The sequence below is a fragment of the Blastococcus sp. URHD0036 genome, assembly GCF_000701365.1.
GTDB lineage: Bacteria > Actinomycetota > Actinomycetes > Mycobacteriales > Geodermatophilaceae > Trujillonella.
Window position 1 is genome coordinate 1 of the sequence record NZ_KL370778.1, and the last position, 56496, is coordinate 56496.

At 74.2% G+C, this 56496-nt stretch carries 52 protein-coding genes, 1 tRNA gene and 3 pseudogenes (1 of these 56 only partly in view); 24 read left to right on the plus strand and 32 right to left on the minus strand.

Going from position 1 to position 56496, the window contains the following annotated elements; genetic code table 11:
• On the plus strand, window positions 1-608 hold a 608-nt coding region (locus N555_RS0123715; RefSeq protein ID WP_029433975.1), incomplete at its 5' end, for an LGFP repeat-containing protein.
• Between the two features lie 73 nt (window positions 609-681).
• On the opposite strand, the gene N555_RS0123720 is transcribed toward N555_RS0123715, so the two are convergent.
• Both N555_RS0123720 and purB read right to left on the minus strand, forming a co-directional pair.
• Window positions 682-1542, minus strand: a complete 861-nt coding sequence (locus N555_RS0123720) for a phosphoribosylaminoimidazolesuccinocarboxamide synthase (RefSeq protein WP_029433976.1) — start codon at window positions 1540-1542, stop codon at window positions 682-684.
• The gene (gene purB, locus N555_RS0123725; protein WP_029433977.1) at window positions 1542-2849 is read right to left on the minus strand and encodes an adenylosuccinate lyase; all 1308 of its coding nucleotides are present in this window, start codon (window positions 2847-2849) and stop codon (window positions 1542-1544) included. The genes N555_RS0123720 and purB overlap by 1 nt, the downstream gene beginning before the upstream one ends.
• A gap of 104 nt (window positions 2850-2953) precedes the next feature.
• Here purB and N555_RS0123730 point away from each other — a divergent pair, with 104 nt between their 5' ends.
• The gene (locus tag N555_RS0123730) at window positions 2954-4363 is read left to right on the plus strand and encodes an AI-2E family transporter (RefSeq protein WP_029433978.1); all 1410 of its coding nucleotides are present in this window, start codon (window positions 2954-2956) and stop codon (window positions 4361-4363) included.
• Here the strand turns inward: N555_RS0123730 and purD are convergent.
• On the minus strand, window positions 4353-5621 hold the full coding sequence (gene purD, locus N555_RS0123735) for a phosphoribosylamine--glycine ligase (RefSeq protein WP_029433979.1): 1269 nt from the start codon (window positions 5619-5621) through the stop codon (window positions 4353-4355). The two genes, N555_RS0123730 and purD, sit on opposite strands and share 11 nt — an antisense overlap.
• A 78-nt stretch (window positions 5622-5699) precedes the next feature.
• On the opposite strand from purD, the gene N555_RS0123740 reads away from it, so the two are divergent.
• Complete coding sequence (locus tag N555_RS0123740; protein WP_029433980.1) at window positions 5700-6059, plus strand: hypothetical protein; 360 nt, start codon at window positions 5700-5702, stop codon at window positions 6057-6059.
• A gap of 3 nt (window positions 6060-6062) precedes the next feature.
• Here the strand turns inward: N555_RS0123740 and rsgA are convergent, their stop codons facing one another.
• Window positions 6063-7085: a ribosome small subunit-dependent GTPase A gene (rsgA, locus tag N555_RS0123745; protein ID WP_034512354.1), complete on the minus strand. Its 1023-nt coding sequence runs from the start codon at window positions 7083-7085 to the stop codon at window positions 6063-6065.
• A 263-nt stretch (window positions 7086-7348) separates the two neighbouring features.
• Between rsgA and N555_RS0123750 the strand changes: the two genes are divergently transcribed.
• Complete coding sequence (locus tag N555_RS0123750) at window positions 7349-8347, plus strand: glycerophosphodiester phosphodiesterase family protein (protein WP_231503128.1); 999 nt, start codon at window positions 7349-7351, stop codon at window positions 8345-8347.
• Between the two features lie 42 nt (window positions 8348-8389).
• Here N555_RS0123750 and N555_RS0123755 read toward each other — a convergent pair whose 3' ends face one another.
• Window positions 8390-9679 (minus strand): adenylosuccinate synthase, encoded by a 1290-nt coding sequence (locus N555_RS0123755; protein WP_029433983.1) that lies wholly within the window; start codon window positions 9677-9679, stop codon window positions 8390-8392.
• A gap of 66 nt (window positions 9680-9745) precedes the next feature.
• Between N555_RS0123755 and N555_RS0123760 the strand changes: the two genes are divergently transcribed.
• The gene (locus N555_RS0123760; protein WP_029433984.1) at window positions 9746-10363 is read left to right on the plus strand and encodes a hypothetical protein; all 618 of its coding nucleotides are present in this window, start codon (window positions 9746-9748) and stop codon (window positions 10361-10363) included.
• Here N555_RS0123760 and N555_RS0123765 read toward each other — a convergent pair.
• Window positions 10360-12084 carry an N-acyl-D-amino-acid deacylase family protein gene (locus tag N555_RS0123765; protein ID WP_029433985.1) on the minus strand — a complete coding sequence of 575 codons (1725 nt, stop codon included), beginning with the start codon at window positions 12082-12084 and terminating at the stop codon, window positions 10360-10362. The genes N555_RS0123760 and N555_RS0123765 overlap by 4 nt on opposite strands.
• Window positions 12085-12269: 185 nt before the next feature.
• Here N555_RS0123765 and N555_RS28495 point away from each other — a divergent pair, with 185 nt between their 5' ends.
• Both N555_RS28495 and N555_RS28500 read left to right on the plus strand, forming a co-directional pair.
• Window positions 12270-13331, plus strand: coding sequence for an ABC transporter permease (locus N555_RS28495; protein WP_029433986.1), 1062 nt, complete (start codon window positions 12270-12272; stop codon window positions 13329-13331).
• Complete coding sequence (locus tag N555_RS28500; protein WP_029433987.1) at window positions 13328-14137, plus strand: ATP-binding cassette domain-containing protein; 810 nt, start codon at window positions 13328-13330, stop codon at window positions 14135-14137. The genes N555_RS28495 and N555_RS28500 overlap by 4 nt, the downstream gene beginning before the upstream one ends.
• 26 nt (window positions 14138-14163) lie before the next feature.
• Here the strand turns inward: N555_RS28500 and N555_RS0123780 are convergent, their stop codons facing one another.
• From N555_RS0123780 to pyrE, 5 genes are all read right to left on the minus strand, one after another.
• Complete coding sequence (locus N555_RS0123780; RefSeq protein WP_029433988.1) at window positions 14164-14586, minus strand: DUF3151 domain-containing protein; 423 nt, start codon at window positions 14584-14586, stop codon at window positions 14164-14166.
• On the minus strand, window positions 14583-15617 hold the full coding sequence (gene fbaA / locus N555_RS0123785) for a class II fructose-bisphosphate aldolase (RefSeq protein WP_029433989.1): 1035 nt from the start codon (window positions 15615-15617) through the stop codon (window positions 14583-14585). Before fbaA ends, N555_RS0123780 begins: the two co-directional genes overlap by 4 nt.
• Window positions 15618-15728: 111 nt before the next feature.
• Window positions 15729-17078 (minus strand): FAD-dependent oxidoreductase, encoded by a 1350-nt coding sequence (locus N555_RS0123790; protein ID WP_029433990.1) that lies wholly within the window; start codon window positions 17076-17078, stop codon window positions 15729-15731.
• Between the two features lie 5 nt (window positions 17079-17083).
• On the minus strand, window positions 17084-18481 hold the full coding sequence (locus tag N555_RS0123795) for an FAD-binding oxidoreductase (RefSeq protein ID WP_081866484.1): 1398 nt from the start codon (window positions 18479-18481) through the stop codon (window positions 17084-17086).
• Window positions 18482-18499: 18 nt separating this feature from the next.
• Complete coding sequence (gene pyrE / locus N555_RS0123800) at window positions 18500-19054, minus strand: orotate phosphoribosyltransferase (RefSeq protein ID WP_197029137.1); 555 nt, start codon at window positions 19052-19054, stop codon at window positions 18500-18502.
• A gap of 34 nt (window positions 19055-19088) precedes the next feature.
• Here pyrE and N555_RS0123805 point away from each other — a divergent pair, with 34 nt between their 5' ends.
• Window positions 19089-19553, plus strand: coding sequence for a TspO/MBR family protein (locus N555_RS0123805; RefSeq protein ID WP_029433993.1), 465 nt, complete (start codon window positions 19089-19091; stop codon window positions 19551-19553).
• 54 nt (window positions 19554-19607) lie between these two features.
• Here the strand turns inward: N555_RS0123805 and N555_RS0123810 are convergent, their stop codons facing one another.
• From N555_RS0123810 to clpB, 4 genes are all read right to left on the minus strand, one after another.
• Window positions 19608-20273, minus strand: a complete 666-nt coding sequence (locus N555_RS0123810; RefSeq protein WP_231503130.1) for a fasciclin domain-containing protein — start codon at window positions 20271-20273, stop codon at window positions 19608-19610.
• A gap of 143 nt (window positions 20274-20416) precedes the next feature.
• Window positions 20417-22117 carry a molybdopterin-dependent oxidoreductase gene (locus tag N555_RS0123815; RefSeq protein ID WP_051684422.1) on the minus strand — a complete coding sequence of 567 codons (1701 nt, stop codon included), beginning with the start codon at window positions 22115-22117 and terminating at the stop codon, window positions 20417-20419.
• 78 nt (window positions 22118-22195) lie between these two features.
• Entirely contained in the window at window positions 22196-22819 is a 624-nt protein-coding gene (locus N555_RS28075; RefSeq protein WP_156036514.1) for a hypothetical protein, read from the minus strand.
• A gap of 90 nt (window positions 22820-22909) precedes the next feature.
• Window positions 22910-25498: an ATP-dependent chaperone ClpB gene (gene clpB, locus N555_RS0123825; RefSeq protein WP_029433997.1), complete on the minus strand. Its 2589-nt coding sequence runs from the start codon at window positions 25496-25498 to the stop codon at window positions 22910-22912.
• 211 nt (window positions 25499-25709) lie between these two features.
• On the opposite strand from clpB, the gene N555_RS0123830 reads away from it, so the two are divergent.
• Window positions 25710-26168 carry a MarR family winged helix-turn-helix transcriptional regulator gene (locus tag N555_RS0123830; protein ID WP_029433998.1) on the plus strand — a complete coding sequence of 153 codons (459 nt, stop codon included), beginning with the start codon at window positions 25710-25712 and terminating at the stop codon, window positions 26166-26168.
• Between the two features lie 84 nt (window positions 26169-26252).
• On the plus strand, window positions 26253-26693 hold the full coding sequence (locus N555_RS0123835; protein WP_029433999.1) for an OsmC family peroxiredoxin: 441 nt from the start codon (window positions 26253-26255) through the stop codon (window positions 26691-26693).
• Window positions 26694-26757: 64 nt separating this feature from the next.
• Here N555_RS0123835 and N555_RS0123840 read toward each other — a convergent pair whose 3' ends face one another.
• The 7 genes from N555_RS0123840 to dnaK form a co-directional block, all read right to left on the minus strand.
• A complete protein-coding gene (locus N555_RS0123840; RefSeq protein ID WP_231503131.1) occupies window positions 26758-28353 on the minus strand; it encodes an MFS transporter in 1596 nt (531 codons plus the stop codon).
• A 62-nt stretch (window positions 28354-28415) separates the two neighbouring features.
• Complete coding sequence (locus N555_RS26405) at window positions 28416-28901, minus strand: MarR family winged helix-turn-helix transcriptional regulator (protein ID WP_034512362.1); 486 nt, start codon at window positions 28899-28901, stop codon at window positions 28416-28418.
• 107 nt (window positions 28902-29008) lie between these two features.
• Window positions 29009-29488 carry a MarR family winged helix-turn-helix transcriptional regulator gene (locus tag N555_RS0123850; RefSeq protein WP_034512366.1) on the minus strand — a complete coding sequence of 160 codons (480 nt, stop codon included), beginning with the start codon at window positions 29486-29488 and terminating at the stop codon, window positions 29009-29011.
• On the minus strand, window positions 29485-29949 hold the full coding sequence (locus N555_RS0123855; RefSeq protein ID WP_029434003.1) for a heat shock protein transcriptional repressor HspR: 465 nt from the start codon (window positions 29947-29949) through the stop codon (window positions 29485-29487). The genes N555_RS0123850 and N555_RS0123855 overlap by 4 nt, the downstream gene beginning before the upstream one ends.
• Window positions 29946-31166, minus strand: a complete 1221-nt coding sequence (dnaJ, locus tag N555_RS0123860) for a molecular chaperone DnaJ (RefSeq protein WP_029434004.1) — start codon at window positions 31164-31166, stop codon at window positions 29946-29948. Before dnaJ ends, N555_RS0123855 begins: the two co-directional genes overlap by 4 nt.
• A 19-nt stretch (window positions 31167-31185) precedes the next feature.
• Window positions 31186-31887: a nucleotide exchange factor GrpE gene (gene grpE / locus N555_RS0123865; RefSeq protein WP_029434005.1), complete on the minus strand. Its 702-nt coding sequence runs from the start codon at window positions 31885-31887 to the stop codon at window positions 31186-31188.
• Window positions 31884-33752: a molecular chaperone DnaK gene (gene dnaK / locus N555_RS0123870; protein WP_029434006.1), complete on the minus strand. Its 1869-nt coding sequence runs from the start codon at window positions 33750-33752 to the stop codon at window positions 31884-31886. Before dnaK ends, grpE begins: the two co-directional genes overlap by 4 nt.
• 335 nt (window positions 33753-34087) lie before the next feature.
• On the opposite strand from dnaK, the gene N555_RS0123875 reads away from it, so the two are divergent.
• The 4 genes from N555_RS0123875 (at window position 34088) to N555_RS0123890 (ending at window position 40114) form a co-directional block, all read left to right on the plus strand.
• Window positions 34088-35083, plus strand: coding sequence for a type IV toxin-antitoxin system AbiEi family antitoxin domain-containing protein (locus N555_RS0123875; RefSeq protein WP_029434007.1), 996 nt, complete (start codon window positions 34088-34090; stop codon window positions 35081-35083).
• A 307-nt stretch (window positions 35084-35390) separates the two neighbouring features.
• Window positions 35391-37682, plus strand: a complete 2292-nt coding sequence (locus N555_RS0123880) for a (Fe-S)-binding protein (protein ID WP_029434008.1) — start codon at window positions 35391-35393, stop codon at window positions 37680-37682.
• Between the two features lie 80 nt (window positions 37683-37762).
• Entirely contained in the window at window positions 37763-38737 is a 975-nt protein-coding gene (locus tag N555_RS0123885) for a DUF389 domain-containing protein (protein WP_029434009.1), read from the plus strand.
• 54 nt (window positions 38738-38791) lie between these two features.
• Window positions 38792-40114, plus strand: coding sequence for an MFS transporter (locus N555_RS0123890; RefSeq protein ID WP_051684423.1), 1323 nt, complete (start codon window positions 38792-38794; stop codon window positions 40112-40114).
• Here the strand turns inward: N555_RS0123890 and dcd are convergent.
• Window positions 40080-40670: a dCTP deaminase gene (gene dcd / locus N555_RS0123895; protein WP_029434011.1), complete on the minus strand. Its 591-nt coding sequence runs from the start codon at window positions 40668-40670 to the stop codon at window positions 40080-40082. The genes N555_RS0123890 and dcd overlap by 35 nt on opposite strands.
• A gap of 705 nt (window positions 40671-41375) precedes the next feature.
• Between dcd and N555_RS29305 the strand changes: the two are divergent.
• The 4 genes and pseudogenes from N555_RS29305 to N555_RS0123910 form a co-directional block, all read left to right on the plus strand.
• Window positions 41376-42572, plus strand: a pseudogene (locus N555_RS29305) (sensor histidine kinase); the annotation flags it as partial.
• Window positions 42573-42731: 159 nt separating this feature from the next.
• Window positions 42732-43070, plus strand: a pseudogene (locus N555_RS29310) (response regulator transcription factor); the annotation flags it as partial.
• Between the two features lie 171 nt (window positions 43071-43241).
• Window positions 43242-43580 (plus strand): annotated as a pseudogene (locus N555_RS29315) (ATP-binding protein); the annotation flags it as partial.
• A 108-nt stretch (window positions 43581-43688) separates the two neighbouring features.
• Window positions 43689-43759, plus strand: a tRNA-Gly gene (locus N555_RS0123910).
• Between the two features lie 23 nt (window positions 43760-43782).
• Here the strand turns inward: N555_RS0123910 and N555_RS0123915 are convergent.
• Complete coding sequence (locus N555_RS0123915; protein ID WP_029434013.1) at window positions 43783-44427, minus strand: methyltransferase domain-containing protein; 645 nt, start codon at window positions 44425-44427, stop codon at window positions 43783-43785.
• A 49-nt stretch (window positions 44428-44476) separates the two neighbouring features.
• Between N555_RS0123915 and N555_RS0123920 the strand changes: the two genes are divergently transcribed.
• The 3 genes from N555_RS0123920 (at window position 44477) to N555_RS0123930 (ending at window position 47545) form a co-directional block, all read left to right on the plus strand.
• Window positions 44477-45292: a putative protein N(5)-glutamine methyltransferase gene (locus N555_RS0123920; protein WP_029434014.1), complete on the plus strand. Its 816-nt coding sequence runs from the start codon at window positions 44477-44479 to the stop codon at window positions 45290-45292.
• Between the two features lie 97 nt (window positions 45293-45389).
• On the plus strand, window positions 45390-45806 hold the full coding sequence (locus tag N555_RS0123925; RefSeq protein WP_156036515.1) for a universal stress protein: 417 nt from the start codon (window positions 45390-45392) through the stop codon (window positions 45804-45806).
• A gap of 50 nt (window positions 45807-45856) precedes the next feature.
• Window positions 45857-47545 (plus strand): sensor histidine kinase, encoded by a 1689-nt coding sequence (locus N555_RS0123930; protein ID WP_231503132.1) that lies wholly within the window; start codon window positions 45857-45859, stop codon window positions 47543-47545.
• Here N555_RS0123930 and N555_RS0123935 read toward each other — a convergent pair whose 3' ends face one another.
• The 4 genes from N555_RS0123935 to N555_RS0123950 all read right to left on the minus strand — a co-directional run bounded on the left by N555_RS0123935 (window position 47546) and on the right by N555_RS0123950 (window position 50490).
• Window positions 47546-48175: a response regulator gene (locus tag N555_RS0123935; protein ID WP_197029138.1), complete on the minus strand. Its 630-nt coding sequence runs from the start codon at window positions 48173-48175 to the stop codon at window positions 47546-47548.
• 106 nt (window positions 48176-48281) lie between these two features.
• A complete protein-coding gene (locus N555_RS0123940; RefSeq protein ID WP_231503134.1) occupies window positions 48282-49307 on the minus strand; it encodes a type III polyketide synthase in 1026 nt (341 codons plus the stop codon).
• A gap of 40 nt (window positions 49308-49347) precedes the next feature.
• A complete protein-coding gene (locus N555_RS0123945; protein WP_081866462.1) occupies window positions 49348-50136 on the minus strand; it encodes a methyltransferase domain-containing protein in 789 nt (262 codons plus the stop codon).
• Between the two features lie 12 nt (window positions 50137-50148).
• The gene (locus N555_RS0123950; protein WP_029434020.1) at window positions 50149-50490 is read right to left on the minus strand and encodes a DUF3140 domain-containing protein; all 342 of its coding nucleotides are present in this window, start codon (window positions 50488-50490) and stop codon (window positions 50149-50151) included.
• Window positions 50491-50648: 158 nt separating this feature from the next.
• Between N555_RS0123950 and N555_RS28080 the strand changes: the two genes are divergently transcribed.
• From N555_RS28080 to N555_RS0123965, 3 genes are all read left to right on the plus strand, one after another.
• Complete coding sequence (locus tag N555_RS28080; protein ID WP_156036516.1) at window positions 50649-50810, plus strand: hypothetical protein; 162 nt, start codon at window positions 50649-50651, stop codon at window positions 50808-50810.
• A 313-nt stretch (window positions 50811-51123) separates the two neighbouring features.
• Complete coding sequence (locus N555_RS0123960; protein WP_029434021.1) at window positions 51124-52203, plus strand: TauD/TfdA family dioxygenase; 1080 nt, start codon at window positions 51124-51126, stop codon at window positions 52201-52203.
• Window positions 52204-52299: 96 nt separating this feature from the next.
• Window positions 52300-53232 carry a ribokinase gene (locus N555_RS0123965; protein WP_029434022.1) on the plus strand — a complete coding sequence of 311 codons (933 nt, stop codon included), beginning with the start codon at window positions 52300-52302 and terminating at the stop codon, window positions 53230-53232.
• Between the two features lie 55 nt (window positions 53233-53287).
• Here the strand turns inward: N555_RS0123965 and N555_RS0123970 are convergent, their stop codons facing one another.
• The 4 genes in view from N555_RS0123970 to N555_RS0123985 are tightly spaced (at most 56 nt apart) and all read right to left on the minus strand, a layout consistent with a single transcriptional unit that may run on beyond the window.
• Window positions 53288-54505, minus strand: coding sequence for a zinc-binding metallopeptidase family protein (locus N555_RS0123970; protein ID WP_029434023.1), 1218 nt, complete (start codon window positions 54503-54505; stop codon window positions 53288-53290).
• A 56-nt stretch (window positions 54506-54561) separates the two neighbouring features.
• The gene (locus N555_RS0123975; RefSeq protein WP_029434024.1) at window positions 54562-55767 is read right to left on the minus strand and encodes a Dabb family protein; all 1206 of its coding nucleotides are present in this window, start codon (window positions 55765-55767) and stop codon (window positions 54562-54564) included.
• 10 nt (window positions 55768-55777) lie between these two features.
• On the minus strand, window positions 55778-56293 hold the full coding sequence (locus N555_RS0123980) for an aromatic-ring-hydroxylating dioxygenase subunit beta (protein WP_029434025.1): 516 nt from the start codon (window positions 56291-56293) through the stop codon (window positions 55778-55780).
• Window positions 56290-56496 carry the end of an aromatic ring-hydroxylating oxygenase subunit alpha gene (locus tag N555_RS0123985; protein WP_051684424.1) on the minus strand. 1221 nt of this gene lie beyond the right edge of the window, so 207 of the gene's 1428 nt are visible here — the last part of the coding sequence; the start codon falls outside the window, past its right edge; it ends in the stop codon at window positions 56290-56292. Before N555_RS0123985 ends, N555_RS0123980 begins: the two co-directional genes overlap by 4 nt.

Here is a 56496-nt window from a genome sequence, read left to right on the forward strand (position 1 = left end):
CCGGCTGGGAGAACAGCCGCCTGGGCTACCCCGTCACCGACGAGGTCTGCGGCCTGCGCGACGGCGGCTGCTTCGTCCACTTCCAGGGCGGGTCCGTCTACTCCGGCGCGGGCTACGGACCACATGCGATCAACGGCGCCATCCGCGACGCGTGGGCACGCGCCGGCTGGGAGAACGGCCTCGGCTACCCCACCACAGACGAGGTCTGCGGCCTGCGCGAGGGCGGCTGCTTCCAGCACTTCGAACGGGGCTCGGTCTACTCGTCGCCCGGCACGGGAGCGCGCGCCGTCCTCAGCGACATCCGTGACCCGTGGGCCCGCGCCGGCTGGGAGAACGGCTTCGGCTACCCCACCACCGACCGGGTCTGCGGACTCCGCGAGGGCGGTTGCTTCCAGCACTTCCAGCGTGGGTCGGTCTACGTCAGCCCGGTCTACGGCGCCCACGCAGTGAGCGGCGTCATCCGTGACACCTGGGCTCGAGCGGGCTGGGAGAACGGCCTGGGTTACCCCACCAACGACGAATTCGTCCGGGGCGGCGCGCGCGTGCAGACCTTCCAGCGGGGTCGCGTGACGGTCGACCTGGCCACCGGGCGGGTCCAGGTCCTCTGATCCAGGCGGTGATGTGCGCTCGGGGCGTGTTCCGGCGACGGAACCCGCCCTGCGCGCACATCACCGCGGACGCTCAGGCGAAGGGGCGGCCGGTCAGCTGCTCGTACGCGGTGACGTAGCGCTCGCGGGTCGCGGCGACGACGTCGTCCGGGAGCTCCGGCGGCGGCGAGACGCGGTCCCAGCCCGACGTCGTCAGCCAGTCGCGGACGTACTGCTTGTCGAACGACGGCTGCGCCGCACCCGGCGACCAGGTGATCGCCGGCCAGAACCGCGAGGAGTCCGGCGTCAGCACCTCGTCCCCCAGGGTCAGCTGCCCCTCGGTCGAGGTCCCGAACTCGAACTTGGTGTCCGCCAGCACGATCCCGGCCTCGAGCGCGATCTCCGCTCCGCGCCGGTAGAGCGCCAGCGTGAGCTCGCGCAGCTCCGCGGCCCGCGGCGGACCGACCAGCGTCTCCACCGTCGCGAAGTCGATCGCCTCGTCGTGCTCGCCGACCTCGGCCTTCGTGGACGGCGTGAACACCGGCTCCGGCAGCCGCGAGCCCTCGACCAGCCCCGCCGGCAGCGCGACGTCGCGGATCGCGCCGGTGCGCTGGTACTCGACCGTGCCGGAGCCGGAGAGGTAGCCGCGGGCCACGCACTCGACCGGCAGCATGTCCAGCCGCCGCACGAGCATGGCGCGGCCCGCGACCTCGGCGGGCACGTCGGAGGCGCTGACCAGGTGGTGCGTCGCGCCGAACTCCGTCAGCACCGGCGTCAGCTGCGCGAACCACCACACGCTCAGCGCCGTGAGCACCCGCCCCTTGTCCGGGATCGGCGTCGGCAGCACGTGGTCGTAGGCCGAGATCCGGTCCGAGGCCACGAGCAGCAGCCGGTCGGAGCCGGCGTCGTAGACCTCGCGCACCTTGCCCCGGGCGACGAGCGGCAGGTCCGGCATCAGGTGAGAGCCGCGACGCGCTCGAACAGCGGGTCCAGCGACTCGACGTAGCGCTCCGGCCGGCAGATCTCGTCCAGCCGTGCCTCGTCGAGGGTCACCCCGGCGGCAGCCGCACGGGACCGCAGCGTCTCGCGGAACGGCGTCCCGGTGTTCCAGGTCTCCATCGCCGCACCCTGCACGAGCGCGTAGGAGTCCTCCCGCGACAGGCCGCTCTCCACGACCTCCAGCAGCACCGACGACGTGTAGATCAGCCCGCCGGTCAGGTCGAGGTTGTCGCGCATCCGCTGCACGTCGACGACCAGGTTCTCCACCAGGCCGGTGGTCAGGTGCAGCAGGTAGTCGGTGGTGATCGCCGCGTCCGGCAGGAAGACCCGCTCGGTCGAGGAGTGGGAGATGTCCCGCTCGTGCCACAGCGGGATGCCCTCCATGACCGGGACGACGGCGGCGCGCACCACCCGCGCGAGCCCGGCGATCCGCTCCGAGCGGATGGGGTTCTTCTTGTGCGGCATGGCGCTGGAGCCCTTCTGGCCCGAGCCGAAGGCCTCCGACAGCTCCCGCACCTCGGTGCGCTGGCCGTGCCGCACCTCGAGGGCGACCGTCTCGCAGACGGTCGCGATGATCGCCAGCGCCGCGATCCACTCGCTGATCGAGTCCCGCAGCACGACCTGGGTGGAGGCATCGGCCGCCTTCAGGTCCAGCGCCTGCGCGACCGTCACCTCGACCGACGGGTCGATCAGCGAGTAGGTGCCCACCGCCCCGGAGATGGCGACGACGCCGACCCGCTCCCGGGCGGCCCGCAGCCGGTCGCGGGAGCGCGCGGCGGCGAACGCGATGTCGGCGACACGGTGGCCCCAGACGTCCGGCTCGGCGTGCACGCCGTGGGTGCGGCCGACCTTGATCGTGGCGCGGTGGGCCAGCGCGTGGTCACGGAGGACGGCGACGAAGCGGTCCATGCGGGCCAGCAGCAGGTCGGTCGCCTCGGTGAGCTGCACCGCGAGCGCGGTGTCGAGCAGGTCCGACGACGTCATCCCGTGGTGCACGTAGGCCGCCGCCGAGCGGGGCTCGGTGTTGTCGGCCCACGCCGAGAGGAAGGCGATGACGTCGTGCTGCGTCGTCTCCTCGATCTCGGCGACGCGTGCCGCGGTGGGCGGCGGCGCGTTGCGCACGGGCTCGACGACGTCGGCGGGCACCCGGCCGGCGGCCGCGTGCGCCTCCAGGACCAGGGTCTCCACGCGGCACCAGAGCTCGTACTTGTGCTCGTCGCTCCAGACCCGGCCCATCTCGGGCAGCGTGTAGCGGTCGATCATGCGGGTACCCGCCGCATCCGGTCAGCTCGGAGATCCACGGGGGCATCCTCCCGCAGCGCTAGCGTGATCATCGACGCCCCCCACTCGCCGGCCGGAGATACGCGATGCTGAAACGCGCGAGCCACCTCGCCGGCCGTGCCCGTGAGCGCATCCGCGCCGCCGGTGAAGCCGATCCGCACGGCTGGCACCGCCACCACGCCGACCACCCCGATGCCGCGCCCGAGGCCGGCCTCGATGACGCCGCCGACGAGGCCGACGAGGCCGACGACGACGTCCAGGGCGCCCCGGGTCCCCCGCTCGGCAGCCCCGAGCCCGGTGCTCCCGACCTGGACGGGCCGATCGGGCCCGGCGGCGTCAGCGGCCCGCCCGGCGACCGACCGCCGCGGGACCGGCGTCGCCCGCGCCGTCCGGTGGGCGACGACAGCGTGCCCAGCGGCCTGCGCACCGCCGCGGCCTGGTCGTGGCGGCTCATCGTCGTGCTGGTCGGTGCCTACGTGCTCCTCTACGCCGCGGCGTACGTGGCGGTCGTCGTCGTGCCGGTCATCGTGGCGCTCCTGCTCGCCGCGCTGCTGCAGCCGGGCGCCGCCGCGCTCGTCCGCCGCGGCTGGCCGCACGCCCTCGCGGCGTTCGCGATGCTGCTGGTCGGGCTGGGTGTCGTGGCCGGGATCATCACGCTGGTCGTCAACCGGTTCATCGACGGCTTCGCCGACCTCTCCGAGCAGGTCACCGCCGGTCTCGAGCAGGTGCGCGACTACGTCGTCGACACCTTCCCGGTCACCGAGCGGCAGCTCGACGACGCCATCGAGCAGGCGCAGGGGTTCTTCACCGGCAACTCCGACGAGCTGGCCTCGGGCGCGATCGACACCGCGGCAACGGTCGGCGAGGTGTTCACCGGCATCGTGCTCGCGCTGTTCACGCTCTTCTTCTTCCTCAAGGACGGCCGCTCCATCTGGCTGTGGCTGGTCGGCCTGTTCCCCTCCGACGCCCGTGCCTACGTGGACGAGGCCGCCCGCCGCGCCTGGCGGACGCTGATCTCCTACACCCGGGCCACCGTCATCGTGGCGCTGGTCGACGCGATCGGCATCGGCGTCGGCCTGGCGATCCTGGGGGTGCCGCTGGTCATCCCGCTGTCGGCGCTGGTGTTCCTCGGCGCCTTCATCCCGATCATCGGGTCGTTCCTGGCCGGCTCGGTCGCGGTGCTGGTCGCGCTGGTGTCCGTGGGCCCGGTCAAGGCGCTGATCGCCCTGGCCGTCGTCATCCTCGTCATGCAGGTGGAGGGGCACATCCTCCAGCCGCTGCTGTTGGGCCGGGCGGTCCACGTGCACCCGCTGGCGGTCGTGCTCGCCATCGCCTCCGGCCTGCTGATCGCCGGGATCTTCGGGGCGCTCATCGCCGTCCCGATCGTCGCCTGCGCGAACGTCGCCGGCACCTACCTGGCCCGCCGCAACGACGGCCCGCGGCCGCCCGAACCCCGGCCCGACCGCGGGAAGCCGGCCGTGGGGATCAGAGGGTGATGCGACCCTCGACGGCGGCCAGCGCGATGTCGGTCCGCCAGTGCGCCCCGGCCAGCCGCACCCCGGCCACCCGCTCGTAGGCGGTCTGCCGGGCGGCGGCGAGGTCCGCCCCGGTCGCCGTCACCGCCAGGACCCGGCCGCCGGCCGACCGCACGGTCCCGTCCGCGTCGGCGGCGGTCCCGGCGTGCAGCACACCCTCGCCGTCGGCCCCGGTGACCGGGTCACCCGTGCGCGGCCGCTCGGGATAGCCCGCGGCGGCCACGACGACGGTCACGGCCGCTCCGGAGCGCCAGCGGAGCGGCGGGTGGTCGGCCAGCGCCCCGGTGGCCGCCGCGTGCAGCAGCCCGCCGAGGGGCGTCTCCAGCAGCGGCAGCACGACCTGGGTCTCCGGGTCGCCGAAGCGGGCGTTGAACTCCACCACCCGGATGCCGCGCGAGGTGAGCGCGAGGCCGGCGTACAGCAGCCCGGAGAAGGACTCGCCACGTCGGGCCATCTCGTCGACGGTCGGCTGGAGCACCGTGGCCAGCACCTCGTCGACCAGTCCGGACGGCGCCCAGGGCAGCGGGGCGTAGGCGCCCATCCCGCCGGTGTTGGGGCCGGCGTCGCCGTCGTCGCGGCGCTTGTGGTCCTGGGCGGGCACCAGCGGCAGCACCGTCGTCCCGTCGGTGACGGCGAACAGGGAGACCTCCGGGCCGTCGAGGTACTCCTCGACGAGCACCGCACCGCCGGCCTCGAGCACCCGGTGCCCGTGCGCGACGGCCTCCTCGCGGGACGTGGTGACGACGACGCCCTTGCCCGCGGCCAGCCCGTCGTCCTTCACCACGTAGGGCGCGCCCGGGACCAGCGCCGCTGCCTCGTCCAGCGCCGTCTCCAGCTCCGCGGGCCCGCCGACCGGCCAGGCGCGGGCCGTCGGCACGCCGGCCGCGGTCATCACGTGCTTGGCGAAGGACTTGCTGCCCTCGATCTGCGCGGCCTGCGCCGACGGCCCGAAGCAGGCGATGCCCGCCTCTCGGACGGCGTCCGCCGCCCCCGCGACCAGCGGCACCTCGGGCCCGATCACCACGAGGTCCGCACCCCAGCTCGTGGCCAGTGCGGCGACGGCCACCGGGTCGGCTCCGTCGAGCGGCACCGCCTCGGCGATCGACCGCGTGCCGGCGTTGCCCGGCGCGCAGGCCAGGGCGGTCACCGCAGGGTCGGACTGCAGAGCCACGCACAGGGCGTGCTCCCGGGCACCGGAGCCGATCACGAGCACGCGCACGGACGGCGACCCTACCGACGGCATCGATCCGGTCACGTCCCTGGCCGACCCAGCCGGCGGGGGACCACCATCGCGGCCATGCCCACCTCGACGCACCGGGCCCCGGCCATCTGGTCCGGCGTCGCCCTCCTGCTGGCCCTGGTCGCCGTGGTCCTGACCGTGTCGACCCCGGCCGACGCCGGCGCGAACATCGGCGCCGGGATGGTGGTGCTCCTCGCGATGTCCGCCTCGTTCGTCACCGCCGTGCTGCTGGTGGGCACCGGGCAGCGCGGCGCGCGCCTGGCGGCGGCGGGGGCCGCGCTCGCGTGGGTGGCCTACTTCGCACTGGCGGTGGACGACACCGGCCCGCGCTGGCCGGCCGCCGCGCTGATCGCCGTCGCGGTCCTCGTCCCGGCCGGCTGGTGCCTGCGCGTCCTCACCGGGCGCGACCCGCGCTGAGCGTCAGCGCTTCTGGCTGGGCTGCGCGCGCAGCGACTTGTGCAGGGCCCGCACGCGGGAGTGCTCGGCGGCCCGGGCGCGGGCGTCGGTGCGCAGCGCCTGGCGGTGCACCTCCGCCTGGAGCTTCCGCCAGCCCCGGAGCCGGCCCTCGTCGAGGAGGCCCTCGGCGACGGCCGCCGACACCGCGCAGCCGGGCTCCGCGCCGTGCGAGCAGTCGCGGAACCGGCAGGAGGAGGCGAACTCGGCGACGTCGGCGTACGCGGTGTCGATCCCCTCGTCGCCGGGGAGGCCGAGCTCGCGCATGCCGGGGGTGTCGATCAGCAGGCCGCCGCCGGGCAGCCGGTGCAGCTCGCGGGCGGTCGTGGTGTGCCGCCCCCGGCGGTCGGCCTCGCGCACCTCGCCGGTCGCGGCCACCTCCCCGCCGAGCAGCGCGTTCACCAGGCTGGACTTGCCGACCCCGGAAGGCCCGACGAGCGCCCCGGTGCGGCCGGCACCGAGCCGTTCCGCCAGCGCCCCGACCCCGGCTCCGGTCACCGCGCTGACCGCGAGCACCTCGGCCCCGGGCACGGCACCGGCCAGCTCGGCCAGCGCCGCCGGCACGTCGTCGCAGAGGTCGGCCTTGGTCAGGACGACGACCGGCGTGGCCCCGCTCCCCCACGCCACCGCGAGGTAGCGCTCGATCCGGCGGAGACGGGCCGGACCGTCCAGGGCGTCGACCACGAACACCACGTCGAGGTTCGCCGCGACGACCTGGAGGGCGGACGTCCGCCCGGCCGCGGTCCGCGTGAACGCCGTCCGCCGGGGCAGCAGGGCGACGGCCACGTCGCTCCGCAGCGCGACCCAGTCGCCCACGGCGGGACCCGTGCCTTCGCGCAGCAGGGGGGCCGGGTGCACGCGGCGCTCCCCACCGGGGGCGACCACGGTCAGCAGCCCCCGGTCCACCTTCGCGACGCGGGCCGGCACCGTCCCCGGCGGGACGTCGGCCGCCCGGGCGCCGTCCCAACCGAGGTCCACGAGATCCGTCACGGCGGCGATCGTGGGCCCCGGGCACCTCGGGTGTCCCCTCCTTTTCCGTGAGGCCGGGGTCAAGTTCCCGCGTTCGACGGCCGACACAGGGGTATGGATCGGTCGTCGAAACGCGACTTCCGTCACAGCCGTCCCGCTCGTGAGGCCGTGACCTGCGCGTCTGTCGAATCGTGCGGGAAACGCCGTGCGGCGTTCGCCGCGACGTCACTTCGGTGGGGTGTGCTGGAGACATGCACGCGACCGTGTCGCAGGCAATCAGTCCTGTGACCCGCAGCCCCCGTCCCGTGATCGTCGGCCACCGTGGTGCCCCGGGCTATCGCCCCGAGCACACCGCGGCCAGCTACGAGCTCGCGATCGACCTCGGCGCCGACATGATCGAGCCCGACGTCGTGGTCACCCGTGACGGCGCCCTCGTCGTCCGGCACGAGAACGAGCTGTCCCGGACCACCGACATCTCCGTGCGACCCGAGTTCGCCGACCGCCGCACCACCCGCAGGGTGGGCGACAAGGAGCGCACCGGCTGGTTCGCCGAGGACCTCACCCTCGCCGAGATCCGGACGCTGCGGGCGATGGAGCGCATGCCGGACATGCGCCCGCTCAACACCGCCTACGACCGGCAGTTCGGCATCATGACCCTGGCCGAGGTCGTGGAGCTGGCCCGGCGCCGCTCCACGCCCGCGCGGCCCATCCGGGTCCTGGCCGAGCTGAAGAAGCCCAGCTGGTCGGCCGAGAACGGGCTGCCGATGGCCGAGCTGGTCGCCGCGGAGCTGCGCCGCCTCGACGCCGTCTCCGCCGACGGGACCGTGATCGTGCAGTCCTTCGACGCCCCCGGGCTGCGGGACCTGCGCGCCCTGCTCGGCGACGACGGCCCGACGATGTTCCAGCTCGTCGACGACGTCCCCGAGGACGACGCGCTCACCACGAACGCCGGCCTGCGCGGGATCTCGACCTACGCCCAGGGCATCGCGCCCAGCCGGCACCGGATCCTGCCGCGCGACGCCGAGGGGTACCTGACCGAGGTGACCGACCTCGTCGCCCGGGCGCACCGGGCCGGGCTGTCGGTCGTGCCGTGGACGCTGCGCGCCGAGAACCTGTTCCTCCCGCGGCACCTGCAGCGCGGCGACGACCCGTCGGCCCTCGGCGACGCCGCCGGCGAGGCCAGGCTGCTGCTGGGCCTGGGCGTGGACGGTCTGATCACCGACCACCCCGAGATCGCCGTCGCCGTCCGCGCCGAGCTCAGCTCCGTCCCCGCCCGCGTCTAGTGGCGTGCGGGAGGCGAGCTTTCCTCGCCTCCCGCACTCCACTCAGCCGAGGAGGTCGTGGACGACGACGTTCTCGTCGCGGCCGGGACCCACGCCGATCACGCTGATCCGCGCACCGGAGAGCTCCTCCAGCCGCCGCACGTAGGTCTGCGCGTTCGCCGGCAGCTCGTCGAACGTCCGGCAGTGCCGGATGTCCTCGAACCAGCCCGGCATCTCCTCGTAGACCGGCGTCGCGTGGTGGAAGTCGGTCTGCGTCATCGGCATCTCGTCGTGCCGCACGCCGTCGATGTCGTACGCGACGCAGATCGGCACCGTCTCCAGGCCGGAGAGGACGTCGAGCTTGGTCAGGAAGTAGTCGGTGATGCCGTTGACCCGGCTGGCGTAGCGGGCGATGACGGCGTCGAACCAGCCGCAGCGGCGGTCCCGGCCGGTGGTCACGCCGACCTCGCCGCCCTGCTTGCGCAGGTACTCGCCGTTCGCGTCGTGCAGCTCGGTCGGGAAGGGCCCCGAGCCCACGCGGGTCGTGTACGCCTTGAGGATGCCCACCACCCGCTCGATGCGGGTGGGGCCGATCCCACTGCCCACGGCCGCGCCACCGGCGGTCGGGTTGGACGACGTCACGAACGGATACGTGCCGTGGTCGACGTCGAGCAGCGTGCCCTGCGACCCCTCCAGCAGCACCCACTCGCCGGCGTCGAGGACGTTGCCGAGCAGGAGCCGGGTGTCGGCGATCCGGTGCTTCAGGATCTCCGCGTAGCCGGAGTACTCCTCGACGACCTCGTCCACGTCGATGGCCTTGCGGTTGTAGACCTTGACCAGGATCTGGTTCTTCTCCTGGAGGGTCCCCTCGAGCTTCTGCCGCAGGATCGACAGGTCGAGCAGATCGGCCACGCGGATGCCGGTGCGGGCGACCTTGTCGCCGTAGGCGGGGCCGATGCCGCGGCCGGTGGTGCCGATCTTCCGCTTGCCCAGGAAGCGCTCGGTGACTTTGTCGAGGGCCCGGTGGTGCGGCATGATCAAGTGCGCGTCGGCCGAGATCACCAGCCGCGAGGTGTCGACCCCGCGCTCCTCCAGCCCGGTGAGCTCCCGGATGAGGACCTCCGGGTCGACCACGACGCCGTTGCCGATCACCGGGGTGCAGCCGGGCGTCAGGATCCCGGAGGGGATCAGGTGCAGCGCGTAGCGCTCACCGTCGGGGGTGATCACGGTGTGGCCGGCGTTGTTGCCGCCCTGGTAGCGGACCACGTAGGGGACGCGGCCACCGAGCAGGTCGGTCGCCTTGCCCTTGCCCTCGTCGCCCCACTGGGCACCGATCAGCACGACAGCCGGCATCGCTCGTCAGATCCCCTCGATCATCGGCACCGGCGGAACCGGCTCAGCAGGTGGCAGGGTAATCGCATGCCTGCGCACGACGTGGACCTGCGCGGCCTCGCGCCCGACGAGGCCCCCTCCCGCGACGCCGTCGCCGGCGTGACCGACGTGCCGTCGGTGCTCGTCCGCGGCCCCGTCCCGGCGCTGGCGGGCGTGCTCGCCGCCCTCAACGCCGCCTCCCGGACGGCGGACGTCGTCGTCTCCTGGGAGCCGGCCGACGACAAGCTCTCCCGCGGGCTGGCGCGCGACCTCGGCATCGGGACCGGCGCCGAGCGGGAGATGACGCTGTACCGCGACGACCACGGCGGGGTCCTGCTGCACTCCGGCCGGGTGGAGCCGGCCGACGACGGTCGGCGGAGCCTGCTCTCCCGGCGGCTGGGCGCGCAGGCCCACCACGACAACGCCAAGGTCGCCGACGGCATGATCAGCCGGGTCACCGCCCGCCCGGACTGGCAGGCGGTGGACACGCTGCGCGTGACGGTCGTCGTGCAGCCGCTGCGCCCCCCGCGGCTCTCCCGCGGCCGCGCGCTGCAGATCGCCTGCGACCCCGCGCGCGTGGTCCGCGACGGCGTCCCCTACGCCCGGCCGGTCAGCCGCTGGACCTGGTACGCCGACGACCGGGTGCGCTGGCGCCTGGCGCCCTAGGCGGGCGCCGGCTGCGCGCCGCGGACGAGCCGGCCCGGCAGCTCCCCGGTCGGCTCGCCGTCGCGACGGGTCACCGCTCCGCCGGCGACGGTGACGACGTAGCCGTCGGCCTGCTGCCGCAGGCGTCGTCCGCCGGCCGGCAGGTCGTGCACGACGCTCGGCCGGTGCAGGTGCAGCCGCTCGAGGTCGATCACGTTCAGGTCCGCCCGGTAGCCGGGTGCGAGGCGTCCGCGGTCGGCCAGGCCGACGGCGCGGGCGGGCACGTCGGAGAGCTCGGCGACCGCCCGCGACAGGTCCATCCGCCGCTCGCCGCGGGGCTGCTGCACCCAGTCCTGGAGCAGCGAGGTCGGGTAGCTGGAGTCGCAGACGAGCCCGTAGTGCGCACCGCCGTCCCCCAGGCCGAGGACGGTGGCCGGGTGCTCGGCCATCGTCCGCGCGTCGTCGAGGGTGCCCCGGGCGTAGTTGCCGCTCGGGCAGAACAGCACGGTGCGGCCCTCGTCGGCCAGCAGGAGGTCGTAGACGTACTCCAGCGGGCGGACCCCCAGCCGGGCGGCCCGGCGGCCGATCGTCTGCTCCGGATCGGGCTCGTAGTCCGGCGGGTCGCCCATGACGTGGGCCTCCACGTAGCGCCCGGCCATGTGCAGCAGGAAGGGGTTGGGGTCCGCCGGCTCCTCGGCGAGCAGCCGCGCCCGCACCTCCGGCTGCCGCATCGCCGCGACCTTCTCCGCCAGCGGCAGGTCCAGCAGGGGCCGGAAACCCGGGCTGAGCGCGAACGGGTGGATCGACAGGTCGAGGCCGAACAGGAAGCCGATCGGACGCGGGAAGACCTGTCCGCGGATCGGCAGGCCGTCGGCCGCCGCCTCCTCGAGCAGGTCCAGGTAGGTGCGCCACTTGTCCGGCTCGCCGTTGATCTGGAAGAGGGAGAACGACAGCGGGCGGCCCGACGCCGCGGCCAGCCGCCGCATGAGCGCGACCTCGACCTCGGCCGGGGACTCGACCGACGGCATCAGCTGGAACACACCGGTGCCGGCGTCGCGCAGCCCCGCGGCCAGGGCCAGGAGCTCCCGCTCCTCGGAGCCGATGCTCGGCGCCTGCTCCCCGGCCCGGGTGCGGTGGTGGATGCTCCGCGACGTCGTCACGCCCAGCGCCCCGGCGCGCACCGCCTCCGCGACGAGCCCGCGCATGGCGGCCAGGTCGCCGTCGGTCGGCACCTCCCGTGCGGCCCCCCGCTCGCCCATCACGTAGACCCGGACGGCGGAGTGCGGCACCTGCGCGGCCAGGTCGACGTCGAGCCGGCGCGACGCCAGGACGTCGAGGAACTCGGGGAAGGTCTCCCAGGTCCAGGGGAGCCCCGCCGTCATCACCACCTCGGGGATGTCCTCGACGCCCTCCATCAGCTCGACGAGCAGGTCGTGCTGGTCCGGCCGGCACGGGGCGAAGCCGACGCCGCAGTTGCCGGTGACGACGGTCGTGACGCCGTGCTGCGAGGAGGGGGTCATCCGCTCCTCCCACGTGGCCTGGCCGTCGTAGTGGGTGTGGATGTCGACGAAGCCCGGCGTGACCACCGCGCCGTCGGCGTCGATCTCCTCCGTGCCGCGGCCGGGGACCCGGCCCACCGCGACGATGCGGCCGGCGGCCACGGCCACGTCTCCACGGACGGCGGGCGCTCCGGTCCCGTCGACGATCCGCCCACCCCGCACGACCAGGTCATACTCGGCCATCGCGTCGCCTCCGCGTCCGGGCGCAGCCGGCGGCCGGTCGCCGTCTGCAGGTGCATAGATGACAAGGATGGGCCGATGCCTGTCAAGGCCGGGCCCCGGCGCCGCCCATGATCAGCCGGGTGTGGACACTGGTGGCACCCCGCTCCCGAGGAGGCCCCGCTGCCGTCGTCCCCGTACCGGTTCCCGTGACCGCCGGCCGGCTACCGGGGTCCAGGGCCGCCACCGCCGTTCCCCGCGGTCCCGGTCGTCGCCTGCTCGACCGCACCGTCGCGCGGCCGAGCACCGCCGCGTGGGTCGGGCTGCTCGCCGTGACGGTGTTCTTCGGGGTCCAGGCGCCGGACCTGCTGACCCCGGCCGGCGTGGCCGGAGTGCTCGACACCGCCGCGCTGCTGGGCATCGGCGCGCTGGCCGTCGGCCTGCTGCTGATCGCCGGTCACATCGACCTCTCGACGGGCATGGTCGCCGTCGCGAGCGCGCTGGCCACGGGGCTGCTGGTGACCGAGGCCGGATGGGGCATCTGGCCGGCTCTGGCGGCCTCCCTCGCCGGCTCGCTCCTGGTCGGGCTGCTCAACGGGTGGCTGGTGGTCCGCACCGGACTGCCCAGCTTCCTGGTCACCCTGGCGGCCTTCCTCGTCCTGGAGGGCGCCGCGTTCGCGCTGACCCGGGCGATCGCCGGCACCACCGTCATCCAGGGCCTGGACCAGGCGCCGGGCTGGTCCTCGGCCCGGACCGTCTTCGACTCCAGCGTGGAGTGGGACGACGCGTTCTTCCGCATCTCGGTGCTGTGGTGGCTCGGGCTCGTCGCGCTCGCCTCGTGGGCGCTCTGGCGGACCGCGCTGGGGAACGCGATCTTCGCCGTCGGCGGCGCCCGGCGGGCCGCCCGGGAGCTCGGCGTCCCGGTGCGCCGCACCACCCTGACCCTGTTCTGCGGCACGGCCGCGGCCGGCTGGCTCGTCGGCACGCTCGGCCTGGTCCGCATCACAACCGCCTCGGGCGACGCCTCGCTGATGCCGTCGATCGAGTTCCTCGTCGCCGCGGTCATCGGCGGCTGCCTGCTCACCGGGGGCTACGGCTCGGCGGTCGGGACCGCCGTGGGGGCGCTCATCTACGGCGTCGCTCGGTTCGGGATCACGCTCGCCGGCTGGGACCCGCTGTGGTTCCAGGCCTTCCTCGGGATGCTGCTGCTCGTGGCCCTCCTCGCCAACGGCATCGTGCGGACCCGGCTGCGCGCGGTGCCGCGCTCGTGACCGGCCCGGAGGGCACACCGGCCGCGGCGGTGCTCGAGCTGCGCCGGGTGACCGTGCGCTACGGGACCGTCGCGGCACTGTCCCGGGTGACCGCGGCGTTCGTCCCGGGCACCATCAGCTGCGTCCTCGGCGAGAACGGCTCGGGCAAGTCCACCCTGGTGGAGGTGCTCTCGGGGCTGACCCGCCCGCAGGAGGGCGAGCTGCTGCTCGACGGCCGCCCCGCGCGGTGGCGGTCGCCGCGCGACGCCCGGGCGAACGGCGTCGCGACCGTCTGGAACGACCTCTCCGTCGCGCCGCTGCTGTCGGTGTGGCGGAACTTCTGCCTCGGCGCCGAACCCACCGCCGGCATCGGGCCGCTGCGCCGCCTCGACCGCGCCGCGGCCCGCGAGATCACCGTGCGGGAGCTGGCCACGGTGGGCCTCACCGGGGTCGACCCCGACCAGCCGGCGAGCACGCTGCGCCCGGGCGAGCGGCAGAGCCTGGCCATCGCCCGCGCCCTCCACTTCGGGTCGCGCGCCCTCGTCGTCGACGAGCCGATCGCGCCGCGCAGCGTCGCCGGTGCCACCCAGGCCGGCCAGGCGCTGCTCGCGGCCCGGGCCCGCGGGCTGGCGGTCGTGCTGGTGACCGCCAACCCGCGCTATGCCCACCTGGTCGGGGACCGCTTCCTGCTGCTGGCCGGTGGCCAGGTGGCCGGCGACCTCACCCGCGAGGACGTCGACGCCGACAGCCTGACCCGCCTCATGGCCGGCGACGACGAGCTGTCGGCGCTGAGCGAGACGGTCCGCCGCACGCACCCCGAGAGGTGATCAGCCGGCCCCGGCGACCCGAGGGGTCAGGGGGCCAGCGAGGGGTCGCAGTCCCGCAGAAGCTGGGTGCAGCGCTCCTGCTCGTCGGTCTCGCCGATGGCCTCGGCCGCCCGCGCGAGGACGGTGACGCAGCGCAGGAAGCCGCGGTTGGGCTCGTGCGCCCACGGCACCGGGCCGAAGCCCTTCCAGCCGTTGCGGCGCAGCGCGTCGAGCCCGCGGTGGTAGCCGGTGCGGGCGTAGGCGTAGGCCTCGATCGTGTCGCGGAGCTGCCGCTCCTGCCGGTCGATCGACTCCTCGGCGAGGGCGGCCCAGGCGGCGCTGAACGTGGGGTGGTGCGCCGCCACCTCGGCCGCCGGGACGCCGTCGGCGAGCTCGCGCTCGGCCTCGGGCGACGGCGGGAGCAGCGTCGCCGGCGGCTCGCCCAGCAGGTTCCCGTGCGAGTGCGTCATGCGCTGACCGACTGTCCGGCCGAGAGCAGGTCCTCGCACGCCGTCACGACGCGGGCGGCCATGTTGGTCTCGGCGGCCTTGAGGTAGCTCCGCGGGTCGTAGACCTTCTTGTTGCCGACCTCGCCGTCGATCTTCAGCACGCCGTCGTAGTTGCTCAGCATGTGCCCGGCGATCGGGCGGGTGAAGGCGTACTGGGTGTCGGTGTCGACGTTCATCTTCACGACGCCGTAGGACAGCGCCTCGCGGATCTCCGACTGCAGCGAGCCCGAGCCGCCGTGGAAGACGAAGTTGAACGGCTTGCTGCCCTCGGGCAGGCCCAGCTCGGCCGTGACGACCTCCTGGCCCTGCTTGAGGATCTCCGGCCGCAGCTTCACGTTGCCGGGCTTGTAGACGCCGTGCACGTTGCCGAAGGTCGCGGCCAGCAGGTAGACGCCCTTCTCGCCGAGTCCGAGCGACTTCGCGGTGGCGATGTAGTCACCGGGGGCGGTGTAGAGCTTGTCGTTGATGTCGTGGCTGACGCCGTCCTCCTCGCCGCCGACGACGCCGATCTCGATCTCCAGCACGATCTTCGCCGACGCGCACTTCTCGATGAGCTCCTCGGCGATCTGCAGGTTCTCGTCGAGGTCGACGGCCGAGCCGTCCCACATGTGCGACTGGAACAGCGGCGCCTGACCGGCGTCCACGCGGTCCTGGGACAGCGCGATCAGCGGCCGGACGTAGCTGTCCAGCTTGTCCTTCGGGCAGTGGTCGGTGTGCAACGCGACGTTGACCGGGTAGCGCTCGGCGACGACGTGGGCGAACTCGGCGAGCGCGACCGCCCCGGTCACCATGTCCTTGACCTTGGTGCCCGAGCCGAACTCGGCACCGCCGGTGGAGAACTGGATGATCCCGTCGCTCCCGGCGTCGGCGAACCCGCGCAGCGCCGCGTTGATCGTCTCGGAGGAGGTGCAGTTGATCGCCGGGTAGGCGAAGCCGCCCTCCTTGGCCCGGCTGATCATGTCGGCGTAGACCTCGGGGGTCGCGATGGGCATGCGGGGGGACTCCTCCACTCGGCGGACGGGCTCCGGCCAGTATCGCGCCCCCCGCAGCAGGGGTGACAGTGCGGAGGGCTCCGGTCCCCCGGCAGGCTGACGCGCCCCGGCTCAGCCCTGCTCGATCCGGCTGGAGACCCGGGCCGCCACGAGCACCGGGTCGTAGGTGGGCGAGAACGGCGGCGCGTACGACAGGTCGGACCCCGCCAGCTCCTCCGCGGTGAGCCCGGCCCAGATCGCGGTGGCGAACACGTCGATCCGCTTGCCGCTGCCCGGGCCGCCGACGATCTGCGCACCGAGCAGCAGCCCGGACCCCCGCTCGCTGATCAGCTTGACGGTGATCTCCTCGGCGCCCGGGTAGTAGCCCGCCCGCGTCGTCCCCTCGACGACCTCGGCGCGGGCGTCGTACCCGGCCCGCTCGGCCGCGACCGAGCTCAGTCCGGTCAGCCCGATCTCGGTCTCCCCCACCTTCGTCACCGCGGTGCCGAGCACCCCGGCGAACCGCGCCGGCCGTCCGCCGATCACCGAGCCCGCGACCCGCCCCTGCTTGTTGGCGTGGGTGCCCAGCGCGATGTGCACCGCCTCGCCGGTGATCCGGGAGTACGTCTGCGAGCAGTCGCCGGCGGCGAACACCTCCGGGTGCCCGGTGCAGCGCTGCGACCGGTCGACCTCGACCGCCCCGGTGGGGCCCAGCTGCAGGCCCGACTCCCGCGCGAGGGTCACCTCCGGGCCCATGCCCAGCCCGAGGACGACGAGGTCGGTCTCGTAGGAGCCGTCGTCGGTGCGCACGGCGCGGACGACGCCGTCGGCATCGGTCTCGACCTCCCGGACCGGCTCCCCCGGGTGGACGTCGATGCCCATGGCACCCATGGCCGAGCACACCCGCTCCCCCATGTCGGGGTCGAGCTGCGCCATGGGCAGGGGGTCGGCGAGGACGACGGTCACCGCCAGCCCGCGCGCGTGCAGCACCTCGGCCATCTCCAGGCCGATGTAGCCACCGCCCAGGACGACGGCCCGCTCGGCGCCGGCCGCGATCCCGGCACGGATGTCGGCGCCGTCGCCCAGCCGGTGCACCCCGTGCACGCCGACGGCGTCCAGCCCCGGGATCGGCGGACGGGTCGGCCGGCCGCCGGTGGCCACCACCAGCCGGTCGTAGCCGAGCACGTCGCCGGCCGACGTGCTGACCGTGCCGGCCACCAGGTCGATCGCCTCGGCGCGGGTGTGCATCCGGACGTCGATGTCCTGCGCGGCGAACTCGTGCGGCGTCCGGGCGATCAGCCGGTCCCGGTCGGTCACGACGTCGCCGACCCAGTAGGGGATGCCGCACGCGGAGTACGACACGTCCGGCCCCTGCTCCAGCACGGTGATGTCGAGGTCGTCGGGGCGCAGCCGCCGGGCCTGGGCCGCCGCGGACATCCCCGCGGCGTCACCCCCGATGACGAGCAGGCGGTCTCGGCTCATGCGGCTCAGGGTGTCAGGCGGCGCAGCACCTTGCCGGGGTTGAGCAGGCCGGACGGGTCCAGCGCGTCCTTGATCGACCGGTGCACCTCCAGCGACACCGGGCCGATCTCGCGCTCCAGCCAGTCGACCTTGAGCGAGCCGACGCCGTGCTCGCCGGTGATCGTGCCGCCCAGCGAGAGCCCCAGCTCGAGGATGTCGTCGAAGGCGGCGAAGGCCCGCTCGCGCTGGGCGGCGTCGGCCGGGTCGAACACGATCGTCGGGTGCATGTTGCCGTCGCCGGCGTGCCCGACGACGCCGATCGTGAGTTCGCGGCGGGCGGCGATCGCGTCGCAGCCGTCGAGGAACGTGGCGATCGCGGAGCGGGGCACGGCCACGTCGTCGATGAGCGTGCTGCCCAGCTGTTCCAGCGCGGGGAGCGCCATCCGCCGGGCGGCCAGCAGCAGATCACCCTCGGCCGGGTCGTCGGTGGTGTGCACGAGGTCGGCGCCGGCCTCGCGGCACAGCGCCGCCAGGGCCTCGATCTCGGCGAGCGCGGCGGCTCCACCGGTGTCGGACTGCGCGACCAGCAGCGCGTGCGCGCCGCGGTCGAGGTCGGCGTGCAGCAGGTCGTCCACAGCGCAGATGCAGGTGTTGTCCATGACCTCCAGCAGGCTCGGCACCAGCCCCGTGGTCACCACCCGCTCGACGACCTGGCCGGTCTGCGCGGTGGTGCCGAAGGTGGCCACGAGGGTGACCGGCCGCTGCGGGGCGGGCCGCAGCGCGAGGGTGGCCTCGGTGATGACGCCGAGCGTGCCCTCCGAGCCCACGAAGAGCCGCGCGAGGTCGTAGCCGGCCACGCCCTTGACCGTGCGCCGGCCGGTCCGCAGCACCCGCCCGTCGGCGAGCACGACCTCCAGGCCGAGGACGTAGTCGGTGGTGACGCCGTACTTGACGCAGCACAGCCCGCCGGAGTTCGTGCTGAGGTTCCCGCCGATCGTGCACCAGTCGTAGCTCGACGGGTCGGGCGGATAGAAGAGCCCGTGCGCGGCGACGGCGTCCCGCAGCTGCTTGTTGACGACCCCCGGCTGGACGACGGCGAGCCGGTCGGCCGGGGACACCTCGAGGACGGCGTCCATCCGGGTCATGACCAGCGTGATGGCGCCGTCGACGGCGTTGCTGGCCCCGGCGAGTCCCGAGCCGGCACCGCGCGGCACGACCGGGACGCCGTGCCGGTGCGCCACCCGCATGACCGCGACGACGTCGGCCGTCGAACGAGGGAGGACCACCGCGGCGGGGGTGCCGGCCGCGGCGAGCATCGCCTGGTCACGGGCGTAGGCAGCGGTGACGTCCGGGTCCGTGAGGACACTGCCGGACCCGAGCGCGTCGGTCAGCTCGGCGGCCCACGCCGTCGCGAGAGTGGTCACCGTCACACCGTACGGCGGCTACTCCAGGCCGAGGTCGGCGAGCGTGTAGGCGGCGCGGTACTCCAGGCCGGCCTCCTCGACGGCGGCGCGGCCGCCGCGGTCGACGATCACGGCGACGGCGACCGGCTCGGCGCCGGCCTCGCGGAGCGCCTCGACGGCGGTGAGCGGGCTGCCGCCGGTGGTCGAGACGTCCTCCACGACGAGCACGGCGCGGCCCTCGACGTCCGGACCCTCGATCCGCCGCTGCAGGCCGTGCGCCTTGCCGGCCTTGCGCACCACGCAGGCGTCGAGGAAGCCCTCGCCCTGGGCGGCGGCGTGCAGCATCGCCGTGGCCACCGGATCCGCGCCCAGCGTGAGCCCGCCGACGACGTCGTAGCGCAGGTCGCCGGTCAGCTGCCGCATCACGCGGCCGACCAGCGGGGCGCCCTCGTGGTGCAGCGTCAGGCGGCGCATGTCGATGTACCAGTCGGCCTCGCGCCCGGAGGAGAGCGTCACCTTCCCGTGGACGACGGCGAGCTCGACGATGAGCTCGAGCAGGCGGTCGCGGTCGGGCAGGGATGCGGGTGCCGTCATGGCATCGGACCCTACTGAGGACGACGATGCGGCCATGCGCTCTCCCCGGATCCGCCTGGCCGCAGCCGCCGGCCCCCTCGCCGCCGCGGTGCTGGGAGGGCTCGCGACCGATCCCGGCAGCTCCTGGTTCCGGTCCTTGGACAAGCCGGCCTGGTACCCGCCTCCACAGACCTTCGGCATCGTCTGGACCGGCCTCTACGCCGGCACCGCCTGGGCCGCGGGCGAGGTGCTGGTCCGGTCGCCCGACCGCCGTCCCTTCGCCCGCGCGTACGCACTCAACATGGTGCTCAACGCCGGCTGGACGCCGGTGTTCTTCCGGGCCCACCGGCCCTGGGCGGCCGCCGCCGAGGCGGCCGTGCTGACCGTGTCCACCGCCGACCTGGTCCGCCGCGCCCGTCGGGTGAGCCGCCCGGCGGCCGCCGTCCTCGCGCCGTACGCGGCCTGGACGGCGTTCGCCACCGCCCTGTCGACGGCCATCGCCCGCCGCAACCGGGGCTGAGACGCACGTCGGCCCGGCCCCCCGAGGGGAGCCGGGCCGTCGCACGGAGGTCGATCAGCCGGCGGCGGGCGCCAGGACCTGGTCGATGATGTAGACGGTCGCGTTCGCCGTCTGCACGTTGCCGCAGATGACCGACGCCTGGGTGCCGGTGATCGTGCCGTCGATGGTGAAGTCCTCGCCCGAGCCGGCGATGGTCACCTGGTCGCCGTTCACCGTGGTGTGCGTCCCGGCCAGCTCCTGCGGGGTCAGGCGACCCGGGATGACGTGGTGGGTCAGGATCGCGGTCAGCTGGGCGTTGTCGGCGAGGACGGCGTTGAGCGCGTCGGCCGGGATGGCCTCGAACGCCGGGTTGGCCGGGGCCAGCACCGTGATGTCGTCGGTGGTGTTCAGCGTGTCGCCCAGGTTCGCGGCGGTGACCGCCTGCACCAGCGTCGACAGGGCCGGGTTGTTGCTGGCCGCGGTCGCGACCGGGTCGTCGGTCATGCCGGCGAAGCTGCCCTCGCCGTCGGCCGGGACCGCGGTGCACCCGGCACCGAAGGGCTCCTCGGACATCGAGTCGGCCGAGGGGGAGCTGCTCTCCATGCTGCTGTCGGAGCTGCTGCTCGACGAGCTGCTGTCCGAGGCGGTGTCGTCGCTGTCGTCGGAGCCGCAGGCGGCCATGCTCAGGGTGAGGGCCGACGCGGCCGCCAGCATCACGCCGCGGGTCAGGGTGCTCTTCACGAGGTGCTCCATCTCTTCCGGTGCGGCGCCGGGGTCACGGGCGCCGCGGGTCAGGTGGTGCTCCCCGGCCCGTTGGCTGGGCCGGGAGGTACGTCGCCGGCCAGGTGGCCGGGGACGGGTTCGGGGTCCGGGTGGACGACGCCTCAGGAGGCGGTCACCCGGATGGAGTGCAGTCCGGTGGCGCCGGACGGGAACGGTGTCGCGCGGTCGGCGGTCTGCACGTCGCCGTCGGCCGCCGTGGCGCGGACGGTGAGCTGGTAGCTGCCGGGGCTGAAGTCGTGGGGCAGCACCCACTGCCGCCAGAGGTCGGCGTCGACCTCGGGGGCGAGCTCGGCCTGGACCCAGTCGCCGTCGTCGACCTGGACCTCCACACGGGCGATGCCGCGGGTCTGGGCCCACGCCACGCCGGCGATCGGCCGCCGGCCGGCGGGGAAGCGGCGCAGCGCGGCCGGGGTGTCGATCCGGGAGGCCACCTTGATCGGCCCCTCCTGGGCCCACTCGCGCTCGACCCAGTAGGCGTCGAAGGCGTCGAAGGTCGTCGCCTCGATCCCCACGAGCCACTTGCAGGCGGAGACGTAGCCGTAGAGCCCGGGGATGATCATCCGGACCGGGAAGCCGTGCTCGATGGGCAGCGGCTCGCCGTTCATGCCGATGGCGAGCATCGCGTCCTCCACCTGGAGGGCCGAGCGGGTGGGGGCGCCGATCGTCATGCCGTCGCTGGACCGGCAGACCAGCTGCGTGGAGTCGCCGGAGACGCCGTTCTCGCGCAGGAACGCACCCAGCGGGACGCCGATCCAGCGTGCGGTGCCGGCGAGCCGGCCCCCGACCTCGTTGGAGACGCAGGTGAGCGTGATGTCCCGCTCGATCAGGTCGTCCCGGTCGTAGAGGTCCTGGAGCGAGAAGGTGGCCCGCTGGTCGAAGGACCCGGTCAGCTTCAGCTGGTAGTCCGACGGCCGGATCTGCGGCACGCTGATCGCGGTGTCGACCCGGTAGAAGTCGGAGTTGCGGGTCATGAGGGGCGTGACGCCGTCGACCGTCTCGGCCAGGTCCGCGCCGGCCGGGAGCCGGGGGGCCGGCGAGGCGGGCGTGGGCAGCGTCAGGTCGGCGCGCGCCTCGCTGACGTCGAAGCGGCGCTGCAGCAGGTATCCCCCGCCACCGGTGACGGCCGCGACACCCACGGCCGCGCCGCCGGCGAGGAAGAACCCGCGCCGGTCCAGGCCCTTGCGGTCGCCCGAGTTGCCCAGCGCCTCACGGAGCCGGTTCACGGCGCCCTCGGCGCCGCTGCCGACGGCGTGGCGGGCGCCGGCCTCGGTGGCGTCCGCCGGCGGCGTCGAGAGGGGCAGGACCGGGATCCCGGTCAGCGGGCGCAGCAGGAACAGCAGGGCCACGATCCCGGCGGCCGCGCCGACGACCGACGGCAGCCAGGCCAGGTCCTCCGCGGCCGGGCGGGACGCGGCGGCGAGACCGCCGAGCACACCGAACAACGCCACGCCGAGGACGCCGACCACCCGCCACCGCAGCGAGAGGAGGCCGATCACCAGGGCGTAGACGGCGACGACGGCGAAGACGCCGGCGACGAGCGCGATCTTGTCGTTCTCGCCGAAGGTGCGGATGGCGTAGGACTTCAGCGACTCGGGCACCTTGGTGATGACCGTGTCGCCGACCGCGATGACCGGCGCCGTCGAGGGGCCGGTGGCGGCCGAGACGAGCTGGGCGACACCCAGCGCGACAGCGGCGGCCAGCAGGCCGGCGAGGGCCGCGAACAGACGGCGCAGCCAGCGGCCGTCCCGGCCGCGGGGCCCGGAGTCGGCGGCGGGCGCTGGAGCCTGCTCGGTGGTGGTCACGCCAGGTCTTCGCCCCGGGAGGCCGTTCTGGTTCATCACGTTTCGGTCACGGCGCCTGGACCCGCCCGGCGCCCGGACTCAGCGGGTGACCGAGCGCCGCCAGCGCTCGTGCCGGTACCACTCCGAGGACACCTTCTGGGCCAGCGCGACGACCCCTGCGATGAGCAGCAGGAGCCGGAACACCGACAGCGTGTTCACGAAGCCGTCGTAGGAGACCCCGCCGCCACCGGCCAGACCGGCCAGCCCGCCCACGATGCCGAACCCACCGACGACGAAGAGCACGATGCGCGCCCAGTTCCGCCCGTTCCAGGCGAACCAGATGAAGAGGAAGTAGAGGGCGACGGACAGCAGGCCCGCGACGATGCCCACGACGGCGAAGGCCTCGGCGACCTCTCGTGCGACCCGGGCGTCGTCCCCGGAGACGTTCGCGTCGGCGATCGCCCGGTCGACGACCTCGTCGTAGTCGCCGATGGTCGCGATGCTGGCGATCAGCCCCAGGATCGCGCCGGCCAGGAAGGCGCCGACACCGATCCGCACGGCCTGGGGCCGCTCCATGGGCGCGGGCGGCGGGGCACCCCAGCCGGGGGCCGCCCAGGGGGCCGGCGGGTAGCCGTACGGGGGCTGCTGTCCGTAGGGGGGTTGCTGTCCGTACGGAGGCTGCTGCCACCCCTGCTGCTCGGGACCGTCCTGCCCTGCCGCCATGTCCACTCCCGCGCCGCGCCGATGTCGCGCCCTGATCATGGACGATCCCGGCCGGGACGACGACGCAGCGCCGTCCCGGCCGGGTCCCGCTCAGGCGCGGCGGACGACCAGCCCCTCGACGGACAGGTCCGCCGGGGCGTCGACGAGGACCTCGTCGCCGTCGCGGATCTCGCCGGCCAGCAGCGCCCGGGCGAGCTGGTCGCCGATCGCCGACTGCACCAGCCGGCGCAGCGGGCGGGCGCCGTAGACCGGGTCGAACCCGTTGAGCGCCAGCCACTCGCGGGCGGCGTCGGTGACGGTGAGCGTCAGCCGGCGGCCGGCCAGCCGCCGGGCCAGGACGCCGACCTGGATGTCGACGATCCCGGTCAGCTCCTCGCTGCCCAGTGCGCGGAACACGACGACGTCGTCCAGCCGGTTGAGGAACTCGGGCTTGAAGTGCCCGCGCACGACCTGCATGACCGCCTCGCGGCGCCGGTCCTCGGCCACCGACTGGTCGGCGATCAGCTGCGAGCCGAGGTTCGACGTCAGGATCAGGATCGTGTTCCGGAAGTCGACGGTGCGGCCCTGGCCGTCGGTGAGCCGGCCGTCGTCGAGCACCTGGAGCAGGACGTCGAAGACGTCGGGGTGGGCCTTTTCCACCTCGTCCAGCAGGACGACGGTGTAGGGCCGGCGCCGCACGGCCTCGGTGAGCTGACCACCGGCCTCGTAGCCGACGTAGCCGGGCGGGGCGCCGAACAGCCGGGCCACCGAGTGCTTCTCGGAGTACTCGCTCATGTCGACGCGGACCATCGCCCGCTCGTCGTCGAACAGGAACTCCGCCAGCGCCTTGGCCAGCTCGGTCTTGCCGACGCCGGTCGGGCCGAGGAACAGGAACGAGCCGGTGGGCCGGTCGGGGTCGGCCACGCCGGAGCGCGCGCGGCGCACGGCGTCGGAGACCGCCCGGACCGCGTCGGGCTGGCCGACGACCCGCGTGGCGAGCTCGTCCTCCATCCGCAGCAGCTTCTGGGTCTCGCCCTCGAGCAGCCGCCCGGCCGGGATGCCGGTCCAGGCCTGCACGACCTCGGCGATGTCGTCGGGGCCGACCTCCTCCTTGAGCATCGAGTCGCCGGTCTCGACCGACGCCTCGGCCTCGGTGAGCGCCTTCTGCAGCTGGGGGACGCGCCCGTAGCGGAGCTCGGCGACGTGGGCGAGGTCGCCGTCGCGCTCGGCCCGCTCGGCCTCGCTGCGGACCCGCTCCAGCTCCTCCTTGATCTGCTGGATGCGGACGATCGCGCTCTTGTCCTGCTGCCAGCGCGCGGTCAGCTCGTCGAGCTCCTGCCGCCGGTTGGCCAGGTCCTCGCGCAGCGCCTCGAGGCGGGCGACCGAGGAAGGGTCGTCCTCCTTGGCCAGCGCCATCTCCTCGATCTCCATCCGGCGGACGGCGCGCTCGACCTCGTCGACCTCGACCGGCCGGCTGTCGATCTCCATCCGGAGCCGGCTGGCGGCCTCGTCGACCAGGTCGATGGCCTTGTCCGGCAGGAAGCGGGCCGTGACGTACCGGTCCGACAGGGTGGCGGCGGCGACGATGGCGGTGTCGGTGATGCGCACGCCGTGGTGCACCTCGTAGCGCTCCTTGAGCCCGCGGAGGATGCCGATGGTGTCCTCGACGGAGGGCTCGCCGACCAGCACCTGCTGGAAGCGGCGCTCCAGCGCCGGGTCCTTCTCGATGTGCTCGCGGTACTCGTCGAGGGTCGTGGCGCCGACCATCCGCAGCTCACCGCGGGCGAGCATCGGCTTGATCATGTTGCCCGCGTCCATCGCGGACTCGCCGGTCGCGCCGGCGCCGACGATGGTGTGCAGCTCGTCGATGAAGGTGATCACCTGGCCCTCGGCCTCGGTGATCTCCTGCAGCACGGCCTTGAGCCGCTCCTCGAACTCGCCGCGGTACTTGGCGCCGGCCACCATCGCGGCCAGGTCGAGCGCCATGAGCCGCTTGCCCTTGAGGCTCTCCGGCACGTCGCCGGCGACGATCCGCTGGGCCAGGCCCTCGACGATCGCGGTCTTGCCGACGCCGGGCTCGCCGATGAGCACCGGGTTGTTCTTGGTCCGGCGGCTGAGCACCTGGACCACGCGGCGGATCTCGGTGTCGCGGCCGATGACCGGGTCGATCTTCCCCTCGCGGGCGCGCTCGGTGAGGTCGACGGCGAACTTCTCCAGCGCCTGGAAGGTGCTCTCCGGGTCGGCGGTGGTGACCTTGCGGTTGCCGCGCACCGTCCGGAAGGCGGCCAGCAGGGCCTCGCGCGTCGCGCCGGCACCGGTCAGCACGGCCGCGGCCTCGCCGTCGGAACCGGCGAGCCCGACCAGGAGGTGCTCGGTCGAGATGAACTCGTCGCCCAGCGCGCTCGCCTGCTCCCCCGCCGCGTTCAGCACGCGCAGGAACTCGCGCGACGGCGCGGGGGCGGGCACGGTCGCGCCGCTGACGCTGGGCAGCCGGCGGACGGCGGCCTCGGCCTTGGCCCGCACGTCGGCGGCGTCGGCGCCGGTGGCCTGGAGCAGGGGTCCGGCGATGCCGTCGGACTGCTCGAGGAGGGCGACCAGCAGGTGGAGGGGCTCCAGCGCGGCCTGGCCACGGTCGACGGCCAGCCGCTGGGCGGCCGTCACGGCCTCCTGCGAACGGGTGGTGAGCTTGCTCTGCGCCATCGGGAGCGGGGGTTCCTCTCACTGTCCGGGGCCGGGTCTCCGGCCGGGTCGATCGGTCCAACGTGCGCAATGTTGAGTCTGTTCCACTCAACCTCGCTGCGTCCACCGGCCGCGCCCTCGAGGTGTGAGCTGTGACCCACGTCTCGGTGACCACCTGCATCCGGTCAGTGACCGGAGAAGGAAGTACGCCATTCGGCCGTAGACTGCCTTCATGACACAGCTGCCGGCTCCGAGCGTTCTCCTCGCCGACCAGCTGTGCTTCGCGCTGTACGCCGCGTCCCGCGCCCTGACCGCGCGCTACCGGCCGCAGCTCGACGAGATCGGGCTGACGTATCCGCAGTACCTGGTCATGATGCTGCTCTGGGAAGAGGACAACCAGACCGTCGGGCAGCTCGGCACCCGGCTGAACCTCGACAGCGGCACCCTGTCGCCGCTGCTCAAGCGGCTCACGGCGGCCGGGCTCGTGACCCGGCACCGCCGGGTGGAGGACGAGCGCTCGGTCTCGATCGCGCTCACCGAGGAGGGCCGGTCGCTGCGGGAGCGCGGCCTCGCCATCTCCGCGGACATGATCTGCGCCCTCCAGCTCGAGGCGAACGACTTCGACGCCCTGAAGTCGCAGCTGGAGACCCTCATCGACCGCGTCGGGACGCCGGGCCGCGCCACCTCCTGAGGCCCCGGTTGTGCGCCATCCGCGGGGGTAGGGGCGACACGAGCGCTGTCCAGCCGTGGGCGGCCCCACCGATGGAGGAGATCCATGCCCTCTCGTAGCGCGCGCACCGCCTGGAACGGGACCCTGCAGGAGGGGGCCGGGCAGGTCGAGCTGTCGAGCTCGCACGCCGGCACCTTCGACGTCAGCTTCCCGAAGCGGACCGCCGACGAGGCCGGCGGCACCACCAGCCCCGAGGAGCTCATCGCCGCGGCGCACTCGTCCTGCTTCGCCATGGCCCTGTCCAGCGAGATCGGCAAGGCCGGGGGCACACCCCAGGCCCTGGAGATCGGCGCCGAGGTGACGCTCGGCCAGAAGGACGGCGCCCCGACCATCACGACGATCCACCTCACCGTCCGCGGCGAGGTCGAGGGGCTGGACGCGGCCGGCTTCGAGAAGGCCGCACAGGCAGCCAAGGCCGGCTGCCCCGTGAGCAAGGCCCTCGCCGGCGTCGGGGAGATCACCCTGGACGCCTCGCTCGACAGCTAGCGGCCGCAGACGCGCGAGTGGCCCAGGACCCGTCGGGGTCCTGGGCCACTCGCGCGTCCGGCGCTCAGCGGGCGAGCGCGGGCTCCAGCTCGTCGGCCGGCTCGGCCTCGGACTGCATGCGCTCCTCGCCGCTCTCCGTCTTCAGCGCCACCTCGCGGATGAACAGGATCGCGACGACGGCGACCACGGCCACGATCGCCGAGACCAGGAAGATCCGGCCGGTGGCGTCGCCGTAGGAGACGGTGATGAGGTCCCGGATGGCCGGGGGCGCATCGGCGAGGTCCGCCAGGCCGACGCTGCCCGAGCCCCCGGTCGGCGCGCCCTCCGGCAGGCCGGCGGTGATCAGCGTGCCGACCCGGGCGCTCAGCACCGCGCCGAGGACCGAGACGCCGATCGTGCCGCCGAGGCTGCGGAAGAACGCCACCGCCGAGCTCGCGGAGCCCAGGTCCTGCGCGGCGACGGTGTTCTGCACCGCCAGGACGAGGTTCTGCATCGTCATGCCGATGCCCGTACCGAGGATGAAGAGGAACACGCCGAGCAGCGGCATCGGGGTGGTGTGGTCGATGGTGGACAGCAGCCCGAACCCGACGACGACGGCCAGCGAGCCGGCCACCAGGAAGCGCTTCCACCGCCCGGTGCGGGTGATCAGCTGACCGGACACGGTCGAGGAGACCAGCAGGCCGGCGACCATCGGGACGGTCAGCAGGCCGGCGGCCGTGGGCGAGTAGCCGCGGGAGATCTGCAGGTACTGACCGAGGAAGACCGTCGCCCCGAACATCGCGACACCGATCGCGACGCTGGCGATGATCGCCAGGGTCGTCGTCCGGTCGCGGAAGAGCCGCAGCGGGACGATCGGCTCCTTGGCGCGGGTCTCGGTCACCAGGAAGGCGACCACCGCCAGCACGCCGCCGGTCAGGAACAGGGCGGTCTCGGTCGAGGCCCAGGCGAAGCTGTCGCCGGCGAGGGTGACCCAGATGAGCAGGGCGGAGACACCGGCGGTCAGGAAGGTCGCGCCCAGGTAGTCGATGTGCACCTGGCGCCTGGTCACCGGGAGGTGCAGCGTGCGCTGGAGCAGGACCAGGGCGACGGCCGCGAAGGGCACGCCGACGTAGAAGCACCAGCGCCAGCCCAGCCAGCTGGTGTCGACGAGCAGGCCACCGAGCAGCGGACCGCCGATGGTCGCCACGGCCATGACGCTGCCGAGCAGACCGGAGTACCGGCCGCGCTCCCGCGGGCTGATCATCGCGGCCATCGCGATCTGGACCAGCGCCTGCAGGCCGCCGAGGCCCAGGCCCTGGAGCACGCGCCAGGCGATGAGCGTCTCGACCGACTGCGACAGACCGGCCAGCATCGAGCCGGCGATGAAGATGACGATGGACAGCTGGATCAGCAGCTTCTTGCTGAACAGGTCGGAGAGCTTGCCCCAGATCGGCGTCGAGGCCGTCGAGGCGAGGAGGGTGGCGGTGACCACCCAGGTGTACTGGCCCTGCGTGCCGTGCAGGTCGGTGATGATCGTGGGCAGGGCGTTGGAGACGACGGTCGAGGACAGGAACGCCACGAACATCGCGAGCATCATCCCCGAGAGGGCCTCGAGGATCTGGCGGTGACTCATCCGGCCCTGCTGTTCCACAGGTGCGGATGCGTCGATGGTGCTGGTCACGGCTCTCCCGGTGGGGATCGGTGCGGAGGTGTGCAGAAGGGGTGCGCGCTCGGGGGCGGTGGTCACGAGGCCACCCGGGTCACGGCGGGGTGCCCGGCGGAGCGGGCGGAGAGCTCGAGGTCGTCGATGAGGCGCTCGACGAGCTCGGACAGCCGGACGGCGTCGTCCTCGTCCCAGCCGGCCAGCGCCGAGGCCGCCCAGTCGTCGCGCAGCGCGCGGGTGGTGACCAGGGCCGCGGCGCCGGCGTCGGTCAGCCGCAGCAGCGTGGCCCGGCCGTCCCTCGGGTCCGGACGGCGCTCGACGTAGCCGGCCCGCTCGAGGGCGGCCACCTGGCGGCTGGCGACGGAGACGTCGATGCCGACGGCGGCCGCGAGCGCGCTGCACCGCTGCTCACCGCTGCGCTCCAGCGGGACCAGCATGGCCCAGCCGTAAGAGGGCAGGTCCCCGTACAGGGAGTCGGCGGCGCGCACCGACAGGTGGCGGCCGGCGCGGATCAGCTGCGAGAGCCCGGCGGTGAGCCGGATCCGGGTGTCAGGCGTGGTGGGCATGGCTTCCTCGAACGTCAGGTACTTGCTGACAGCAACCATATATCTGTTGGTTGCTGTCTGCAACGACCGACGCGCGTGATGTGCGCCATGCACCCCGGAGAGGGAGATCAGGGAGCGGCGGTCCCCCGGACCTGCGCCTCACCGAGCCGGTTGAACCGGCCCAGCAGGTCACCGAGTCGGGCGACGTCCTCGACCGGCCAGTGCGACAGGTCCTCCTCCCAGCGCTCGCGCCGGGCCTCGCGGATCCGGGTGAGCCGCGCCGCGCCCTCGGGCGACGGGGTGAGCACCTGCGCCCGGCCGTCGGTGGGATCGGCCTCGCGGCTGACGAGCCCCAGCTCGACCAGCGAGGACACCTGGCGGCTCACCGTGCTCTTGTCCAGCCCGAGCCGGACCACGAGGTCGGTCGCCCGCAGCGGCCCGGCGTCGGCGAGCAGCGCGAGGAGCCCGTAGGCGGCACCGTCGAGCTCCGGGTGCAGCTCCCGGGCCAACCGCGTGGACATCGCCCGCGACCGGCGCAGCAGCAGCCCGATCTCCCGCTCGACGGCGACGTAGGCCTCGTGCGTGTCGATCGGGCGGCCGGCGGTCACCGCGACTCCCGCGGGCGCCACACGACCAGGGCCGAGGTGGACGGCCGCAGCGGCACGAGCGCGCCGCCGTAACCAGGGTCGCCGCCGTACCCGGCGCGGGCCGCGGACTCCGCGGCCACCCGACGGCTCTCCGACACCTCGAGCTCGTCGATGAGCTCGCGGACGCGGTGCTGCAGCGCCTCGACCTGCGACTCCAGCTCGATGATCCGCTTGATCCCGGCGAGGTTGACGCCGTCCTCCTGCGAGAGGCGCTGCACCTCCCGCAGGAGCGCGACGTCACGCGGGCTGTAGCGGCGGCCGCCACCCGCGGTCCGGCCGGGCCGGACGAGGCCGAGCCGGTCGTACTGGCGCAAGGTCTGCGCGTGCATCCCCGCCAGCTCGGCGGCGACGGAGATGACGAAGACCGGCGCGTCCTCGGCGACCGGGCGCGGATCGCGGTCGCCCCGGGTCGGCACACTCACCGGGCACCTCCACCGGAGACGGCGGCGGTGATCCGGGGCCGCGGGTCGCCCAGTTCCGCCTCGAGGGTCTTGATCGCCTGCTCGGCCACGGCCGACACCCGCTTCGGGACGGCGACCTCGACGGTGACCAGCAGGTCACCGGTGCGACCCTTCCCGGGCACGCCGCGGCCCCGCACGCGGAGGGTCTGCCCGCTGGCGGTGCCGGCCGGCACCCGCAGCGAGACGTTCCCGTCGAGCGTGGGCACGGTCAGCGTCGTGCCGAGCGTGGCCTCGCCGAAGGTGATCGGCACCGAGAGGGTCAGGTCGCTGCCGTTGCGCCCGAACAGCTCGTGCTCGGCGACGTGCACGACGACGAACAGGTCGCCCGCCGGGCCACCGCGCCGTCCCGGGGCGCCCTTGCCGGCCAGCCGGATGCGCTGGCCGTCCTTGACGCCTGCCGGGATGCGCACCGTGATGGTGCGCGTCTGGGTGGTCACGCCGCTGCCGGTGCAGGTGGGGCACGGGTCGTCGACGACCTGACCGCTGCCGCGGCAGTTGCGGCACGGCTCGGAGAAGGCGAACGCGCCCTGGCTGCGGCTGGTCACCCCGGCGCCCTGGCACACCGGGCAGGTGTGCGGCGAGGTGCCGGGCTTGGCGCCGCTGCCGGCGCAGGTGGGGCAGGTGCCCGGGCTCTGCATGCGCAGCGGCACGGTCACCCCGAGGACGGCCTCCTCGAAGGAGAGGGTCGCCTCGGTCTCGACGTCCTGGCCGCGGGCCGGCCCGGAGGCCGCCTGGCTGCGGGCCCGGGCGCTGCCGGGAGCCGCGCCGCCGCCGAAGAGGCCGCCGAGCAGGTCGCCCAGGCCGCCTCCGCCGCCCGCGCGGGTCCCGGCGCCTGCGCCGCCCGCGGCGCCGAACAGGTCACCGAGGTCGAACGGCTGACCGGTGCCGGCGTTGTTCGGGAAGCCGCCGGGGAAGCCGGCCCGCGCGCCCGCCCCGCCGGCGCCGAACAACCGCCGCGCCTCGTCGTACTCGGCGCGCCGCTTCGGGTCCGACAGCACGTCGTAGGCCTCGGACACGTCCTTGAAGCGCGCCTCGGCGTCGGCGTTGCCCGGGTTCTTGTCCGGGTGCAGGTCGCGGGCCAGCTGGCGGTAGGCCTTCTTGATCGCGGCCGCGTCGGCGTCCTGGGCGACGCCCAGCGCTGCGTAGTAGTCCTTCTCGATGAAGTCCCGGGTGCTCATCGGGCGCCTCCTCTCCTGCTCAGTCGGACGCCGCGGAGCCGTCGACCGGCTCCTCCGCGGGCACGGCCGGGGCGGGGGCCGGGCTCTCGGGCTCGGTGACCGCGACCATCGCCGTGCGCAGCACGCGGTCCCCGCGGCGGAAGCCCTGGCGCAGGATCGTGGTCGCCGTGGGCACCCCGACCTCCGCGGAGGTGTCGTGCATGACGGCCTCGTGCAGCGCCGGGTCGAACTCGTCGCCGGTGCTGCCGAACGCCTCGACACCGAGGCCGTCGAGGACCCCGAGCACCCGGTCGGCGACGACCTTGAACGCGCCGGTCAGGTCCCCGTGGTCCCGGGCCCGCTCGATGTCGTCGACGATCGGGAACAGCCCGGCGGCGAACCGCTCGGCTGCCTGGTCGGCGACCAGCGAGCGGTCGCGGTCGACCCGTCGCCGGTAGTTCGCGTACTCCGCGGTGACCCGCTGGAGGTCCTCGGTCCGCTCGGCCAGCTGGCCGGCGAGGTCGCCGTCCGCCGAGCTGACGGGGGCGGGCTCCGGCGCTGCCTGGGCGGGCGCCGTCGTCTCGTTCTCGCTCATCTGCTCCCCTGCTGCAGGACTGGTGGACGGGCCCGGCGGGGAGCCGGCCGGCTGTGCGCCGGCCGGCTCCCGCACCGTGCCGCTGGTGGGGTCGATCCGCCGCTTGTCACGGATTACGACCCGCGGCTGCTCGTCCCCCGTTGTCATCGGCGGGTGTCGTCCTCGTCGACGATCTCGGCGTCGACGACGTCGTCGTCACCCGCCGGGGCGCTCTCGGCACCGCCGGCCTCCGGACCGGCCGCACCGGCGGCACCCGCCGCGCCGGCCTCGGCCTGCTGCGCGTAGAGCGCGCCGCCGACCTCCTGCGAGATGCGGGCGACGTTCTCCTGCGCACCCTTGATCGCGGCGATGTCGGAGCCACCCAGGGCGGAGCGCAGGTCGGTCAGCGCCTCCCCCAGCTGCTCCTTCTTGTCCTCCGGGATCTTGTCGCCGTTCTCGGCCAGGAACTTCTCGGTCTGGTACTGCAGCGACTCGGCCAGGTTGCGGGTCTCGGCCTCCTCGCGGCGGCGCTTGTCGTCCTCGGCGTGTGCCTCGGCGTCGCGCATCATCCGCTCGATGTCGTCCTTGGGCAGGGCCGAGCCGCCGGTGATGGTCATCGACTGCTCCTTGCCCGTGCCGAGGTCCTTGGCGTGGACGTGCACGATGCCGTTGGCGTCGATGTCGAAGGCGACCTCGATCTGCGGGACGCCCCGGGGCGCCGGCGGCAGACCGGTCAGCTCGAACATGCCGAGCTTCTTGTTGTACATCGCCATCTCGCGCTCGCCCTGGAACACCTGGATCTGCACGGACGGCTGGTTGTCGTCGGCCGTCGTGAAGATCTCCGAGCGCTTGGTCGGGATCGTGGTGTTGCGCTCGATGAGCTTGGTCATGATCCCGCCCTTCGTCTCGATGCCGAGCGACAGCGGCGTGACGTCGAGCAGCAGGACGTCCTTGACCTCGCCCTTGAGGACACCGGCCTGCAGGGCGGCGCCGATGGCGACGACCTCGTCCGGGTTGACGCCCTTGTTGGGCTCCTTGCCGCCGGTCAACTCCTTGACGAGCTCGGAGACGGCCGGCATGCGGGTCGAGCCACCCACCAGGACGACGTGGTCGATCTGGCCGACGGAGATGCCGGCGTCGCGCACGGCCTGGTTGAACGGCGCGCGGCACCGGTCGAGCAGGTCCTGGGTGAGCCGCTGGAACTCCGCCCGGGTGATCGTGACGTCCAGGTGCAGCGGGCCGTCGGCGCCGGCGGTGATGTAGGGCAGGTTCACGTTCGTCGACTGCGCGCCGGACAGCTCGATCTTCGCCTTCTCGGCGGCCTCGCGGAGCCGCTGCATGGCGAGCTTGTCCTTGGACAGGTCGATGCCGCTCTGGGCGTTGAACGTCTGCACCAGGTGCTTGACGACGCGCTCGTCCCAGTCGTCGCCGCCGAGGACGTTGTCACCGGCGGTGGCCTTGACCTCGATGACGCCCTCGCCGATCTCCAGCAGGGAGACGTCGAAGGTGCCACCACCGAGGTCGAAGACGAGGATCGTCTGCTCGGTCTCGCCCTTGTCCAGGCCGTAGGCCAGCGCGGCCGCCGTCGGCTCGTTGACGATGCGCAGGACGTTGAGGCCCGCGATCTCGCCGGCCTCCTTGGTGGCCTGGCGCTGCGCGTCCTCGAAGTAGGCGGGGACGGTGATGACGGCGTCGGCGACGGGCTCGCCCAGGTAGGTCTCGGCGTCGCGCTTCAGCTTCTGCAGGATGCGGGCGCTGATCTCCTGGGGGGTGTACTTCTTGCCGTCGATCTCGTCGGTGTGCCAGTTGGTGCCCATGTGCCGCTTGACGCTGCGGATGGTGCGGTCGACGTTGGTGACCGCCTGGTTCTTGGCCGACTGGCCGACGAGGACCTCGCCGTTCTTGGCGAAGGCGACGACCGAGGGAGTGGTACGGGAGCCCTCGGAGTTGGCGATGACCGTCGGCTCGCCGCCCTCCAGGACGGTGACGACGGAGTTCGTGGTGCCGAGGTCGATTCCGACCGCTCGAGCCATGGAGTGGCCTCTCTTCCGTGTTCTGGGGCGTGTGCTGTGCTGGGTCCGGGAGCCGAGGGACGCCGTCCGCCATCTTGCGTCGGGTCCGCTCAACTTTCCTGCCCACCCTAACGGCACGTCCCCCCGCCGTGTTCCCGACCCCGCCGCGAGGGCCCCTCGGCCCGGTTCGACCCCTGCCACACCGCGGCAGTGCCGCGGTGCGGAGGCGCCCGCCGCGCTGTGGCGCGGCAGTGACCACGACATGGCGGCACCCGCTTCGTCCACCGGCCACGACTCCGTCCACAGCCCGAGTCCCGGCCACCTCACGAGAGGTCGTCCGCCCCGACGATCAGGCCATGCACCCCCTCCTCCGGGCCGCAGCCGACCGCCGGCTCGGCGTCTTCACCGCGGCCGACGCCCGCCGGGCCGGTTACGACCACTCCGAGATCCGGCGCCTGTGCGGCTCGGGCGCCTGGCGACGGCTGCGGCGCGGGGTGTACGTCGCCGTCGAGGACCTGGAGCGCGCGGAGGCGACCGGCCGGAGGCGGGGACTCGACGCGCTGGCGGTCTTGGTCGCCCTCGGCCGCCCGGCCGCCGCGCTCAGCCACCTGACCGCCTGCCACCTCTGGGACCTGCCGGTCCCGCGCGCCGCGGACCCCGTCGTCCGGCTCACGGACCCGAGCCACTCGAGAACCGGCCGCGGGTTCCGGGTCACCTGCGGACCGCTGGACGACGGCGAGGTGCGCACCGACGGGCCGTTCCGCCTCACGGCCCCGGCGCGCACGCTCGTGGACTGCGCCCGAGAGGTGTGCCTCGAGGACGCCGTCGTCGCGATGGACGCCGCGCTGCTGAGGAAGCGGCTGACCACGGCGGAACTGGTTGCGGCCGCGACCCGGGCCGCACGGTGGCCGGGTGGGACGCGGGCGGCCCGAGCGGTGTCACTCACCGACGGCCGGGCGGAGTCCCCACTGGAGACCCGCGTGCGCCTGCGCGTCGTCGGTGCCGGGCTCCCGGCATTCGACCTCCAGCGGGAGGTGTGGGCGGACGGTCGCATGATCGCCGTGGCCGACCTGTGGTTCGACGAGTCCGCCGTCGCCGTCCACGTCGACGGGCGGGTGAAGTACACCGACCCCTGGGGCGACCCGGGGCGGGTGCTGTGGGACGAGAAGCGGCGGGAGGACACCGTGCGCCGGTACGACGTCGGCGTCGTCCGCGTGACCTCGGCCGACCTGACACCGACAGGGTGGCCGCCCCTGGAGGCCCGACTGCGAGAGCTGACGAGCCGGCCCGGCCCGGCCCACCGCCGGTTCACCACGGTGCGCCGCCCCGAGGGGCGCCTGCGCACCGGCTGAGCACCGCGGCAGTGCCGCCGGACAGCGCCGACCGCCGCGCTGCAGCACGGCGGTCGGCACGACACCGCGGCACCCGCTCCCTGGGGTCATCGGGGGCGGCGGGGGACGTCACGGGCGGGCGGCGGTTCCGGTTACCGGCGAGTAGCCTGAGGCCGCGCCGCTATCGTGCGCAGGCGAGCGGGCAGCGGTGCCCGTGGCGGTCCGCCGTCGGCCTCCGCGGCCGGCGCGCGACGGCGATGGCTCCCGCTCTCGCCCGCGGACCGGAGATCGTCCGACGCCGACGGGCGTCCGGGAGGGAAGCACATCCATGACGGGTCCGCTGCAGGTCGTCCTCGGCACGATCAGCGTCCTGTTCCTGATCGTCGCGTCCGTGCTCGCCTACCGGGCGGTCCGCGCGATGATCCGCATCATCAAGACGGGCCAGCCCGACAGCAGCCGCAACGGCTCGGTCGGTACGCGGCTGAAGACCCTCGCGGTCGAGTCGCTCGGCCACACCCGGATGCTCAAGTGGTCGGCCATCGGCGCCGCCCACTGGTTCGTCTTCCTGGGCTTCTACGGCTTGTTCCTGACCCTCGTCGAGGCCTTCGGTGAGGTCTGGAACCCCGAGTGGCACCTGCCGATCATCGGCGAGTGGGCGCTGTGGAACCTGTTCGCCGACATCATCGGCACGGGCACGATCCTCGGGATCCTGTACCTGATCTACCGGCGCCAGAAGGACCACCCGCGCCGACAGGGCCGCAAGAGCCGGTTCGCCGGGTCCAACGAGGGCCGTGGCTACTTCGTCGAGGCCGTCGTCCTCACCGTCGGCATCTGCATCCTGCTGATCCGCTCGCTCAAGATCTCCTCCGACCTGACCGACGCCCCCGGCTGGTCGCACCCGGTCTCCGGGCTGATCGCCAACGTGCTGCCCGACAGCCCGACCGCGATCACGGTCGTCGCCTTCGTCAAGATCGTCGTCTCGCTGACCTGGCTCGTGGTCATCAGCCGGATCCTGAACATGGGTGTCGCCTGGCACCGGTTCAGCGCGTTCTTCAACATCTACTGGAAGCGCAACGACGACGGCAGCGTCGCCCTCGGCCCGCTGCAGCCGATGACCTCGAACGGCAAGCCGATCGACTTCGAGGACCCCGGCGAGGACGACGTCTTCGGTCGCGGCAAGATCGAGGACTTCACCTGGAAGGGCATGCTCGACTTCACCACCTGCACGGAGTGCGGTCGGTGCCAGAGCCAGTGCCCGGCGTGGAACACCGGCAAGCCCTTGTCGCCGAAGATGGTGATCATGGACCTGCGGGACCACCTCTACGCGAAGGCCCCGTACCTGCTGGGCGCGCAGACCGCGAGCGAGACCGCCCCGGACTACGACGTCCTCAAGCCCAGCGACGAGCAGGTCTGGGCCTCCGGCTACGCCCGGATCGAGGGCACCAACGACGCGCAGGCGCACCGCCCGCTGGTCGGCACCCTCGAGGAGGGCGGGGTCATCGACCCCGACGTCCTGTGGAGCTGCACGAACTGCGGCGCCTGCGTCGAGCAGTGCCCGGTGGACATCGAGCACATCGACCACATCGACGACATGCGCCGCTACCAGGTGCTCATCGAGTCCAGCTTCCCGTCCGAGGCCGGCGTGATGATGCGCAACCTGGAGAACCGCGGGAACCCGTGGGGCGTCAGCCCGAGCACCCGCGGCGAGTGGATCCGGGAGATGGACTTCGAGATCGAGGTCGCCGACGGCCCGCTCGACGAGGACGTCGAGTACCTGTTCTGGGTCGGCTGCGCCGGCGCCATCGACGACCGCGCCAAGAAGACGACGAAGGCCGTCGCGGAGCTGCTGCACACCGCGGGCGTCCGGTTCGCCGTCCTCGGCGAGGGCGAGACCTGCTCCGGTGACCCCGCCCGCCGCATGGGCAACGAGTTCCTGTTCCAGATGCTGGCGCAGGAGAACGTCGCCACCCTCGACGGCGTCTTCGAGGGGCGGGTGCCGGGCATGCGCAAGGTCGTCACGACCTGCCCGCACTGCTTCAACTCCCTCGGCCGGGAGTACCCGCAGGTCGAGGGCCACTACGAGGTCGTGCACCACACCCAGCTGCTCAACCAGCTGCTCGAGGAGGGCCGGCTGACCCCGGTCACCCCGGTGGACCGCAAGATCACCTACCACGACCCGTGCTTCCTGGGCCGGCACAACAAGGTCTACACGCCGCCCCGCGAGATCCTCGACTCCGTCCAGGGCGTCTCCACGCAGGAGATGCACCGCTGCAAGGACCGCGGCTTCTGCTGCGGCGCCGGCGGCGCGCGCATGTGGATGGAGGAGAAGATCGGCAAGCGGATCAACGCCGAGCGGACCGAGGAGGCCCTCGGCCTCGACCCGGACGTCATCTCCACCGCCTGCCCGTTCTGCATCACGATGCTGAGCGATGCGCTGAACACCAAGAAGCAGAACGGCGAGGCCGCCGAGCACGTCGAGGTCCTGGACGTCAGCCAGATCCTGCTCCGCTCGATGGCGCCGGTCGGCGCCCCGGGCACGGAGGCGGGCGCGGAGGTCGGCACCAAGGACGACGACGTGGCCGGCACCGGCTCCGCGGCGACGGAGCACGACCCCGCCTAGCCACCGCCGCACCGACGACGACGGCGCGTGTCCCCCCGAGGGGGCACGCGCCGTCGCGCGTTCGCGGCTAGAACTGCACGGTGCTCCTCCAGCTGCGGGTGACCGTCCCCCCGGACCGCACCGATGCCGTCCGCGACCTGTTCACCGGGTGCGCGGGAACGGCCCACCTCGCCGTCCTGCCCGGCGCGGGGGTGGCCCCGCCGGGCGACCTCGTCCTCGCCGACGTGGCCCGTGAGTCCGCCGACGGACTGGTCCGGGCGCTGCAGGACCTGCACGTCGACCGCGACGGGGGCATCGCGATGGAGGCCGTGGACGCCGCGGTGTCCACGGCGGCGCGGCAGGCGGAGGAGGCGGCACCGGGGGACGGTGCGGACGCCGTCGTCTGGGAGCAGGTCGTGCGCGCGACCGCCGCGGACTCCGTGCTGTCGGTCTCCTACCTGGCCTTCCTCACCATCGCCACGCTGATCGCCGCGGCGGCGATCGTCAACGACTCGGCGGTCCTCGTCATCGGCGCGATGGTGCTCGGCCCGGAGTTCGGCCCGCTGGCCGCGCTCGCGGTGGCCGCGGTGCACCACCGGCCGGCGCTGGCGCGCACCGCCGCCCGCACGATCGTGGTGGGCTTCGTCGTCGCCATCGCGCTCACCGCCCTGGTCTGTCTCGCCGGACGCGGCCTGGGCTGGTTCGGTCCGGAGCTGCTGGGCGCCGACCGCCCGCAGACCGGCTTCATCACGCGACCCGACCGCTGGTCGTTCGTCGTCGCCGTCCTGGCCGGGGTCGCCGGCGTGCTGTCGCTGACGTCGGCGAAGAGCGGCGCGCTGGTCGGCGTCTTCATCTCCGTCACCACCGTCCCCGCCGCGGCCGACATGGCCCTGTCACTGGCGCTCGGCGGGAGCACCGAGTTCGGCCGCGCCGCACTCCAGCTGGGGATCAACCTGGTGGGCATCCTCGCCGCGGCCACCGCGACCCTGGCGGTCCAGCGGGCCGTCTGGCACCGCATGCCGCGGGTGGTGCCGCGGGTGTCGGCGGTGTCGCCCCACCGGAGGAACACTCCTTAGCCGGGGAAAGGACCCGGTCGCGGGGCGGCTCCGCCGACGGAGGACCATCGACCGGTGACCCGCAGCGCCGACCGCACCGTCCCGACCGAGCCGGGGGCCGAACGGCGGGGACTGGTCCTGGTCGGCGTCGCCATCGTGATGACCGGTCTCAACCTGCGGACGGCGGTCGGCAGCGTCGGCCCGGTCCTCGAGGAGATCGAGGCCTCGCTGGGGCTCTCCAGCGCGGCGGCCGGGCTCCTCACGACCATGCCGGTGCTCTGCTTCGCCGTCCTCGGCTTCGCCGGCCCCCCGCTCTCGGCCCGGTTCCGCGACTCGCACGTGCTGGCCGGTGGCCTGCTGGTGATGGCGGCCGGGCTGGTGCTGCGCTCGTCGGTGAGCTCGGTCGCCCTCTTCTTCCTCGGCACCGTGCTGGCGATGACCGGGGGAGCGCTCGGCAACGTGCTGCTGCCCAGTCTCGTGAAGCGGTACTTCCCGACCCGGACCGGCCTCATGATCGGCGCCTACGGCGTGACCCTCGGGCTGGGCGCCGCCGTCGCAGCCGTCGTGCCGCAGCAGGTCGTGGCGGCGGTCGGGGACGACGGCTGGCGGTGGGGGCTGGGCCTGTGGGCCTTCCTCGCGGTCGCGACGGCGCTGCCCTGGCTCGCGGTGCCGGCCCGGCGGGGGGCCTCGCGCGGCGCGCACCTCGCGGTGCCGATGCGGACCTTGTTGCGCAGCCGCCTGGCGTGGGCGCTGGCCCTGTTCTTCGGCGTGCAGGCGATGCAGGCCTACGTGGTGATCGGCTGGTCCGCCCAGTACCTGCGCGACGCCGGGCTGTCGGCGTCGGCGGCCGGCTGGCTCCTCGGGTTCAACACGCTGCTGACCATCCCGATCAACGGCGTGGTGCCCGTGCTCGCCGTCCGCCAGCGGCTGCAGCGGCCGGTGCTCGCCGCGTCGCTGCTGGCCTACGTCATCGCCTGGACGGGCCTCTGGGTCGCCCCGACGGCCGCGCCGGTGCTGTGGATGGCGATCCTGGCCATCGGCCTCGGCAGCTTCCCCCTGGCGCTCACGCTGTTCGGGCTGCGCGCCCGGTCGCCGGAGTCGACGGCGGCGCTGTCCACCTTCGCCCAGGGCGTGGGCTACGCCATCGCCGGGCTGGGGCCGCTGCTGGTGGGCCTGCTGCGCGGCGCCACCGGCGACTACACCGGCATGTTCGTCGTCGTCCTCGTCGGCGTCGTCGTCCTCGGCGCGGCCGGCTGGATCGGCACCAGCCCGCGCACGATCGAGGACGAGATCGACGTCCCGGCGTCCACCGGCCCGCGGACGACCGAGGTCCTGGAGGTGGCCGGCGAGGCGCCGGTCGTGGTCAGGGAGCCGGGCGGCGCGTCTCCGCGCGGGTGAAGTTCCGGTAGGAGCGGGACGGCGTCGGGCCGCGCTGGTCCTGGTAGCGGGAGCCGTACACCGCCGAGCCGTAGGGGTGCTCCGAGGCGCTGGTCAGCCGGAAGAGGCAGAGCTGGCCGATCTTCATCCCGGGCCAGAGCGTGATCGGCAGGTTCGCCACGTTCGACAGCTCGAGGGTGATGTGGCCGGAGAAGCCCGGGTCCACGAAGCCGGCGGTCGAGTGCGTCAGCAGACCCAGCCGGCCGAGGGAGCTCTTGCCCTCCAGCCGCGCCGCCAGGTCGTCGGGGATCGAGACGACCTCCAGCGTGGAGCCGAGCACGAACTCCCCCGGGTGCAGCACGAAGGGCTCGTCGCCCTCCGGCTCGACCAGCGTCGTCAGGTCGTCCTGCTGCTGCGCGGGGTCGATGTGGGTGTAGCGGGCGTTGTTGAACACCCGGAAGAACCGGTCGAGGCGGACGTCGATGCTCGACGGTTGCACCAGGCCCGGGTCGTGGGGCTCGATGCCCAGACGCCCCTCGGCGATCGCGGCGGTGATGTCGCGGTCGGACAGCAGCATGGCCGGAGTCTAGGGACACGCCGCGCTCACTCCTCCGGGCTGACCGGGGAACCCACGTTCTGGCCGCAGCGCTGCAGTGCGTCGCCGTCGCCCCGTCGGGTGGACCTGCCCGTCCACCGGACGACGTCCAGGCGCCGCATGTACGGTTCGGGGGCCCGGGGGCGGCCCACCTCCGAGCCCATCGCCGGCGGACACGTGACCCCCTCCGCGCCGTCGGCCAGCTGATCGGCGGAACGCGGGAGGTCGTGCGTGCGAGCGGATGAACCGGCTGCCCCCTCCGGGGCCGACCTGTTCTCCGGCGGCGGTGAGAACGGCCGCCTGATGGCCGCGCTGGACTGGTCGCGCACGCCGATCGGGCCGGTGGCCACGTGGCCGGCCAGCCTCCGCTTCGCCGTCCGGACGGTGCTGGCCTCGCGCTTCCCGATGATCCTCACCTGGGGCGCGGAGTACACCCAGATCTACAACGACGCCTACGCCCAGCTGATCGGCGCCAAGCACCCCAGCGCCATCGGCGACGACCTGCGGGTCACCCTCGCCGAGGGCTGGTCGGCACTGCAGGGCCCGGTCGAGCACGCCATCGCCACCCGCGAGCCCAGCTGGATCCCCCAGCTCCTGCTGCCGCTGGAACGGGCCGGGTACCGCGAGGAGGCCTACTTCACCGTCTCGCACGCCCCCGCCTTCGGGGACGACGGCGAGGTCGCCGGCATGCACGCCGTGTGCACGGAGGTCACCCGGCAGGTGCTCGCCGAGCGCCGCCAGGAACTGCTGCGCCGGGTGGCCGCCTCCGACGGACGGCTGGACGACGACGCGGCAGTGATCGGGGGCCTGTGCGCCGCGATCGGCGCGGCCCCGGGCGACGTCCCCTTCGCCGCCGTGTGGCTGAGCCCGGGCGAGGGCGGCGACCTGGCCCTCGTGGGTGCCTGCGGCTGCGACGACGAGCGCCTGCCGGCCCGTGTGGCGGCGGTGGCGGACCTCGCCGACCTCCCCCTCGACGGCCTCGGGACCCAGGCGGGGCCGCTGGGCGATCCGGTCACCGAGTCCGTCGTCCTGCCGCTGACCAGCGGCACGGGCAGCGACCTGCTCGGCGCCCTCGTCGTCGGCGTCAACCCGAACCGTGCCCTGGACGCCGAGTACCGGTCGTTCCTCGACCTGCTGGCCGGACAGGTCTCCTCCGCGGTCGTGAACGCCCGCGCCTACGCGGCCGAGCGGTCGCGCGCGGAGTCGCTGGCCGAGCTGGACCGGGCCAGGACGGCGTTCTTCTCCGACGTCAGCCACGAGCTGCGGACGCCGCTCACGCTGCTGCTCGGCCCGCTCGCCGACGTCCTCGCCGACAGCGGCGACCTGCTCCCCGACGACGTCCGCGACCGGCTGGCCCTCGCCCAGCGCAACGGCAACCGGCTGCGCCGGCTCGTCGACGACCTGCTCGAGTTCGCGAGCATCGAGGCCGGGCGCTCCGAGGCCGTCCGGGTCGCCACGGACGTCGCCGCCCTGACCGCGGAGCTGGCCGGTGTGCTGCGGGCCGCAGCCGAGCGGGCCGGCCTCCAGCTGACCGTGGACTGCCCGCCGCTGCCGCGCACCGCGCACGTGGACCCGCGGATGTGGGAGAAGATCGTCCTCAACCTGGTCAGCAACGCGGTGAAGTACACGTTCGTCGGCAGCATCGACGTCGTGCTCGAGGGCGCGGACGACGGGCTCACCCTCCGCGTCTCCGACACCGGCGTCGGCATCCCCGCCGGCGACCTGCCCTACGTGTTCGAGCGGTTCCACCGCGGCTCGGACAGCCGCGCGCGCAGCCGGGAGGGCACCGGCCTCGGCCTCGCGCTCGTCGCCGAGCTCGTGGCATTGCACGGCGGCACGGCGACCGTGGCCAGCGAGCCCGGGGTGGGCAGCACGTTCACGGTGCGCCTCCCGTACGGCCGGCCCGATGCCGAGGGCACCGGGGCGTCGGGCGCCTCGGACGCGGCGAGGGCCTCGGCACTCACCCCGTGGGACGACGACCCCGCGTGGTCCGCGGGCGCGGTGGCCGGGCCCGGCGAGAGCCGCGCCACGGTGCTCGTGGTCGACGACAACGCCGACATGCGGGCCTACCTGAGCCGGCTGCTCGCCCCCCACCACGACGTCCGGACGGCGGAGAACGGGGAGGAGGCGCTGCAGGAGATCGGGCGCAGCCGGCCCGACCTCGTCCTGACCGACGTGATGATGCCGGTCGTCGACGGCTTCGCGCTGCTGAGCGCGCTGCGGTCGAACGCGGCCACGCGCACCCTCCCGATCGTCATGCTGACCGCACGCGCCGGTCAGGAGGCGGCGGTGGAGGGGCTGGAGGCCGGCGCCGACGACTACCTGCCCAAGCCCTTCGAGTCCGCCGAGCTGATCGCCCGGGTGCGTGCCGTCCTCGACCGCACCGCCGGCACGCGGACCGAGCCGGCCGTGGCGGCCCCGTCCGTCGACACGGCACCTGTCCGGACGGGCCCGCCGCGACCACGGGAGCCCATGACGTCCTGGCCGGCGGTGCCCGAGGCCCCGCCGGTGCCGTCGGCCGACCGTGCCGAGCGGTGGCGGTTCCCCTCGACGTCGTCGTCGATCCCGGCGCTGCGGCGCCGGCTGCGGGTCCTGTTCGCCGACGCGGGACTCGACGAGGACCTCGCCTACGACCTGCTGGTGGCCACCTGCGAGGCCGCCACCAACGCGATCGAGCACGCCCAGGACCCGGCCGAGCCGGTGATCGAGGTGGCCGTGGAGATCGGCCCCGACGACGTGGTGATCGCGGTGCGCGACTCCGGCCACTGGCGGGAGCGGGTGCCGAGCATGGACCGCGGCCGCGGCTCGATGCTGATGAGCGCCTTCGCGGAGGTGACCGCCACCCCGAGCCCGGAGGGCACCACGGTCGTCATCCGGGCCCGCCGCCGCTGAGCAGGCGGGTGTCCTCACCGGAGGAGGCGCCGTGTATCCTCACCGGGACTGCTCGTCCGGCTGCCAGCCGGCGGTCCGCGGCTAGAAAACCGCAGGTCAGAGCAGTACGCGGGTGTAGTTCAATGGTAGAACATCAGCTTCCCAAGCTGACAGTGCGAGTTCGATTCTCGTCACCCGCTCTCCGCGCCCGGACCTGATCCGGTCAGGCGCTCCCCTCCCGCACGGCGGTCACCGACCACAGCGGGTCGCCGGGACCGGGCGGCGTCCGCAGCGCGACCACCGGCTCGCCGAAGCCCCCGGCCCGCCGCGCCAGTTCGGCCACCAGGTCACCGTGGCGCCCCTCCGGCGTGACGAGCCAGCCGCGTACCGCCTTCGTCGGGAAGCACCGGTTGGAGAACGTCAGCGCCAGGACCCCGCCGGGGCGCAGCACGCGGGCGGCGTCGGCGAGGACCTCGATCGGCCGGGTCAGGTAGTCGACGGAGACGCAGCAGACGACGGCGTCCACGCTCCCGTCGGGCAGCGGCACCGAGGGGTCGGCGTTGAGGTCGTGCACGATCCGCTCCGTCGCGGCCGGGTTGGCGGCCAGCTCGGCGGCGTTCATGCCGAGGACCACGAGCTCGGCCGGCGGGGTGCGGAAGTGCGAGACCCACGACGACATCAGGTCCAGCACCCGCATCGGGCGGACGGCGTCCCCGTCGATGCCCAGCTCCGCGTACAGCGCGCCCACCGCCGCGATCGCCCGGTCGTCGATGTGGGTGACCAGGCGCTCCGGCCGGTAGAACACCGCGTCCGGGCTCTCGTCGGCCCGGGAGAAGAAGCCGTCGGGGAAGCCGGCGTAGAGGTCCACCGCCCGAGTCTCGCCCGCCCGCCCGTGCCGGGCACGGCAGACTGCGCGGGTGCCCCCGCCCGCCCGGAACGCCGCCGGACAGGAGCGGCTCGTCGCCGACCTGCGCGCCGCGGGCTGCGTGTTCGCCGAGGACGAGGCCGCCGTCCTGCTCGCCAGCACCGACGACCCCGCCGAGCTGGCCGCGCTCCTCGCCCGCCGGGTGGCCGGCGAACCCCTGGAGCAGGTGGTGGGCTGGGCGCAGTTCGGCGCGGTGCGCGTCCCCGTGGAGCCCGGGGTCTTCGTCCCCCGGCAGCGCAGCCGGCTGCTCGTCGACCTCGCCCTGGCCACCGTGCCGGCGCCGCGGACCGTCGTCGACCTCTGCTGCGGCAGCGGTGCCCTCGGCGCTGCCGTGGCCGCCGCGCTGGCCGGCCCGCTGGAGCTGCACGCCGCCGACCTCGACGCCGCCGCCGTCCGGTGCGCCACGCGCACCCTGGAGCCGTTCGGTGGCCGGGTCCACCGCGGCGATCTCTACGACGCCCTGCCCGGAGAGCTGCGCGGGCGGGTCGACCTGCTGCTGGTCAACGCGCCGTACGTGCCGACCGTCGCCATCGGGCTGATGCCACCGGAGGCGCGGCTGCACGAACCGCGGACGGCCCTCGACGGGGGCACCGACGGACTGGACCTGCACCGCCGCGTCGCCGCGGGGGCTCCCGGCTGGCTGGCTCCCGGGGGGGCCCTGGTCCTGGAGACCAGCGAGGACCAGGCCGAGCGCACGGCCGCGGCGGTGCGGGCGGCCGGCCTGGACCCCCGTGTGCACCGCTGCGCGGACCTCGACGCGACAGCCGTGGTCGGCGTGCGACCGCCCGGGCCACGGACCCTCGCCTAGCCGTTTTCGTACCGGAACCGAACCGGGTTCAGGAACCCGCAGGTCAGCGGGCCCTAGGTCCCTGTACCGCGCGTCACAGTTCCGCAACGATGGGGTCATGACAGACGTGGAGCCCCTCCGACTGGCCCACCTGCGGCTCCGACGGCGACCGTCGGCGCTGCTCGTGGACGTCGACGGCTCTCCCGCTGCCTACCGCTCCCTCGTCTGGGCGCTCACCGAGGCCGCCCGGCGGGAGGCGACGGTCGTCGCCGCCTGCGTCATCGGCGGAGCGGGGGAGGCGGCAGCCGTCGTGGCCGCGGCGCGCGCCCGCGTCGAGGCACAACTGCTGCGGGCCATCGGCGAGACCGGTGTGCACGGTCGCGCCAGCACCGCGGTGCTCGAGCGCCCGGTGTTCGAGGCGCTCTCGGGGACCGCCCGCGGCGGCGACCTCGTCCTGGTCACGGGCACCGGCAAGACGCTGCTCCGCCATGCGGTGCCGCGCGCCCCCACCCGCCGTCTCGCCCGCGGCGCCTGAGCGACGGGATCTGCGAACCGGCCGTGACGTCGTCCTCCTCCGAACGAGCCGTGCCCCCGCTCGATCGGGAGGGCACAGCCGGTGCCACGCGGCTCGCCGCCGCCCTGCGGGCAGCCGCGTCCGTGCGGAGCGCCGCCGACGGGAGCCGGCTGGAGTCGACGCTGACCGAGGTCGTCCGGGTCGCCGTGGAACACGCCTGCGCGACCTACGGCGCCCTGGGCGTCCTCACGCCGGACGGCCGGCAGCTGGACCGCTTCGTCGTCGTCGGGATGGACGAGGCGGACATGGCCCGCATCGGCCGGCTGCCCGACGGCCTGGGCGTCCTCGCCCTCATGGTCGAGGACCCGGTGCCGCTGCGGCTCGAGGACCTCAGCGCCCACCCGGCGGCGGTGGGGCTGCCGCCAGGGCATCCCCCCATGCGGTCCTTCCTCGGCGTGCCGATCTCGGCCGGCGAGACGGTGTTCGGGCACCTCTACCTCACCGAGAAGCGGGGCGGCGGCGGGTTCACCGCGGCCGACGAGGAGGTGGTCGAGGCCCTGGCCGCGGCCGCCGGGCTGGCCGTCGAGAACGCCCGGCTCGCCGAGGCCGCCGAGCGGCGCCGGGAGTGGGCCCAGGCCGCGGCCTCGGTGGTGACCTCCCTGCTGTCGGGCACCGACCCCGACCGGGTGCTGCACGAGGTGGTCGACCGGGTGACCGACCTCGCCGACGCCGACCTCTGCGGCGTGCTGGCACCGCAGGAGGACGACGGGGGGACGTTCACCGTCCTCGCGGCGGCCGGCGAGTTCGGTGCCGACGCCGAGGGGGTGCGGATGCCGCTGTCCGACACGCGCCTGTTCGAGGCACACGCCGCCGGGGTGCCGGTGGTCCTCGACGACATCACCGCCACCGCGGAGAGCCGCTCCTACGCGCCCGTGGTCCGCGAGCTCATGCGGGCGGGCTTCGGGCCGGGCCTGGTGGTGCCGCTGCCCGGCCGGCCGGCACCGGCGACCATCGTGGCCGTGCGGCACGTGGGCCGGCCGGCCTTCGACGCCGAGACCCTCGAGCTCGCCACGACCTTCACCGCGCAGGTCGCGGTCGCCCTCGAGCTGGCACGGAGCCAGGCGCGGGAGCGCGACCTGCGGGTGAGCGCCGACCGCGACCGGATCGCCCGCGACCTGCACGACCACGTGGTCCAGCGGATCTACGCCAGCGGGCTGGCGCTGGACCGGATCAGCCGTTCGCTGGAGGAGCGGGAGCCCCAGGCCGCGGCCCGCATCGCCGAGCGGGTGGACGAGCTCGACCAGACGATCGCCCGGATCCGGACGGCGATCTTCGAGCTGCACGAGGACTCCACCGGCACCCCCGACGCCGTCCGGGCCCGGCTGGGCGAGGTGGTGCGGTCGGTGACCGAGGGCCACGAGCTGCGGACCGATCTGCGGGTGCGCGACGGCTCCGACGACCTGCCCCCCGCACTGGTGCACGACGTCGTGGCGGTGGTGCGGGAGCTCGTGACGAACGTGGTGCGGCACGCGGGGGCCAGCCGGGTCACCGTCGAGCTCCAGGCCGACGGCGAGGTGGCGGTGGTCGTCACCGACGACGGGCGGGGCATGCCGCCGGTCACGGCCCGCAGCGGGCTGGCCAACCTCGCCGACCGGGCCGAGCGGCGCGGCGGCCAGATGGTCGTGCTCGCCGGCCCGCCGGGCACCGAGGTGCGCTGGATGGTCCCGCGCCCACAGCCCGGGGACGGCGGATCCGGCTGATCAGCCGCGGTCGCGCAGCTCGGTGGCGAGGATCGCGGCCTGTGTCCGGCGCTCGAGGTTGAGCTTGGCGAGCAGGTGGCTGGTGTAGTTCTTCACCGTCTTCTCGGCCAGCCCCATGCGGGCGCCGATCTGCCGGTTGGTCAGGCCCTCGCCGATGAGCAGCAGCACGGTGCGCTCCTGCTCGGTCAGGCTCGCCAGCCGCCGCTGCCGCTCCGGGTCCCGCGGCCGCGGGGCGATGCGCTCGGCCGGCGCCGGCCCGAAGTGGGTGCCGCCCCCGGCGACGGTCAGGACGGCGGAGACGAGCGCCGCCCCGCGGACCTGCTTGAGCAGGTAGCCCGCGGCCCCGGCGGCGACCGCCGCGGCCACGGCGTCGTCGTCGGCGTAGCTGGTCAGGATCAGGCAGCGGAGCCCGGGCACGCGCTCACGCAGTCGCCGGCAGACCTCGGCGCCGTCCCCGTCGGGCAGGCGCATGTCGACGACCGTCACGTCCGGCCGGACGGCGGGCACCCGCGCGTAGGCCTCCGCGGCGGAGCCGGCCTCGCCGACGACCACGATGGTGGGGTCGTCCTCGAGCACCTCGGCGACGCCGCGGCGGACGACCTCGTGGTCGTCCACGAGGAACACGCGCACGCTTCCCGCCACGGCCACCGCCCTGCTGTGAGGTGTGTCACATCCCGACACCGTTCACGGAGAGTAGTACCAGCAGGTGGCGCCCACGACCCAGCGGCGCGCTGCCTCAGGCGGGGAGCAGCAGGGCCGCGTAGAGCGTCAGCCCCGGACCGAACGCCATGGCCACCACCGGGCCGTCGACGTCGGCGAGTTCGTCGAGCACCAGCAGGACGGTCGCCGAGGAGCAGTTCCCGTGCTCGGCGAGGACCCGGCGGGAGGCCGAGATCTGCTCCTCGGTCAGCCCCAGCTCGTCGCGGACGACGTCGAGGATGCGCGGGCCGCCGGGGTGCACCGCCCAGCCGGCGACGTCCTCCACCCGGAGTCCCGCCGCCGACAGGAGCTCGTCGACGACCCCGCCGACGTGCCGGGAGAGCACGTCGGGCACCCGGGGGGACAGGCCCATCCGGAAGCCGAGGTCGGTGACGTCCCAGGTCATGTGGTCGGAGGTGGAGTTGTCGGTCCGGGCCACGACGCCCGCCAGCCGCCGCCCCCGCCCGGCACCCGGCTGCACCACCACGGCCGCCGCGGCGTCGGAGAACAGCGCGTGCGCCACCACCTGCTCGAGGTCCCGCTGCGCCGGCTGCACGTGCAGGCTGGTCAGCTCGCAGCAGAGCAGGACGGCCGGCCGGGCCCGCGCGGTGACGTAGTCGCCGACCGCAGCGAGCCCCGGGATGGCGGCGTAGCAGCCCATGTGCCCGACCAGCAGCCGCTGCAGGTTCGCGGGCATCCCCAGGTCGCTGGCCAGCCGGATGTCCAGCCCGGGGGTGGCGTACCCGGTGCAGGTGACGACGGCGAACATCCCGACGTCGCCGGGAGCCAGCCCCGCGCTGTCCAGGGCGCCGGCCACCGCCTGCTTGCCCAGCGGCAGCGCCTCCTGGACGTAGCGCGCCATGCGGGCGCCCGTGCCCCACCCGCTGAGGTCCTCGTGCACGGGGTTGGCCACTGCATGCCGGGTGCGCACCCCGGCACCGGTGAAGATCCGCTTCGCCGCGCGGACGCCCTCGTAGTGCCGGGCGAAGAAGCCGTCCCAGGCCGCCTCCTGGTCCAGGGACGCCGGCAACGCCGACCCGGAGCCCGTGACGACCGCGCTCACCACCGCGGGTCCCCGGCGTCCGTGCTGCTCAGCGAGGCGCTCATGGCTCGACGGTAAGCGGGGTCGGGGATCCGTGCCGCCTCACCGGGTCGTGGGCACCCGACTCCGCCGCGCGGGGCGTGGCGCGCTTCACGCCGTAGCCGGCGAAGAGCACGCTGGTGAGCGGCAGCCGGCGCATCCGCACGGTCGACCGCCGACCGCGCCGCCACGCCACCAGGTCGCGCACCGAGGGCCGCAGGCCCACCAGCCGCAGATCCAGCCCCAGCCGGTCGGCGGCCGCGAGCAGCCTGCGGCGGTCGACGAAGAGCGCGGGGTCGTGGATGCCGGGCGGCGGGCCGCCGGGGAGGCGCTCGAACAGGTCGACGGCGATCCACCCGGCGAGACGGGTGTCGGCGATCGCGTCGATCACCAGCGTGCCGCCGGGCCGGAGGAGGCGTGCGCACTCGGCGAGGACCGCGACGTCGTCCTCGACGTGCTCCAGCACCTCACCCGCGACGACGACGTCGGTGCAGGCGTCGGCGAGGGGCACCTCGAGCACCGAGGCGCGCACCGGGAGCACGCCGTGCTCGCGCGCCGTGCGCAGCCCCGCCAGGTTGAGGTCCACCCCGACGTGCCGGTACCCGAGCCGCGCCGCGTACGGGGCCATCAGTCCCCCGCCGCAGGCGAGGTCCACCAGGAGGCTGCCGGGTCGCGCCGCCGGCGGGATGTGCCCGGCGCGGGCGGCGGCCAGCCAGTGGAGCATCGCGAACCCCCCGGCCGGCTGCCACCACTGGTCGGCGAGCTCGTCGTACTGGGCCGGGTCGTTGCGCCGGGGGTCCGTCCGTCTCATGCGGCTCCCTGATCAGCTCTTCTTCAGCGGGTCGTGACCCCAGTTCATCAGCGAGTACCGCCACGTGGACGACTCGACGTCCTCCTTCTTCGGCTCCTGGGCCAGGTGGCGCTGCACGTAGCCGTGGACCTTGCGCATGTGCGCGTGGTCGTCGTCGGTCAGGTCGTCCTTCTTCGTCCTCAGCAGCTCGACGATCCGGCGGCCGGACTCGTGCCCGGTGGACTCGCCGGACCCGCTCTTCTGCCCGACCGCCTTCGACTCGTCGGTCTCCAGCCACTCCTCGAGCTCCTTGGGCGTCATGTTCACCGCCTCGCCGAACTCCCGGCGGATGGTGTCGGAATCGTCGTCGGCCATGCGTCCTCCTCGGTCGGGTTCGGTCGCCCCCTACCCGGTGGTGCCCCGCCGGGAACGGCCGGCGCCGGCCGCCCGCGTCGCGGGTCCGGTTTCCGCACCGGGCCTGCGGATACAGGCCCTGCGTCGACGCCGAGGTCGGCACGAGGGAGGACCCCACCATGAGCGAGCCCGGCAGCGGACGCACCCCGCACCCCGAGCAGCCCGCCGAGAGCGGCGGACAGGAACCCGGTCAGGACGGCACCGGCCGCACGCCCCATCCCGAGCAGCCCGCGGAGGGCGCGGACGAGGCGGGGGACGAGGGCGCCGACACCCCGTCCTGACCCCTTCACCGGCTCCTCCGGCGTCCCGCATCGATCTCGCGATGCGGGACGTCGTCTCTCTTGACGCTCCACGCAGGCGTGCCCTAGCGTCGTCGGCACCGTTCGCGCGCAGATCCATCCGGGGAGGCAGACCGTGACCGCAGCCGGTACGCCCGCCCCGTCGCTGCGCCCGAGCATCCGCCCCGGCACCGCCGCCGGGGCCGTTCAAGTCCCCTTCTGAGCCGCCGAACGCGAGCCCGCCGACGTCCCGACGTCCGCGGGCTCGTGGCGCATCGCCGTGTCCCCGCCGCCCGCCCCTCCCGGAGGAAACCCCATGACCAGCACCGTCTCCCTCTCGCCGGTGGAGGGACCCGCCGCCTGGCGGGGCGACGTCCTGTCGCAGAGCACCGAGTGGATCCACCAGCTGTCCGACGCCGAGCGCACCGAGCTCGAGGAGGTGGGCCGACGGTTCGTCGCCGACGACCCCGACCTGCGGACGGTCACGGCGGCCGACTACCCGCTGACCGCCAACGGCGAGCACCTGCGCGAGGTCTCCGAGCAGCTCGACAGCGGCCGCGGCTTCATCCTGGTCCGCGGGCTGCGGACCGAGGAGTACGGCGACACCCTCGCCGCGGCGATCTTCTTCGTGATCGGCCTGCACCTGGGCGTGCCGATGAAGCAGAACGAGGTCGGCGACCTGCTCGACCACGTCATCGCGACGTCGAACCTGACGATGGCCGACGGTGCCCTGCCCTCGCGGGTGCGCGACCGGCTGCCGTTCCACTCCGACAGCTCCGACGTCGTGGCGCTGATGTGCCTGCGCGGCGCGAAGGCCGGCGGCTCCAGCAGCCTGGTCAGCGGCGCGACCATCTACAACGAGATCCTGCGGCGCCGTCCCGACCTCGCGCCGCTGCTCTTCGAGACCTGGTACTGGGACTGGAAGGCGCAGGACAAGGACGCGCCGGCCGACTACTACACCTCGCCGATCTGCAGCTGGGTCGACGGCGTCTTCTCCAGCTACGCCGGCGCGCAGATGATCGAGCTGGCCCAGCGCTACCCCGACGTGCCGCGGCTGACCGAGGCGCAGAAGGAGCTGCTCGCCCTCTACGACGAGGTGTCGCAGGAGGAGGGCCTGCCGATCGACATGGACTTCCAGCCCGGGGACGTGCAGTGGCTGCTGAACTACGCCGCCCTGCACTCGCGGACCTCCTACGAGGACTTCCCCGAGGTGGAGCGCCGGCGGCACCTGCTCCGGCTGTGGCTGCGCCGCGACGTCGGCCGGCCGCTGGTCGAGGGCTTCGGCAAGAACTCCGTCGTCCAGGGCCGCGACAGCGACCGCAGCGACAAGGAGGACGTGGGGCGGATCTCGCACATCGCCAGCGCCGCCGTCCCGGACATGACCTGGGGCCTGTGAGACTCGGCCCGACCTGACGCCGGACGGCGGCGGGTGCCCCCCGGGGCCCCGCCGCCGTCGGCTGTCCGCCCCCCTCTCGGCCCTGGAGGTCCCGCGTTGTCCGTCACCGTCGTCGGCAGCCTCAACGAGGACGTGCTCATCCCCGTCGAGCGGCTGCCCGGCCGCGGCGAGACCGTGATCGGCGGCTCGCCGTCGACCGCGGCCGGCGGCAAGGGCGCCAACCAGGCCGCCGCCGCCGGCCGGCTGGGCCCGGGCGTGCACATGGTCGGCCGGGTCGGCGACGACCCCGCCGGCGCGCGGATGCAGGCCGCGCTCGCCGAGTGCCGGGTCAACGTGAGCCGGGTGCACCGCACGGCCGGGGTGCCCACCGGCACGGCCACCATCCCGGTCGAGTCCGGCAGCGGCGAGAACCTCATCGTGGTGGTGCCGGGCGCGAACGCCGCGCTGACCGCCGAGGACGTCGACGTCGCCCCGGTGCAGCGGGCCGATGTCCTGCTGCTGCAGCTCGAGGTGCCCATGGCGACGGTCACCGCCGCCGCGCGCCTGGCCGGCGGCACCGTCGTCCTCAACCCCGCACCTCCCGCACCGTTGCCCGCGGACCTGCTCGAGCGGGTCGACGTCCTCGTGCCGAACGAGCACGAGCTCGCCGCGCTGGCCGGCGTGCCCGACACCGAGCGCTCACCGGCGGAGGTGGCAGCGCTGGCCCGCTCCCTGGCCGGCCCGCGGACGTCGGTGGTCGTGACCCTCGGCGCCCGCGGCGCGGTCGTCGTCCCGGCCGGGGACGCCCCCGCGCTGCTGCAGGCGCCGCCCCCGGTCACCCCGGTGGACACCACCGGCGCCGGGGACTGCTTCTGCGGCGCGCTCTGCCAGGCCCTCGCGCGGGGCCAGCAGCTGCCCGAGGCGGTGCGCTACGCGGCGACCGCGGCGGCGCTGTCGACGACCGGTCCTGGTGCCCGCGGCGCGCTGCCGGCCAACCGCGACGTCCAGGCGGCTCTCACGGGCACCCCCGCGGCCGAACCCCTCACCTGACGCGGCATAGGAAGCAATCCCCATGTCTCGGTAGCCAGGACGTGGGGATTGCTTCCTATGCCTCGGGGGTCGCGAGGGTGACGGCGACGTGGGCGTAGAGCTCGGCGAACGACCGCAGCTCGGCCAGCGACAACCGGTCGCGCCGGGGGTCGGCCGGGTCCGGGGACGCCGCGGGGCCGGTGCGGGCGGTGTCGATCCCGGCTGCCCGGAACACCACGCCGTCGGTCGAGCCGGTCCAGTCCGGGACGGCGACCGGCGGGGCGGGCCGGTGGCGGGCCCAGGCGGCCTCGGCGGCGCGGACGACGGGGGCACCGGCGGCGGTGACGCCCGCCGGGTGCAGCGGCTCGGCGGTCACCTCGACCGTGCAGCCCGCCAGCGGGGTCCTGGCGAGCTCGGCGCGCACGGCCGCGGCCAGGTCCTGCCCGAGCGCCGCCAGGTCGTCCCCGGGCACCGTGACGGCGTACACGCGCAGGTCCAGGGCCGCCGGCAGCAGGTCCGGCTTGTCCGGGCGCCCCCCGGAGAGGGCGCCGAGACCGAGCTCGCCGCCGAGGGAGTCCGCCCGGCCGCGGCGGGCGTCGCGGAACCCGACCCGCCAACGGCCCACGGCCTCCAGCACCGTGCCGGCGTGCACCAGCACCCCGCCGACCGGGTCCGCCGACGCCGGCGCCAGCGCGGCGCCCATCCGGCCGGTGACGGTCAGCCGCAGATAGCCGGCCCCGGGCTCGGCGCGCAGCACCGTCGCCGGGCCGGCCTTCGCCACGAGGACGGCGTCCGGGCGCGGGTGGGCGGCGAGGTGGGCCAGAGCCCCGGCGCTGGAGGAGGGGTGCACGGAGCTGGGGAGCGGCGACGGGAGCGCGCTGCGGTGCGTGCCCGATCCCGCCAGCAGCAGCTGCAGCGTGCGGTGCGGCCGGCCGGCGAGGCGCCCGGCGGCCAGCGCCAGGCCGGTGAGCGCCGCGGCGGCCGGGCCGCGGGCCACCCCGAGGCCCGGTCCGCTGACCTCGTCGCCGTCGACCCGCAGCGGACCCGGGTCGTCCGCGCGGCCGGTGACCGGCGCGTCCTCGCCCGGCAGACCGGACAGCGAGGTGTCCAGGTGGGAGGCGAGCAGCAGTGCGGGGGCGCCGTCCCCGGGCAGCGTGACGACGACGTTCGCGCCGGCCGCGCCGACGGGTGTGACGGACCAGTCCAGCCCGGGAATGGCGGTCCGCCCCCAGGCCACCAGCGCCTCGGCGGCGGCCCGCTCGGCGCCGTGCGGAGCCGGGGTCGCCGCGAGCACGCCGAGGGCGGCGAGGACCAGGTCCCCACCGCCCTCGGCGTCGTGCTCGGCGCTGGTCAGAAACGGCCCCAGTCGTCGCTGGCCGGCCGCCAGACGTCGATGTTGCGCGGGTCGGCGACCATCTTCCGGGCGCGGTGGGTCTCGTGCTCCTCGGGCGTGAACACCCGGTGGGCGTCGCACAGCTCGTAGCGCGGGCCGTACTTCGGGTCGTGCATGTAGAACGCGATCGACGTCGACGCCGAGTGGTTGACCATGTCGGAGACGATCGGCCGGTCCTTGTAGAGGGCCCGGGCGCGCATCCGCATGACGTGGTCGAGGCTCTTCATCGCGAAGCAGAGGTGTCCGACGAAGGAGCCCTCGCCGCGACTGCGGGAGATGGCCAGGCTGTGGTGGTAGCGGTCCTCGGCGCGGAAGAACGAGGTCGAGCCGACCACGTGGTCGCTGGGCATGAACCCGAGGACGCCCTGGTAGAAGGCGACCATCTCGTCGAACTTCTCGGTGATCAGGAACGGGTGGACCAGGTCGACCGGCCGCAGCTCCACGTGCGGGGCCTCGGCGTACTCGTGGAACTCGGTGAACAGCTCCACGACCATGCCGTCGGGGTCGCGGACGGCGAAGCCCTCGTCGCACAGCGTCCGCTGGCGCTCCTCGAGCTCGAACACCTCCAGTCCGGCGTCGGCGACCCGCTTCTGGATCTGACCGAGCACCTCGGCGTTCTCCACGCTGTAGCCGACCGCGACCGTGTGCCCGATCTCGCGGTGGGGGGCGCTGATGAGCTCGATGCAGTGGTGCTCGATGTCGGTGCGCAGGTAGGCGCGGTCCTCGGTGCGCTGCTCCAGCTGCAGCCCGACGTGGTAGACGAGGAACTCGATCGTCTCCTCGATGTCGGGCACCTCGATGCGGGCGTACTCCATGCCGAAGGGGCCGTGCGGGCGGGTGGACTGCGGCATCGGATCTCCTGCGCTGGGCGTGTACTCGTAGCTGACGATGGCCCGCTCGGCGATGACCGGGCGCCAGACCTCGGCGACGAAGCGCTCGTGCCGGTCGCTGGACAGGTAGGCGGCGAGCTCGGCCTCGGTGTCGAACTCGACGGAGAAGGCGTGCGTGAAGCGGTCGTCGCGGGTGCTGCGGTTCTCCCCCGCCGACCAGCGCCGCATCGCGGGGAAATGCGCGGGGAACGTGTCCAGCTGCGCCAGGACGTCGTCCACCCGGGCGGGTGTGACGTCGTCGGCGAACCGGAAGACGACGGTGTGGCGGATCATCGGGCCGTCCTCACAGGATGAAGGAGAGCCGGGCGCCGGCCTCCAGCCGCTCGAGGGCCAGCACGGAGCGTCGCAGGCGGAAGCGCAGCCCGTCCTCGGTCACCAGCAGCCGGTGGGCGTAGCGGCCGGGGAAGCTGTTCGTGTGCCCGTCCCGGGCGCGGTGCACGAGGAAGTTCGCCGCCACGGTGAGCTCGTCGCCGTCCCGCCCGGTCAGCCGCACGTTGGTGATCATCCGGTGGGTGAGGGACGCGGGGTTCTCCGCGTGCGCCTTGCGGCTGCGCAGCCGCTTCACCCGGGCGCGCAGCAGGTCCCAGTCGTCGCAGACGAAGTAGCCGCCCTGGCTGGCGGGGGTGTCGCCGGCGTCGGTGGTCGGGATCTCGAACCGGCCGCCCTCGACGAACAGGCCGAGCCACTCGTCGTAGCGCTGCCGGTCGAGCAGGTCGGCCTCGGCGAAGAGGAAGTCCTCCACCTCGGCGCGGGTCACGGTGCGGGTCGATCCGCGCAGCGCCTCGTCGACCGCGGTCATCGGGCCGCCACCTCGGTCCCCGTCTCGAGCCCGGCGAGGATCTCGTCCAGCCCGTGCGGGCGCTTGCTGGGCAGCGGGGTGGGCTCGGGCTGCGCCGCCGGGGGCGTGCCCACGTCGGTGGGCCCACCGGCGCCCACGGCGGTCACCCAGTGCCGCCAGAAGCCGCGCATCGCGCCCTCGTCGGTGGAGCGGCCGCGCCGGCC

Excerpts from the sequence above, each read along its gene's own strand:
- N555_RS0123720 (WP_029433976.1), bottom strand. The coding sequence starts at position 1,542 with ATGCCGGACCTGCCGCTCGTCGCCCGGGGCAAGGTGCGCGAGGTCTAC.
- purB (WP_029433977.1), bottom strand. The coding sequence starts at position 2,849 with ATGATCGACCGCTACACGCTGCCCGAGATGGGCCGGGTCTGGAGCGAC.
- N555_RS0123730 (WP_029433978.1), top strand. The coding sequence starts at position 2,954 with ATGCTGAAACGCGCGAGCCACCTCGCCGGCCGTGCCCGTGAGCGCATC.
- N555_RS0123740 (WP_029433980.1), top strand. The coding sequence starts at position 5,700 with ATGCCCACCTCGACGCACCGGGCCCCGGCCATCTGGTCCGGCGTCGCC.
- N555_RS0123755 (WP_029433983.1), bottom strand. The coding sequence starts at position 9,679 with ATGCCGGCTGTCGTGCTGATCGGTGCCCAGTGGGGCGACGAGGGCAAG.
- N555_RS0123760 (WP_029433984.1), top strand. The coding sequence starts at position 9,746 with ATGCCTGCGCACGACGTGGACCTGCGCGGCCTCGCGCCCGACGAGGCC.
- N555_RS0123765 (WP_029433985.1), bottom strand. The coding sequence starts at position 12,084 with ATGGCCGAGTATGACCTGGTCGTGCGGGGTGGGCGGATCGTCGACGGG.
- N555_RS0123780 (WP_029433988.1), bottom strand. The coding sequence starts at position 14,586 with ATGACGCACTCGCACGGGAACCTGCTGGGCGAGCCGCCGGCGACGCTG.
- fbaA (WP_029433989.1), bottom strand. The coding sequence starts at position 15,617 with ATGCCCATCGCGACCCCCGAGGTCTACGCCGACATGATCAGCCGGGCC.
- N555_RS0123790 (WP_029433990.1), bottom strand. The coding sequence starts at position 17,078 with ATGAGCCGAGACCGCCTGCTCGTCATCGGGGGTGACGCCGCGGGGATG.
- pyrE (WP_197029137.1), bottom strand. The coding sequence starts at position 19,054 with ATGACGGCACCCGCATCCCTGCCCGACCGCGACCGCCTGCTCGAGCTC.
- N555_RS0123805 (WP_029433993.1), top strand. The coding sequence starts at position 19,089 with ATGCGCTCTCCCCGGATCCGCCTGGCCGCAGCCGCCGGCCCCCTCGCC.
- N555_RS28075 (WP_156036514.1), bottom strand. The coding sequence starts at position 22,819 with ATGGCGGCAGGGCAGGACGGTCCCGAGCAGCAGGGGTGGCAGCAGCCT.
- clpB (WP_029433997.1), bottom strand. The coding sequence starts at position 25,498 with ATGGCGCAGAGCAAGCTCACCACCCGTTCGCAGGAGGCCGTGACGGCC.
- N555_RS0123830 (WP_029433998.1), top strand. The coding sequence starts at position 25,710 with ATGACACAGCTGCCGGCTCCGAGCGTTCTCCTCGCCGACCAGCTGTGC.
- N555_RS0123835 (WP_029433999.1), top strand. The coding sequence starts at position 26,253 with ATGCCCTCTCGTAGCGCGCGCACCGCCTGGAACGGGACCCTGCAGGAG.
- N555_RS26405 (WP_034512362.1), bottom strand. The coding sequence starts at position 28,901 with ATGCCCACCACGCCTGACACCCGGATCCGGCTCACCGCCGGGCTCTCG.
- dnaJ (WP_029434004.1), bottom strand. The coding sequence starts at position 31,166 with ATGAGCACCCGGGACTTCATCGAGAAGGACTACTACGCAGCGCTGGGC.
- grpE (WP_029434005.1), bottom strand. The coding sequence starts at position 31,887 with ATGACAACGGGGGACGAGCAGCCGCGGGTCGTAATCCGTGACAAGCGG.
- dnaK (WP_029434006.1), bottom strand. The coding sequence starts at position 33,752 with ATGGCTCGAGCGGTCGGAATCGACCTCGGCACCACGAACTCCGTCGTC.
- N555_RS0123875 (WP_029434007.1), top strand. The coding sequence starts at position 34,088 with ATGCACCCCCTCCTCCGGGCCGCAGCCGACCGCCGGCTCGGCGTCTTC.
- N555_RS0123880 (WP_029434008.1), top strand. The coding sequence starts at position 35,391 with ATGACGGGTCCGCTGCAGGTCGTCCTCGGCACGATCAGCGTCCTGTTC.
- dcd (WP_029434011.1), bottom strand. The coding sequence starts at position 40,670 with ATGCTGCTGTCCGACCGCGACATCACCGCCGCGATCGCCGAGGGGCGT.
- N555_RS0123925 (WP_156036515.1), top strand. The coding sequence starts at position 45,390 with ATGACAGACGTGGAGCCCCTCCGACTGGCCCACCTGCGGCTCCGACGG.
- N555_RS0123945 (WP_081866462.1), bottom strand. The coding sequence starts at position 50,136 with ATGAGACGGACGGACCCCCGGCGCAACGACCCGGCCCAGTACGACGAG.
- N555_RS0123950 (WP_029434020.1), bottom strand. The coding sequence starts at position 50,490 with ATGGCCGACGACGATTCCGACACCATCCGCCGGGAGTTCGGCGAGGCG.
- N555_RS28080 (WP_156036516.1), top strand. The coding sequence starts at position 50,649 with ATGAGCGAGCCCGGCAGCGGACGCACCCCGCACCCCGAGCAGCCCGCC.
- N555_RS0123960 (WP_029434021.1), top strand. The coding sequence starts at position 51,124 with ATGACCAGCACCGTCTCCCTCTCGCCGGTGGAGGGACCCGCCGCCTGG.
- N555_RS0123975 (WP_029434024.1), bottom strand. The coding sequence starts at position 55,767 with ATGATCCGCCACACCGTCGTCTTCCGGTTCGCCGACGACGTCACACCC.
- N555_RS0123980 (WP_029434025.1), bottom strand. The coding sequence starts at position 56,293 with ATGACCGCGGTCGACGAGGCGCTGCGCGGATCGACCCGCACCGTGACC.